The following is a 57,671-nucleotide window of genomic DNA, read 5'->3' on the forward strand; positions in this document are numbered from 1 at the left end:
AGAGGCGCTATCTTTAAAGTCTATAGAAATCTTGGCCCAGGCTTACTCGAGTCTGTTTACGAAGCAGTTCTTGCATATGAGTTAAAGCAACTTGGTTTACAGGTTAAAACCCAGGTGCCACTTCCCGTGCTATATGAAAATATTCACCTAGACATAGGCTTCCGCGTAGACATTCTCGTAAACGATAGCGTAATTATAGAGATAAAATCGATTGAAGCACTCCACGAAGTACACCATAAACAAGTCTTGACCTACCTCAGATTATCAGAGAGAAAATTAGGCTTGCTGGTAAATTTTAACACCGATAACATAAGCCGGTGTATAATTAGAAAGGTAAATGGCCTTTTATGATCTGATTATAACCATTCGCGAAATTATATATTGTCCCTATCTATAGGTTTTGTAGTTTAACCAGTAAACCTAAATCGCATGCGGAAAATATTTATACTTCTACTGCTTGCTTTGCCTATAATTGTTATAGGGCAAAGAAAAAAAGATAAAGATCAACCTGTTCCACCGTCAACCAACTCTTCAATTGAATCGAAAGTAAACGGCTTAAAAAAATATCCCGGCTATATTGAATTCTACTATGATGAAGGTGAGGACAAGATATGGCTGTTGATTGACAAGCTTAATAATGAATTCCTATATATAGAATCGCTGACAGCCGGTGTAGGCTCCAATGATATAGGGTTGGATCGAAATCAACTCGGACGTGAGCGGGTTGTACGGTTTGAGCGAAGAGGTTCAAAAGTGTTGATGATCGAACCGAACACTTTCTACAGAGCGATCAGTAATAACGCGTTGGAACGGAAAGCTGTGAGAGAATCTTTTGCTGAATCTGTTCTATGGGGATTTACAATAGCAGCCGAAGACAACGGAAAGGTATTGGTAGACGCAACTGATTTCTTTTTACAAGATGTTCATGATGTAATTGGAACACTGCGCTCGACACAACAAGGCAATTATAGTCTTGATAAATCCAGAAGCGCTTTCTATCCGGAGCGCATTCGTAACTTTCCTCTTAATGCTGAGTTTGAAGTAACACTTACCTTCACAGGACAACCTTCCGGAAGCTATATCCGCAGTGTAGCGCCAACACCGGGTAGTGTTACTATACGCGAACATTTTTCATTTGTTCAGTTACCGGATAACAACTACAAGCCTCGGAAGTTTGATCCACGTGCTGGCTATTTTACCACATCTTATTATGACTACGCTACACCGATCAGTGAGCCAATCGAAAAAAGATTTATAAACCGTCATCGTCTCGAAAAGAAGGATCCCTCAGCAACTCTGAGTGAAGCAGTGGAACCAATTATATACTATATGGATCCCGGTGCGCCTGAACCTATACGTTCAGCGTTGATAGACGGAGCGAAATGGTGGAACCAGGCATTTGAAGCAGCGGGGTATAAAGATGCATTTCGTGTAGAGCTACTGCCCGAGGATGCCGACCCGATGGACGTTCGGTATAACGTTATCAACTGGGTTCATCGATCAACACGTGGCTGGTCGTATGGTGCCTCCGTTACAGACCCACGTACCGGTGAGATTATTAAAGGACACGTTACACTTGGATCATTGCGTGTGCGTCAGGATTTTCTGATCGCGGAAGGATTGCTTGCACCGTATGAAGAAGGGAAGCCGGTAAATAAAGCTATGGAAGAAATGGCACTGGCGCGTTTACGACAGTTAGCGGCACATGAGATTGGACATACACTTGGACTTGCACATGCCTATACTTCCAGTACGGAGAATCTGGCTTCGGTAATGGACTATCCTCATCCGGCTACGAGTATAGTAAATGGAAAGATAGATTTGTCGAATGCGTATGATGCAAAAATCGGTGCGTTCGATAAAGTATCGATCACCTATGGCTACCAGGATTTTGCTGAGGGCATAGATGAAGATAAAGCGCTCGATGCTATCATTCAGAATTCTCTTAAAGCAGGCCTTACGTTTTTATCAGATCAGGATGCCCGTCCTTTGGGAGGCGCTCATCCCTATGCACACTTGTGGGACAACGGTGCTGATGCTACCGATGAATTGAACCACGTACTACAAGTTCGATCTATAGCCTTGAAGAATTTTGGCGAACGAAATATTAAGCCACAGACACCTATGGCTACGCTGGAGGAAGTATTGGTTCCTATATATTTCTTTCATCGCTACCAGGTTGAATCTGTAGTAAAAGTAATTGGTGGTATAAATTACCGTTATGCGCTTAGGGGTGATGGCCAACCGGTAGCAGATTTACTTCCGCCACTGCAACAGACAAAAGCGTTGGATGCATTATTAAAAACGGTTGAACCTATATCGCTGATGCTTCCTGAAAATTTACTCAAGAGTATACCTCCGCGCCCCATCGGTTATCAGCGACATCGTGAGTTGACAAATGGAAAGACCGGGTTGACGTTCGATCCGTTGGCATTGGCGGAGACCGCTGCTGATATGACCTATAGCTTAATGTTACACCCGGCACGTGCAAACAGGTTGGTGGAGCATCATGCACGTGATATAAATCAACCCAGTCTGGAAAGCGTTCTCGATAAAATGATAGCACGTTCATTTAAACTTACCCCGCAGCCAGGCTATGAAGGCGCTGTGCTGATGAGTATAGATGGGGCGCTATTCTCGAATTTGGCAAAGCTGGCATCTTCAAAAGATGCATCGTTGTCAACACGTGCTATAACTTCGTTGAAGCTTGATCAATTGAAAGCGTGGCTCAAACAAAAAGGTCCGCTAACGGCAAACGAAGAATGGAAAGCATTCTATAGCTATACCGCTTCGCTTATTGAAAAATTGCAAAGTAATCCCGAAGAGTTTAGAGCTGATTATCCTTTGGACGCGCCTCCCGGCATGCCCATCGGAACCCTTGATATGGACTTCTGCGGAAATTAACAGTCCAATATATTATTTGCGAAATCTGCATGTACCTGAAAGTATTTCCGGGGCATGCAGATTTTAATAAATAAATCCCTTCAAAAAATCCTCGGTATAGAGACGCTACCACCTGCTTTTTTAATTTTGTACCTGCATGTCGAGGAAGATAAAGATCAGGACAGGGTTGGCTTTGCTCGTTATCGGGTTAACAGTATATTATTTTTCATTACCCTCTCGTCTCTTTGCCGATCCATATTCTACTGTACTCGAAGCATCCAATGGTGAATTGCTCAGTGCGGCCATTGCCCGCGATGGACAATGGCGATTCCCGATCGTTGATTCTGTGCCTGATAAATTTGCAGAGGCAATCATCACGTATGAAGACAAGCGTTTTCGGGATCATCCCGGAGTCGATATACTTTCATTGGGGCGTGCATTCAGACAAAATATAGCAGCCAGAAGTATAGTGAGCGGGGGCAGTACACTCAGCATGCAGGTCATCCGTCTTTCCCGTAAGGGTGAATCAAGAACTGTCCTCGAGAAAATTATTGAAATTATACTCGCCACACGATTAGAACTGCGCTATAGCAAAGATGAAATTCTGGCCCTATACGCTTCGCATGCTCCGTTCGGAGGTAATGTAGTAGGCATTGAAGCCGCGTGCTGGCGATACTTTGGCCGGGATGCAAGAGAGCTATCCTGGGGAGAGGCAAGTTTGCTGGCTGTGTTACCTAACGCTCCGTCATTAATCCACCCTGGAAAAAACAGAAACCTGTTGAAGGCAAAGCGTGATAAGCTGTTGGATAAATTACAAGCTATAGGGAAGATCGATACGTTCACCTGCGCACTTTCGAAAGAAGAACCGATACCAGATGAACCTCAAACCTTACCACGTGCTGCAAAGCATTTGTTGGTTCGCATGCAAGCGGAAGGTCATGCTGAAAAGAAAATACAGTCAACGCTTAATTATAGTCTGCAACTACGTATTGAGCAAATTCTGAATGATCATCATCAACGTTTGACGGGAAATAAAATACATCATGCCGCTGCGATAGTGGCAGATGTTAAAACCGGAAATGTAGTCGCCTATATCGGTAACGTATCCAATGGTACAAATTATAGAGGCGATGATGTTGACGTAATCACAGCACCCAGAAGTACGGGAAGCATTCTAAAACCATTTCTATATGCGGCGATGCTGGAAGAAGGTAAGATGCTGCCCAAAACATTGCTGCCTGATGTCCCAATTTTTATCAACGGTTTCGCGCCAAAGAATTTCTCAAAAGATTACGATGGTGCCGTGCCTGCTGATAAAGCTTTGATTCGTTCGCTAAATATACCCGCGGTACATATGTTGCGGGAATATCGATATGAGAAATTTCATTCACTGCTGAAATCAGTAGGAATGACAACACTTCGTTATCCTCCGGATCATTATGGATTGTCGTTGATTCTGGGAGGAGGCGAAGGCACACTGTGGGATATAGCCGGTATGTATGCTTCCATGGCGCGCACATTGAATAATTACTTTGAACATCCCGGGAAGAATCGGTATAACCGATGTGATTTTCATCCACTACAGTATACAAGGGCTACAGCCGACTCTGCCCAAACTATAGCAAAAGGTATAGATCTCGAAACGTCATCCTATATGAGTGCTGCTTCGATCTATCAGACGTTTGATGCTTTGAAAGAATTATACCGGCCAGGTGAGGAATCAGGCTGGCGTTATTTCAACAGTGCAAAGAAAATAGCCTGGAAGACCGGGACAAGTTTTGGCTTTCGCGATGGATGGGCGGTAGGTGTTACTCCGGATTACGTGGTAGGTATATGGGTTGGCAATGCGGATGGAGAAGGTCGCCCGGGACTTACCGGCACCGATGCCGCTGCTCCTATACTGTTTGATATATTCTCGCAGCTACCCGGACAAAAGTGGTTTCAGTTGCCGAAAATGGAAATGGAGAAAATTACGGTGTGTGCCCGAAGCGGTTATCGCAACAGTGCGCTATGTGATGAAATCGATACGGTACTCGTTACAAAAAACGGACTGCAAAGCATAGCCTGCCCGTTGCACCGGAAAATCCATCTCTCTCCAGATAGGAAATATAGGGTGCATAGTGCCTGTAGCCCTATAGATCAAATGGCATCGGTCAACTGGTTCGTACTGCCACCGGTACAAGAGTATTACTACAAGCCAAAGAATATATCCTATCGCACATTGCCTCCGTTTCGAAAAGATTGCCAGTCGTCTTTTAATTTGGTTGCGATGGACTTAATATACCCTAAACCCAATGCCCGCATTTTTATACCACGCGATCTGGATGGTAAAATGGGGAATGCTGTTTTCGAACTTGCGCATCGCAATAGCAGCATAACGGTATATTGGCACCTTGACGGTATATATATAGGGACCACCAAAAAGAACCATCACCTCATTGTAAACCCTGAGCAAGGCACGCACACGCTTACCGTTATGGACGAAAACGGAGAAATTCTGGAACAGAATTTTGAAGTTTTATCAAAAATGTAAGGTCTTGATAAGTAGCGTCTTAATTGCTTTTTGTTAAATCTTTGCTAAATTCGTATCAAGAACCTAAAAAAACCAGTGTGTCATGAAGACCCTTAGATTTTTTGCACTGGTAGGCATTTTTTCTGTGTTATACACAATGCAGCCTACCGCAGCCTCACGCCCGGATCAAGTCGAACTGGACGAGTTTCAAAACTATGTCGTTATAGGAGCTTTCAAGTACTATAGAAATGCAGTACGTTTCAGCGATCATGCACATGCTTTGAGTCTCAACGCGAAATACGAGAAGAACTCTGTTCGTAATCTATACTATGTATATGTTTTAGGAACGAATGATCGGAACGTAGCCATAGAAGAAGCGAAAAGACTTCGGGCTGAATCTGAGTTTACCGACACCTGGGTATATAGTGGTTCTTTCAATAAAGAAAATAATGTATCAGGTACAACAGCGGTAGCATCTGCAGACATTAATCCGGTAACAGATCAAAAAATTGAAACGGTCTCAACGAAAGATCAACCTGCCGAAACAGCCCCGAGTGTAGAAACCACAACGCCACCCGCACAAGAAACTCCTGTTGAAACATCGACTGCTAAGTCGGCTGAACTCGATAATGGTGTTGCAGGGAAAAACTTTCTTTTCAAACTATATCGTGCTGTCGACAACAACGCCGTAGAGGGTGATGTTGATGCGATTGATGTTGACCGTACCCGGAAAATGGGAAGCTATAAAGGCAATGCACCGGTAAAGGTTGCCGATCCGCTGAGTAAAACCGATAGCGTTTTACTGGTATGCGAAGTTTTTGGGTATAGGAAAGTCCAGCGGCAAATTAATTACAACTCGCCACAGGGTGAAGGTATCGAAGTAAATGGTGAAGGTGAAGTAGTCGTGCCGTTTGAATTAATGCGACTCAAGAAAGGCGATATAGCCGTTATGTATAATGTATACTTCTATAAGGATGCTGCCATTATGCGCCCGGAATCCCGGTATGAAGTGACCAGTTTGCTGAACATGTTAAACGAAAACACCAAGTATAAAATTCGGATTCACGGCCATACCAACGGTGGGGCTAGTGGAAAAATTATTTCCAGACCGAAAGACAGTGAAGACTTCTTCTCGTTAACCGGTGCTCAGGAGGGAATTGGAACCGCTAAAAAGTTATCCGAAGAGCGTGGACAAATTATCTTCGATTACCTGGTGAAGAATGGTATAGATCCTTCACGGATGCAAATAAAAGCATGGGGAGGTAAACGTCCGATTCACGATAAAAACAGCAGTCGCGCGCAGGAAAACGTGCGGGTCGAAATTGAGATACTCGAAGAGTAGAACAATGGTTTATAGGTTATCCGTTATAACGTAGTTTTTCAATTGACGATTTACGGATAACCTATAGCAACAACTAACCATTTGTTATAGCCTGCAATACATCATGCTGCGTAATGATGTGTACTTTCTCATTATCATCTCTTACAAGAACAGCTTTATTATCTTTATTCAATAGCGATGATAGAACATCCAATGTACTATCTGGAGCAACGAAGAGCATTGGCTTGTCCATCACTTCGCCCACTTGCTTGGATTGTAGTTGTGGATCCTGAATGATTTTTTCCAGCAGGCTGGCTGCACTGACACTTCCTACAAACTGGTTATTTTCGGTTACCGGTATTTGATCTATACCTTGCTTATTCATCACCGTGATGGCTTCGCTTACGCGGGATGATTTACCAACAGTAATTAAATTCTCCTTCCCATTGCGTGCAACAATGATGTCACGCGCAGAACCAAAGGAACGTGCTTCGGTGAAACCATGATCTTTCATCCACTGGTCGTTATATACTTTGGCCAGGTAACGCGTGCCATGATCAGGTAGAAGAATTACCATGATGTCATCTTTTTTAAGATGCTCACGCGCATACTCCAGAGCGCCATGTAATGCTGAACCGCTGGACCATCCTACAAATAAACCTTCCTCGCGCGAAAGTCTGCGGGCGGCAACAGCACCATCTTTATCCGTTACCTTAATGAAAGTATCAATCACATCGAAGTTAACATTCTTTGGAAGTATATCTTCACCGAAACCTTCGGTGAGGTAAGGGTATATTTCGTTCTCATCAAATATACCAGTCTCTTTATACTTCTTGAAAACAGATCCGTATGTATCTATACCTACGGTAACCAGCGCAGGATTTTGTTCTTTCAAATACTTGGCCGTACCACACATCGAACCGCCTGTACCTACCGTTGCAACATAGTGCGTGATTTTGCCTTCTGTCTGTTTCCAGATTTCGGGGCCGGTCGTTTCATAATGCGCAGCCGCGTTGGAAGGGTTGTCGTATTGATTCGGATATATGGAATTCGGAATTTCTTTATTCAGCTTGCGCGCTACAGAATAATATGAACGTGGATCATCGGGTTCAACATTGGTAGGACATACAATAACTTCTGCACCCACTGCCCTTAGAATATTTATTTTTTCCTGCGACTGTTTATCAGCCATGGTAAAGATGCAACGATAGCCCTTCGCGATAGCAGCCAGAGCAAGTCCCATCCCGGTGTTACCGGAAGTTCCTTCAATGATAGTTCCCCCTGGTTTCAGAAGGCCAGCCTTCTCGGCATCCTCTACCATTTTAATGGCCATGCGGTCTTTGGTAGAGTTACCCGGATTGAAGTATTCCACCTTTGCCAGAACGGTTCCTTGTATACCTTTGGTAACTTTATTAAGTCTTATCATTGGTGTGTTACCAATGGTTTCTATAATTGAATTGTAGATCATTCGAGCGTATTTTAAAGTGATCAAAATTACAAAAAAAAGACTTGGGATAAGGCCTTAGACATGTAGATACTTGACACCGAAAGAGACCTGTGGATTGATTTACGCTATGCTGCTATAGCTTCATCGGAGTGTTGTTCATCCAAGATTTCCGCCAATCCTGCTATAGATTTTAGCAGGTTGCCACGTTAAAGGTTTGCCCAAATACATTCTGCTGCTTTTCATGTATTCTTTGAACCCGAGGTCTGTGAGCAATTGCGTTGCATGGATATTGATTTCAGGGAAAGCTGCTTTTGTTATTCCGGTCGCGTGCTTGAATTGTATCAGGCTGGCGGCAGCTTTTTCATTCCGCGCGATGATCGGGCCTTCCTGTAAAGTAGGTATATAATATCCTTGAATTGTATTTTGATCGACAACGATTCTGGTCTCATTCAGATGAGGAATAATAAGCTTCGAACGATCTTCTCCGGAAATTTCGTAATCAAATTTTAGTAACTCATTTTTAAAGTTGGCCTGATAGAGAAGTACAGCAGGAATGTCTTCAAGTATAATTTCTTCATCACGCTTGACGAATATATAACTCAACTCTTTTTTAAAACCATGCTTTTGATAAACCGGTTCGCCTAAAGCGGTTGCCAGTAATAGGATGGTCTGTACTCCAGGTTTGCCAGCTGCATGAATGAGTGCCTGCGTGATGATTGAGCCTATACCTTTATTTCTATACTCTTTGTGTACAATGATGTGTGCTAACCAGGCTGTATGCTGATGTATAATCGTTACGCCAACACCTGCTATAATACCGCGTTCACTATATTTTACAGGAAAGCAAAAATCCGAATGAAGGTAAAATTCAAATACAGGCGTTAGCGGATTCCATTCTTCCGGTTGGAGATCACGAAGCTGAGGAAGATCCTGTTCGATGAAAGCTTCAATCGGCATGAAGGTTATATTTATGATCTGGCGGCCAGTAAATATAGCACAGCCATACGCACGGCTACACCATTCTCAACCTGGTCGAGAATAATGGAATGCTGTGAGTCAGCGGCATCACTGCTTAATTCTACACCGCGGTTGATAGGGCCCGGGTGCATGATCACGATTTGTTTCTTTAAACTATCCAGCAATTTTTTAGTGATGCCGTAGTATAAAGAATACTCACGAAGCGAAGGAAAATATTTTATCTGCTGACGTTCAAGCTGAATGCGAAGTACATTGGCAACATCGCACCATTGGAGCGCTTTGCGCACATCAAACTCCACTTCAACACCGAGCTGTCCTATAAATTTTGGAAGTAGTGTTGGCGGTCCGCATACCATCACTTTTGCGCCTAACTTTTGCAGGGCGAAAATATTGGAGAGCGCAACGCGCGAATGAAGTATATCTCCAATGATGGCTATCTTTTTCCCGGCAACGGATCCTAGTTTTTCACGAATAGAGAATGCGTCCAGTAGGGCCTGCGTTGGATGCTCATGTGTACCGTCACCCGCATTTACAATGTTGGCTTTGATGTGCTTGGCAAGGTAGTGAGGAGCTCCCGGGCTTGCATGACGCATTACGATCATATCAACCTTCATGGCCAATATGTTATTCACAGTATCGAGTAGCGTTTCGCCTTTCTTTACCGAACTATTGGACGCAGAAAAATTAATCGTATCGGCAGAAAGTCTTTTCTGCGCAAGCTCAAAGGATAGTCTGGTACGGGTCGAGTTCTCAAAGAATACATTCGCAATGGTGACATCCCGTAAGGAGGGCACCTTTTTTACCGGCCGGTTGATAACTTCTTTAAAATTATCAGCGGTTTCAAAAATAAGTTCTATGTCTTCTGAAGTGAGGTCCTTAATACCGAGCAGGTGTTTTTGACTGAGTTTCGACATAGTCCTTAATCCTTATTGATCAACCAGATTTTATTTTGTTTATGACCTTGTGCTTCGAGCTCTACCAGTACGCGCTGGGAGGTTAATGTATTCACCGACTTGCCAACGTAATCTGCAGCAATGGGAAGTTCTCGGGTATATTTCCGATCGATAAGAACAAGTAATTCAACTTTTTTAGGACGGCCGAAAGTGATCATTGTATCCATCGCGGCACGAATGGTGCGTCCGGTGAAAAGAACATCGTCAACCAGCACAACACTTTTTCCTTCAATAGCGAATTCAATTTTTGTCTCGCTGGCCTTTGCAGGAATTTCCCGTCTGCGAAAATCATCGCGGTGAAAAGTAGCATCGAGATATCCGAAGGGGATATCTTTTTTGGTAAGCTTCTCAAGTTTTTTGTGGATGATCTCGGCAACGAAAATGCCGCGAGACTGCATGCCGATGATTACGGTTTCTGAAAAATCTCCGTGATTCTCAATTAATTCCTGGCAAAGACGACTAATCGTTATATCGAGGAGGTCCGTGTCAAGTATTAACTTCTTCTGCATAATGCTGGGCAAATATACAGCTTTAGCGTTTACGTGTTTATGAAGCTTCGTTGAAAAAATGTGAAGAATGAAAGTTTTTAAAAATGCCAGTTCAAAAACAGCGGGAGAGTTATTTATTCGTAACTCAATTTGTTGATAAAAAATACCCTGCGTTTACCCGCCACAGGATTCGTGACCTCCTGCACACCAAAAGCATAGAAATAATCTTTATACCAGTAATCGAGTTTGCTCACATCGGTATTTTCTTTTTTAATCACTTCATTTTCAAGGGTTGTCTTAATTGGCTCAGATGATTTGCCTTCCAGCACCTGGTCGCCTTTAATAATTTTGGTGCGCAGTTCATTATCAAAAAGATAGAGCAATGCAATCTTATCTTCATGCACCTCCAGTTTTACAAACTGTTCGAGCGTAAAAGTTTTTACATCGTTTATTTCAAAGCTGTTGTCCCACCGGATGTTGCCATCATTATCAAAGCCGATTACTACTGCATGGGTATAATAATAGCCATCGAAAATGCGCCCGTTACGGATATAGGCTCCCTGCGAAAATCCCGGACTAAAAAAACCATTGTAGCTCCGACTATCCACCGATGTATACTTCGGATAAAATGCTTCCCCCAGCAATACATATTGATTGTTATACGGTACCAACTCATGTACCATGAAACGGTAATTGAAGCGTGCTCTTTTACCTTTAATCCGCTTTCGTTCTATTCGTGCTTTGATCCGTTGCTCACGTTTGGCCTTCATATACTTGAAAAAATTCTGCAAGTCAGCAAAGTAGTAGTAGCGCATCCGTTGTAAGCCGGCAGGGTCGACAGTAGCGATAAAGAGGCCACGAGCATATTCTGAATTTCGCGTTCCGAAAACACCGGCAACCACCTGCATGTTCTCATGTGTTTTTAATGACCGCGCAAAAATCAGATGCTTGTTATCTTCAGACTCTAATGCATAGTTGGTGATGAGATCAGCATTCGCATCATAGTTTTTTATCCAGATAGTTTTTTGTCCTTTATACCCGCGGCCGCTGATGAGTACATCGAAGCTTCCATCCGGATATGTTTTTATTTGTGTAAGCTCTCCGGATTCATTTAGCAACCCGGGTAGTATGCGTGATTTTTGTGTGCCGAATGAAAAGAATATAACAACCGGCACGCGATTATAGTATCCACCGATCAACGCGCCATTTTGTGTGATCTGAAATTCTGAAGGAGAAAAAGGAATAAAGTTTTTAACCATGTGACGCACAAAGTTTCCCGACTCCTGGTCGATCGAAATAAGCTCCAGATCATTTTTGGAGAAATCCATATAGCGGAGCAACAGGTATAGCTTTTGTTTTTCCGTCCGCTTGCCTACAAGTATAAATTTCTTGTTGATGGCTAGGTAGCCGTGCCATGATTCATGAAAGGAAGTATCGAGTTTAGCAATCTCGAGTTGGTCATCCGGAAAACCACCCAGACGTCTTAATAAGAAAAGACCATACTGATCTGCAGGAATAATTTCAAACTTGGTGTCGTTCCTCGAGAATGGAATTTCAAATCGGGCTGATTGTACAACCTGGCCGCTACTGGCCAGGCTCGTAAGAAGAAGGAGATGACTAATGAACCACCACTTTGTTAATATAGAAGACATCGCGCACGCGATCTTCTTTTGTAACATTGCGAATGGTTTGATAGCCCCACACATAGAACGTGTTATTATACCATTGTTTTACACCACCTTCATAATCCTTCTCTGATCGGATATCATCAACAGGATCATTCGTTTTTATTTTCTCCGTTGCTTCGACAACGGAATCTTCTGGCAGAACAACAGACTTGATTTTTAGTTCGGATTCTTTTTTATACAACATCGTAAGTTTCGATCCGCTAATACAGAAGTCGGACGCTTGCTCAACCGATGCCATTTTTACCTCATCTAATTTAATACTTTGATCCCATATTACTTTGCCTTTCGCATCAAAGGCTACAATAACAGTTTCATTGGTTTTTATTTCATCTGCGCTTTTTGAGTTGTTGCCATACGGCTGATAAGGCCGGTACATCCTGCTCATGCCCGGATAATAATAGCCAGGGTAGTATGGATTGAATCCATAGCCGCCATAGGAATATGGATTGTAATAATATGGACTGCTATAGTATGGATTGAGATTACTGGATGGTGAGTAAACTTCTGCCAGCAGCAAGTATCCTTCTTTATACTCTGTTACTTTAAATGGCATAACATAGTTTATGAAGTTGGGGATCTCTCCTCTTTCGGAAGCGAGTCGCGATTGCTCTTTGATTTTTTCTGCACGCTTCGGATTCAGGTAATCAACGTAATGCCGGAGCTTGCCGAAATCAACGCGAAGTATTTTCTGATCACCAAACGGATCAACAGGCAAAGCAAAAAAACCAGTGGACTGCTTGGAATTCTTTTCGCCCCACGTGCCGAGTACCATAAGTTCTTCGCGTTCCAGCGTGCTGGTAATACCGGCTTGCAGTGTAATGTTTTCTTCGATCGGAACTTTGTCTTCCAGCAGAAGCTCACCACCTGTTGTATAGGTTCGGAAGATTACATCGCGTTCACCTTTCGAACCGCGATCCACCAATACTATATTAAACGTTTGGTTCTGATTGGTACGCAAGTCTACCAACTCAGTGTCTTTTTGAAACAAGCCCGATACAACTTTGATCAGCCCGCTGGAAAGTTCATACAGGAATACAGCGGGTTCATTATTTACATATCCACCGAATACAAAACTATCACCGGCTTTGCTGAAATGTGTAAGCTTGAAATCGAGATCAGGTTTTATTGAATAACGATTCGTTTCTTCGCCAGGAAGTTTTATACGTATAAGTTCGAAATCATTTTTATTTGTCTCGCCCGTACGGTATAAAAGGAAAAGCGCTCCCGGTGCTACTTCGTAGCCAATCATTTTATAGCGCTCTTTAATTTCAAGCTCAACTACTTTTTTTTCCTGGAGTGTAGTGTCCAGTAAAAGTAATTCCCATATCCGGTTGTTGCCTTTATACTTGTCGCGTTCGCGGAACAATGCCAGCCCTTCTTCTTTGAGAGAGATGACATGATAGTAATCGTCAGAATTTTTTTGCTCTCGCTCGAATCGATGTGGCTGAAGGGTTTGGCCACACAGATCATTCACAACAAGTAGCATTATACTTATCACGAAACATACCGGAATGATGCCGGAGATGCTATACTTTGAATCTGAAACCTTGCCCTTTGTCATCATCATTTTCCCTCGCTTAAGGCTATCACCATATCAAACTCTTCTTTCTTTACAGGCTGCACGGAAAGTCTTGATACTCTTACCAGCGCCATATCGGTTAAACGCTTATCGGACTTTATTTGTGCGAGGGTAATAGGAGTTTTTAATTTTTTGTCAGGTGAAATATCCACCACAGACCACTCGTTGTCGGTAGGATCCGGATAATGTTCTTTTACGATTTTTGCTATACCAACGATCGCCTTGCCTTCATTACTGTGATAAAAAAAAGCAAGGTCGCCTTTCTTCATCGCCTTCAAATTGTTACGTGCCTGGTAATTTCGTACACCTTCCCAAACCGTTTTTTTGTCACGCACCAGATCATCCCATGAGTAGACATCCGGTTCAGATTTCATAAGCCAATAATTCATATCAGTCGTCAAGTTGATTTCTAAATTTACAAGAAACACGTTAACAACAATTCATAAGCGTTTAATTTTTCTTTCCCCTCCAACCTTTGCCCTATACAACGGTGTCAATGATGATGTAAAAGATTAAGATCATTCAATGGCGTTGACTGATCTTATACACTATAACCCCCTCTCTGCTATGAAAAGATTTTTTCTGTTGTGGTATGGTATTGCCTTGTTTTGTCCGGTATATGCACAATGGCAGGCAGTACATCCTAAAACACCTTTCCATCAGCTTTTTACAAAAGCGTTCGTATCAGCCGATCATTCGGAATTTTATGCAATAGGCAACAGTGTCGGTATTTCAAAAGATCAGGGCGCTACATGGCAACGCGAAGTGCAGAATAGCTTACCGGTACATATCACTACCGACATGCGTTTCCTCGATATCTTTTTCTCAAGCGATAATGTGGGTTACTTCCTATATCAGAATCGTGTATACAAAACGGTTGACCGCGGCAAAAGCTGGACGAAGGTGCTGGAGGTAGAACAGTCTCACCCACACTATATGGCGAGTGCTTTTTTCGATGCACTATATTTCACCGATGATGATCACGGATATGTTGTAGGCGAATTCGAGAAAATATTCAAAACAAATGATGGCGGTGCCACCTGGCAGACTATACGCAGAACAAACACAACGGCTCCCTATACCAGTTATACAGATGTACAGTTCCTGGATGAGAATATAGGTTTCATTTCAGGGTATACTGTGGATAATATCACCATGAATTTTGGGTTTACGGAATTTGTGATGAAGACTACAGATGGTGGTGTACATTGGCAGGAGGCGGAGGTTCCTACAGACCTTGAAAATCGTGAGGTAAAAATCCAGTTCATCAACAGCGATATCGGGTTTGCGCATGTTACACGATCTCAATATGGCGATGATCTTTTTATGACAACCAATGGAGGTAAGTCATGGAATAAAAATTCGTTGGACAGTTTACGAGACATCCATGCAGTATATTTTGTGGACGAGCGAACAGGTTTTATGTATGGCAAAGATTTCAACTATACCATGAAATTATTCCGTACGGAAGATGGGGGAGAGCATTGGCAACGCATTGCCTTACCAGTCTTTAGCGGACAGGATGAAAAAGTAATTATGGATATTAAGTTTTCAGATGCTGATCATGGTATAGCAGTAGGCTCCGGTGGAAATATAGTGAAGACACATGATGGGGGAAGAACATGGCAGGTGAGTAATCAAGGATATCCTTTCTTCTATGCTTTTGATTTTGTCGATGATAAAAAAGGGTATGCTACATCCGGTAGAGGATTTTTCAAAACGAATGATGGTGGTAATACTTGGGTATATGCAGATCGTTCGGATTCACTGGTGATTCTGGATATGGATTTTAAAAATGAGAACGATGGTATTTTTTATGGATTCAAGAATAACTATTTCCACGTAAGTGACGGTGGACAAAAAATTGATTCGATAAAATTGCCAGTGTTCTTTATGTCATTGTCGGAAGCGATTGTTGAAGGTGATTCATTGTTTATCAGTGGAGCAACGATCGTTCCGGGAGGAAATATACTCTTAAAGTCGGGAGATCGCGGAAAACATTGGCAAGTATTGCCGCTGCAGGAGAGTGATGAATTTATAGTAGACATGAGTCGCGTGAATAGTACTTTTTATGTAGGCACAACGCAATCCATTCTTCACTCTACCAATGGTAAAGCATGGGAGCATGTAAATACTTTTTCATTTGGATACCTGGAATGCATGACGTTTGCAAATGCAGAGGTTGGTTTCGCCAGTGTCAATTCAGAGGTGATGCGTACACATGATGGTGGGAAGACGTGGTACGAGGTGGGTATATTTCCCGCGAATGCAATAATTCAAAAGTTCCTGGTAGTGAATACCAAGGTTGTATTTGCGTATGGTGCGAAACTGATACAAGGTGCGTACTACGGCGCCATCTGGAAGTCGGTAGACTTCGGGTTGAATTGGACAGAAGAAACATTACCTGTAGTAGTAGATGAAGCTATAAGTGATATGAGTATAGTAGATAATATAGTGTTTGCTATAGGTGGATATGGGCGAGTATTGCGAACAGAACTTACAGAAGTAATCACAGGTTTTGAGGAGACTGATAAAGCAGTATTAAAAGTTTTCCCCGTGCCTTCATCAGGCCAGGTGAGTTTTGAACTTCAGAAGGATGAAGTAGTGGAGCACGTACAAGCATTCGATCTGCAAGGCAATGAATTGCAGATATTCATACAACGGGATGAATCGCTGTATCACGTTGATCTGGCAGCGTATATACCAGGACTCTATATTCTTCGCGTAACAACAAACAAAGAATGTTACCGACAAAAGATCATGAAAGTGGAGTGAGGAGGTATGTTATGGAAGCAAGCCCGACCATGAAGTATATTCTGAAGGTATATTCAGCGTTATCTCTTTCTCGAAGATGCCAAATACGGAAGCTCCGGAACCACTCATGCTGGCATATATAGCTCCGTGGTTGTATAGGTATTCTTTTACGGAAGCTATAACTGGGTATTTATGAAAAACGGATTCTTCAAAATTATTCTTTAAAGAATTCTTCCATCCGGAAAGCTCTTGTCTTTCCAGTATATGTTGAAGTTCTGTTTCAGGCTGACGTGGTGATATACCAGCATACGCTTCCGCAGTGGATACATGCACGTTCGGTTTTATCAGTACCATGAACTTCCCTCTGAGGGATAGCGGGAACTCTTTCAAAATCTCTCCACGGCCGGTTCCCATCATAGGTTTATCCTGAATGAAAAAAGCGCAGTCGCTTCCAAGCTTCGCAGCATAGTTCATCATCGTATCAACCGTAAGGTTTAGCTTGAAGACTATATTCAGTAATCGAATGGTATGTGCAGCATCGGAAGAGCCTCCACCTAAACCTGCACCGGTCGGTATAATTTTATGCAGGTGTATATTTACCGGGGCAAGATCAAAATCGCTCTTTAAAAGTTTATAGGCTTTGAGACAAAGATTATCTTCTGCATTGCCTGGGATGGCGATGCCACTGCTGGTAAATGAAAGTGAATCGGAAGGTATAACTTCAAGTATGTCGGTCCAGGGAACAGGGTAGAAGCACGTCTCAAGATCATGAAAACCATCGGCTCGTTTTCGGATGATATGAAGGCCGAGGTTTATTTTACAAGGAGGGAAAGATACCATGAAGCTGCGTGTTACGAGTTATACGCTGCAGACTATATATAGTCTGCAGCACAAACCCGGAGCTTATTATTTTGTAAGACGTTGAATCAGATCTTCAGTGATACCCGTAGAGGAGAACCCGCCATCGTGCATCAAGTTTTGCATGGTTACCATGCGTGTGAAATCAGAGAACATGGATACGATATAGCTTGCACAATCTTCTGAAGATGCATTGCCAAGAGGCGACATCATCTGTGCATAGTCAAAAAACACATCGAAGCCAGATATACCAGCGCCAGCTGTAGTTTTGGTAGGCGATTGTGAAATCGTGTTGACACGAACCTTCTTCAGTTTACCAAAGCGGTAGCCATAGCTGCGCGCGATTGATTCGAGAACCGCCTTAGCCTGCGCCATATCAGAGTAATCCGGATACGTGCGTTGTGCCGCGATATAGGTAAGTGCAAGGATAGAGCCCCACTCGTTCATGGAGTCAAGTTTCTCTGCAGTCTGCAATACTTTGTGAAAAGAAACACCCGAGATATCCAAAGTCTTCAGGAACCATTCATAGTTCATGTCACCATAAGGTCTGCCTTTCCGCACGTTCGGGCTCATACCAATGGAGTGCAAAACGAAGTCAAGTTTTCCTCCCAAAATTTCTACAGACTTGCTGAAAAGGTTTGTTAAATCTTGTTCGGAAGTGGCATCAGCAGGGATTACTTCAGCGTTGCAAGCTGCTGCCAGCTCGTTAATTTTACCCATTCGCATAGCAATAGGTGCATTGGTCAAGGTAAATGATCCTCCCTCTTCCTTTACTTTCAATGCTGTTTTCCAGGCGATGGAGTTCTCGTCTAATGCTCCAAAGATGATACCGCGTTTTCCTTTCAATAAGTTGTTAGCCATAGCAGTTTTATAGTTCTAAAATGGTTTGTTAAAACACAATATTACAAAATTCTGGTTGTTGCCCGGAAGATCCTTTTTAACCCGTACGTTGTAACGATTATTTTATCTCGTAAACTCCTCGCGATGAAGGCAAAAGGCCTGCATTATTACTGGACAATTGGCTTAAAAAAGCATAACTTTAGTTACACCAAAATATATAAGTCTATGGAAACTAGATCTACTTTTTTCAGTACATGGGATCAGTATATGTATGCGGGCGCTGGGGTTTGTGTGACCCTGGCAGTATTGATTCTGCTCTATCACGAGCTAAGGGTTTTTATGGTGAAAGATTATAAAGACAGATACGATTATGTGAATCTGAATGAGATCAGGTACTTCTGGTATTCAGTTATGGCCTTTATTCTTGCCGGAACATTTTTCGCCAATACCATTGCCAGCAGAGCTATAGAAGCGAATAGCATGCGTTGGTTTTATGTTAGAACATTTATAGTGCTGGGTTTAACAGTCATTGCCTATTTTGTATTCTTCAGCCTTGTAAAAATTTATTATCCGAGGTATGTGGAGCGGAGACTTACCAAGCTTCGCGATACGCCCCGAGTATCGCCCTCCGGTAATGTTATGCGGAAGCTTACTCAATCGGAAGTACAGGAACATCATCTTGAGGTTACCACGAAAATCAATGACGTGCATTCTATTGATTATGATGTTTGGATCGATGATAAAACAGGGTTTAAGAAAATAGAAAAATACAACGCGTATCAACATGCGGAAGAGTGCTCGGAATGTGGATACTATACTATGAAAATTGATCAAGAGGAAGTAGAGCAACAGCCCACATTGTCAAACAACGGATTGTTGCTTAAACACTATAAATGTTCGTATTGCGGCCATCGCGAGCAACATGAAGTAGTGATTGCAAGACTTTCGGAAAATGTAGCGTGATCGTATATAGTAAAGAGGTGAGCGTTGTCTTTATTGAACGATGCGGAGCTTTATGGTAATGGTTGTGCCGATGCCATAATCACTGATCAGTTCAATCTCCCCCTTCAATTTTGTTACTGCCTTTTTCACAAGGTATAGGCCGAGCCCATTACCTTTTGATGCCTGTGATGCACGAAAGTATAGATCAAAAAGTTGCGACTGGTATTTTTCTTCCACCCCTATACCATTATCAGCAATGGAGATCTGGATAGAGTCGTTTGTTTTTGCAACGTTCACGTCTACAAAAGGTGTGGCTCCGGCTTGCGTTTTGCGAAAGAGGACAGAATTTTCAATCAGGTTACGGAATATAATCTGAAGCAGGGCCGCATTTGAAAGTATAACTATATCCTGCGAAGGACTGAAGTGACATACAATATTATACTTGGTGAAATCCGCTTTAAAGTACTTCAGGCTTTCCTCAATAACACGATGGAGATTCACCGGGCTGATCGGTAAATTAGCCTTGTTCAATTCGTACATCATCTGCATCTTGAACAACATACTGTCCATGCTACGCGCTGTATCTACAACCTTGTCAAACAATACTATAGATTGAGGATCATTGATCGCATAGCGCGCTACCTGGTCCAAGCCCAACAATGTTGTGATGGGCCTGCGCATGTCGTGTGATGAACGATATAGAAATGTGTCGAGTTCGTTATTGGTTACTTCGAGTTCATGCGTGCGCTCTTCTACCTTTTGTTCGAGTTGAGCATTGAGTAGCTGGATGTACTGATTGTTCTCCTGCAATTGCGTACTCTGCGTTTCGAGTTCTACATTTTTTGCTTCAATTTCATTGTGTTGAAGTTGTATGAGTTGCGCAATATTTTTTTGTCGCCTGTAATTATAGATCAGGTTTATCACCAGAATCACTAATAAGATCAATCCTACAAGCGTAGCGATAAATATAGTACGCTGGCTGCGGATGCGTTCCTGCTGTATCTCGTTGTTCTTGGTTAACAACTCGATCTCAGTTTGTTTCTGATCAAGATCATAACTCGCTTTTACCTTCGCAAGATTTAATGACTCCTGCTCCTGGTATAGCGAATCGCGAAGTTGAACATGATGCGCCAGCGCTTTATAGGCAGCAGGAAAATGGCCGGTAGCAGATTTTAGTTTAGAGTATGTATAGTAATAATTTGCCATCGCCTTGCGCCTGTTTACTTTATCGGCCTCCTGGGCAAATACAGCTTTTGCAGAATCAAGATATCGTGTAGCCATTTCGATATCATTTATAGAGAGATAAATCTGACACAACTCAGTAGCAGCCACACCTGCACTACCCCATACTTTAAATTTTTTACTCGTTCTGTAATCCGCTACTATACTCTTGATGGCCTCTTGTGTTTGTCCAAGATTTTTTAATACAACCGCTTTGTTTCCATTGATTAACCCGATCCAGAATTCATCGTTAATTTCTTTCGCCAGCGCTTCAGCTTTTTCATAATTGATAATGGCGATATCATATTGCTTTAGCTTATAGTTGGCCAGGGCAATCGTATTGTATATACTCATCTTCTGAAACTTGGTTTGATCAGTGATCTCACCCAGCATCATCTTGTCGTGATAACTCAATACACGATATCCTTCTTCTATACATTGTCTGTAATTGTGTGCGTCATAATTGATCATACAGCCCTGGTAGTGGCAGAGCACCACATAGTTGAACATGTTCAGATTCTCAAATAATTTTGCTGCGTCTAATATATGCTGAAGTCCTCCGGCACGTAGTTCTTGTTCGCTGAGGAATTGCCCCATGTTTAAATGAGCCAAAGCAGAAGCAAATGCATTGTCGGAATTGTCCTTTGCTACATTCAACGCTTCGCCATAATATCGCAGGGCCTCCTCTCTGTTACCAATGCGATCATAAATCTGCGCTATATTTCGGTAGGCGAGCACTTCCCCGACAGGCATCTTGTTATTCTTGACGGTTGACAAAGCCTGGAAAGCTAGATTCAACGCCCGACCTGTTGGTTCGTTGGCAAGTATTTTTTCCATCTTGTCAAAAATACCATCGAGTCTTTCCTGGGGAGTAGTGGGAATTACTTTCAACATGCTATCCACTTGCAAGGTGTCTTGCGCTATGGAGATGTTCATCACTAACGTTACGAACAAGAATAGAGCAATAAAGCCCAGATTTTTATGCATGGCTCGGATACAGGTGACGTTAAATTTAATAAAATTCGCATCGATTTACAGATAATGAAACTAGACAAACAGCAACCTATCGGAGTATTTGACAGCGGAATCGGTGGACTTACCGTGGCGCATGCCATAAAGAAACTATTGCCACAGGAAAGTATGATTTATTTTGGCGATACGGTGCACTTGCCGTATGGCGATAAATCGGAGGCCGCTATACAGGCTTATTCGGTAAAAATTGCAGATATACTTGTGAAAAAAGGATGCAAGGTGATCGTGATCGCTTGTAACTCAGCATCATCCGCTGCTTATGAGTTGCTGAAGGAATATGTACGTAAAGACATCCGGATTATAAATGTCATCGATCCGATGGTTGATCTGGTGCAGAAACAATTTCCTGCGCGGCAAGTAGGTCTCATCGGAACAAAGCGAACTGTGCAATCAGGTGTTTATACCCGTAAGCTAGCAGAAGGGAAAACCGATATTACAGTGCATTCCTTGGCGACACCCTTGCTTGCTCCCATGATTGAAGAAGGATTTTTTAATAACCAGATCAGTCATGAAATAATTAATACCTATTTATCGGACCCTGTTCTTCAGAACATTGAAGCGTTGATCCTGGCATGTACTCACTATCCGTTAATTAAAAAAGAGATCAGTAATTTTTTTGAGGATAAGCTCGCTATACTTGATTCTTCAGAAGTTGTAGCCCTCGCATTGAAAGATCATCTTGAAAAAGAAAATCTTCTCAACGACCAGTCTACTCCTTATTATCATTTCCTCGTGTCAGATTATACCGAGTCGTTTGAAGCATCCGCAAGTTTGTTCTTTCATGAAACGGTACAGCTGGATAAACATCCGATGTTATGACTTGTCCATTCGTTTTTCATCTTGAAATAGATGAACCGTAATAATTTCGCATCTTAGCGGCTTGTTCATGCTATGGCCCTGACAACGTTGATTTTTATGCTCCCCTTTCTGCTGGTGTATACCATTTTCGCCATCTATGCAGAGCGTAAAATTTCGGCATTCATTCAAGACCGACTCGGTCCGATGGAGACCGGGCCATACGGTATTATTCAAAGTGTGGCAGACCTGCTCAAGCTTATTCAAAAAGAAGACATCGTTCCTGCGGAAGCCGATCGCTGGCTTTTCAAAGCCGCACCCGTTATAATTTTTGTATCGGTATTCACCGGATTTTGTGTTATACCGCTGGCGCCATCATGGACAGGCGCAGGAATTTCTTCCTCCGTATTCTTTTTGCTAGCCATCGTATCGCTTGATGTTGTCGGGATCATTATAGCCGGATGGAGTTCGAATAATAAATATAGTGTGTTGGGCACCATGCGCTCAGCAGCACAGATCATCTCCTATGAAGTGCCCTTGGGTTTATCCATTCTTTGTGTTTGTATGATTTGTCAAACCCTTGATCTCCAGGAGATGTCGTATCAGCAAGGGATTTATAGTGAGCAGCCACAGTATTTGTTCGGTATCAGATCATGGGGTATAGAGACAACTTCTATAGGGGGTTTTCTGGCTTGGAATATTTTCAGGATGCCTTTACTTTTTATTGTATGGATAATCTTTTTTATTGCATCATTGGCTGAAAGCAACCGTGCTCCTTTTGATTTGCCGGAAGCAGAATCAGAGCTAGTAGCAGGTTTTCAAACTGAATACTCCGGTTTTCGGTGGGCAGTTATCATGCTGGCGGAATATGGAATGATGCTTTTAGTCAGTATATTAGGGGCGGTGTTATTTTTTGGAAGCTGGAACACGCCACTGCCAAACATCGCTGCCCTTCGGTTAGCAGAATGGACAAGCGGAACACCGAATACGCTAACGTCAACTCTCTGGGGTATTTTTTGGCTTATAAGCAAAGCATTGCTTTTTGTCGCAATACAAATATGGGTGCGATGGACGTATCCTCGCCTCAGGGTTGATCAACTAATGAATTTGTCGTGGAAATATTTAACACCTATAGCATTAGTCCTGGTAATACTATGTGGACTTTGGAAAGTAATTTTTATCTGAAAAGCGTGAAAATAGTTTTTTCAACACTTCTGTTTTTGTTTGTTTTTGGTCATTCAACTTTATATGCACAAAGTGAAGTAGACAGTCTTGAGGCCTCTTTAAAAGAAGACCTTCCTGATACAACACGTATCCGTGTGCTGACGCGCCTTGTGGAGGAATATCAATTTTTGGATTTTGTTAAAAGCCAGAAGTATAGCGTTGAGGCATTGGAGCTTGCCGAAAAGACGGATGCCCCCGAGTATAAAGCAAAGGCCTATCTGGCGGCTTCCATTTTATATACCAGCACAGGTGATTTCAGTTCAGCACTGCAGTATGACAATCGTGCGCTCGAGTTGGATATAGCTACAAAGGACAGTACCAGCATTTCGCGTGATTACAATAATATAGGGCACGACTACTTCGACCTGGGCGAATATGACGATGCCTATTTTTATTTCACACAATCCTATCGCGTTGCAAGCATAATAAAAAATAAGTTACGAATGCTCATCTCGCTGCACAATGTAGGCCGCGTGTTTAAGGAGCTTGGACAATACGATCAGGCGCTCGATCATTTATACCTGTCGAAGAAAATGAGCGAAGAGACTCAGGATGTTGAAGGCATTGCCTACGCTCTTCATGAGATCGGTGATGTGATGCTTCGTAAAAATCAATACGATTCTGCTCTTACTTTTTTAATGGATGCCCTGTCCCGTGTGCGCACAATGGATATAGATGAGATTCATCCACAGGTATTGTCAAATATAGCATCGGTATATCTGAGCAAAGGCGATTATGCTAAAACACTCACGTATTATGATTCGGCCTATACACTCCATGTAAAGAATAATAATCGCTATGGAATGGCGGAAGTGGAATTAGGACGTGGTATCGTTTTTACAAAACAGAGAAAATATGACGAGGCGCTTAATAAAATAGAACAGTCGTTGTCTATAGCCCGCGAACTAAATGCACGTGTACTGGAGATCAGAAGTTTTTATCAACTCTCTGCACTTTGGGAAACCAAAGGAGACTATAAGAAATCACTGGAGTACTTCAAACAATATAAACTACTTGAAGACACACTGTTCAGTCAGGAGGTACAAGGAAAATTACTTCGCGATCAGATTCGCTTCGAGACAGAATCACGCGATACACAAATTGCGGCCCTCAGCAAGCTGCAGACTTCTCAACGAAGTGAATTAAGAAAACAGGAGTTTGTTCGAAATATACTCGTTGTGGTAATGGCACTGAGTGCTATTCTGTTGGTTACAGTGTATCGCAGTGGCCAGCGCAGACGCAAGATTAACACCTTGTTACTACAACATCAGGATGATATGGAGAAGCGGAGTGAAGAACTTGAGCGCCTCAACCAGGTAAAAGATAAATTCTTCTCTATAATTTCTCACGACTTACGCTCACCAATCAATGCGTTGGCCGGATTGCTTGACATCATTGATAAAGGTGCTCTTAAGCCCGAGGAGATGCACAAGCATACCAAGGAACTGAAAGTAAGATTTAACCATACGCGCACACTCCTCAACAACCTTCTTGATTGGACACTGCTTCAAATGGATAAATTAAATCTGCAGGCTGCGAAGATCAACCTCTTCAGGCTTGTAGAAGAAAATATACAGTTGCTTGGCTCTGTACAGGAAAAGAAAATAGAAATGATCAATGAGGTTCCTCCCAACGCCATTGGTTTTGCTGATTCAAACACGATCAACCTGGTGATCCGTAACCTGATGACCAACGCTATAAAATTCACGAATGATGGCGGACGCGTATTGATCGCTGCAAAGGAACAGGGTCGCGAATGGGTTGTATCCGTAAGCGACAACGGAGTGGGTATCAAGCCCGAAGTACTCAATATACTCTTCGATAAAACAGCGCCCTATACTACACGCGGTACTGCCAACGAGAAGGGTACTGGCCTGGGACTTATTCTTTGTAAAGAATTCGTTGAAAAGAATGGCGGCCGTATCTGGGTTGAAAGCGAGGAAGACAAAGGAAGTACCTTCCATTTCACACTGCCTAAGGCATAGTGGTTATTAGTATAGGTTAGGTTATCCGTTAATTGTTATCCGTACAGGCTAACGAATAACGGTTAACTGAAAACACGCATCGAACTTTAATCACATTATTACTTTTTAACATCTTTTTCCCTTCTATTTTTGTTACCTGAATAATGGAAGGAATCAGTACTACATATTTGGGTAAAATTGGAAATACAATCCAATCGCTGGCAGCAGGGCTGAAGATTACGTTCAGGCATGTGCTCAAAGCACGTAAAACCCGAAAGCCATTAATCGTTACTGACGCACAGTATTTTCAGTCGACAGAAGGAATCAACACCATTCAATATCCATACGAGATGCAGCCTGTGCCAGATACTGGCCGCTATCGTCTTCACAATGAAATTGATGATTGCATTGTATGTGATAAGTGCGCGAAGATATGCCCGGTGAATTGTATCACCATTGAGCCGATCAAGGCAGTGGAGGAGATTGGTAAAACATCCGATGGTACTTCGAAGCGTATCTATGCCGCGAAGTTTGATATCGACATGGGGAAGTGCTGCTTCTGCGGTTTGTGTACAACGGTATGCCCAACAGAATGTCTGACAATGACCAAGGTATATGACTTCAGTGTGTTCGACATGCGTGAACATAATTATGTATTCGCGGAAATGACCGAAGCTGAGATCGCTGAAAAGAAAAAAGTATACGAGGAGAATCAAAAGAATAAAGCAGCGGCGAAGTCAGTAACAGAACCTGTGGCTGCGGCAGAAGAGAAAAAGGATATAGACGAAGCGCCAAAAGCAGCGAAGCCAGTATTCAAACCGAAAATTAAACCTGCGGTGCCTCCGCCCTCCAGCGAATGAGCTTTGTAACCGTCATGTTTTATTTCTTCGAAGCGGTTGCTGCGCTGGCAGGCTTGAGTCTTGTTTTTGTACGCAATGTTTTTTACGGAGCATTGTTGTTAATCGTTTGCCTGTTATCAATTGCAGCTATATATATACTTGCCTTTGCTGAGTTTGTAGCCGTTACCCAAATACTGATTTATGCTGGCGGTGTGCTCGTAGTAATAATCTTCGGAGTTATGTTAACGGCAAAAATTTCGGGTAGACCACTCGTTGTAAAGCATTCAAACCTGTTTGGCGGTATACTCGCCTCAGGATCGTTACTGCTTCTGCTAAGTTATTTTATACTCGAACAGAATTTCCAGGCGCAGCAAAATGATATTGTTCCCAACAACCCTGCTATAAATTCCATTGGCTTCGGGTTGATGACAGACTTTGTTTTACCTTTTGAAGTAGCCGGTATTTTGTTACTCATAGCATTGATAGGCGCAGCAGTTATAGCTTCCACCATTAAATCCCAAAAGATATAATGTTTCCCATTCACCACTTTTTGTTGCTGGCAGCGTTCCTGTTTTGTGCCGGATTGTTGGTTATAATCGTGAAACGCAATGCTATCATGGTGTTGTTGGGTATAGAATTGATGTTGAATGCTTCCAATATAAACCTGGTAGCATTTAATCAACTTCACCCGATTCAACTCGGTGGACAAATGTTTGCACTCTTTGTCATCATTGTTGCTGTATGTGAAGCAGCTGTAGGGTTAGCCATTGTACTTCGCATATACCAATACTATCAAACTTCGGTTCCGGACGAAATATCAGAATTGAAAGATTCGTAAATGCCAGATCTGCCACCATACCATTCTTCTTTTTTTGAAACATGTCTGTTATTAACAGTACTGTTGCCTTTGGTATCGTTCATTGTATCTGGTCGTATTTCAGAAAAATATTCGTGGGCAGTAACGTTTATCGCGCCACTATTTCTGCTGGTGAGCGCATTGAGTGCCGGATATGTCTTTTATACTATATGGGGTGATCAACCCTATGCCGTTCAATGGAGCTGGTTTACAATCGGAGACACAACCCTTTCAGCAGGTATATATCTGAATAATATTTCCGCGTTGATGGTGCTGATCGTAACGCTCATCTCTTTCCTGGTGCATGTTTACTCCACCGGCTATATGGCAGGTGATGAAGGTATAATACGTTACTTCAGCATGCTGGGCTTTTTTACTTTCGCGATGCTGGGTATAGTTTTAGCAGATAGCTTGTTGCTGGTGTTTGTATTCTGGGAGATGGTGGGTTTTGCATCCTATATGCTCATCGGCCACTGGAAAGATAAACCCGAAGCAGCGGCAGCGGCAAGCAAAGCATTTCTCTTTAATCGAATTGGTGATGCGGGCTTCCTGATTGGCCTTATGTTGATCTGGACGAACACCGGCAAATTTGATCTCGCAGAGCTCGCTCAGGTACAAGGTATATATTCATGGCAGACAACGGCATCCCTATGCCTATTTTGTGGTGTGATGGGTAAGTCGGCACAATTCCCATTGCTTACATGGTTACCCGATGCTATGGAAGGACCAACGCCAGTATCAGCGTTGATCCATGCAGCAACCATGGTAGCAGCAGGTGTATTCTTGCTGGCTCGTGTTGATTTTCTTTTTACACCCATAGCGTTGGATGTGATAGCGATCGTAGGAATTATCACGGCATGCATGGCCGCACTATCAGCGTTGGTTCAATCGGATATTAAAAAAATACTTGCATACTCTACTATATCTCAATTGGGACTAATGATAACCGCTATTGGCGCGGGTTCATCATCAGCAGCGATGCTACATCTATTCACACACGCATTCTTCAAGGCATGTTTATTTCTGTGTGCCGGTATTGTTATACATGTTCTTCATCAGGCACAACAACAGGCGCATACACATTTCAATGTTCAGGACATTCGTAATCTTGGCGGACTGCGAAAAAAACTTCCGTTTACATTTATTGCATTTATACTGAGTGGCAGTGCCTTGGCAGGATTACCATTTTTTTCGGGCTTCCTCTCGAAGGATGCTATACTTACTGCCATCGCGGGCTGGAAGGGAAATGACTTTTCGTGGCGATGGATTGTATTTATAGCTGCATTTATAGTTTCATTCATTACTGTGATCTATACCTTTAGAATGATCTGGACCGTTTTTATGGGGGAAGAGAAGTCAACGGCATCATTACCGGTAGTGGAACCTCCGCTTGTTATGCGCGGGCCGGTAGCGCTGCTCGCTATAGCTTCCGTTTGGCTGATCGTTTCTGTAAACCCTTTTCATTATCACGGGTGGATCTTCAATGTCTTACATTCCGGTAAACACTTCGATCTCGGAATAATTTCATTTATATCTGCTCTATGGATTACACTTGCAGTAGCGACATCGTATTTCGTCTTTAGAAAGAAAACAATTTCCTCAGAATTGCTGCTCAATAATTTTTACCTGGATAAGTTGTATACATCCGCCATTGGTAAACCATCCCTTAGACTTGCATCGATGGCATCATTTGTAGATAAGAAATGTATCGATGGATTTATACATGTAGCCGCCTATGCACAGGTAACAACAGCACATTTTATTGGATGGTTCGATCGTGCTATTGTGGATGGCACTGTAAATGGAATCGCCAGTTTATCGAGAGTGGCTGGCAATATGACGCGCTCCTTCCAGGGAGGGAAAATCCAGCTTTATATATTGTGGGCAATTCTGGCAATTATAATTTTTCTAATTTGGACACTATTTTAGGAAGCTGAAAAGCCCGAACCGAAAAGCAGAAAGAGAAAATAATGCATCACTACCTGATATCACTTTTAATTTTTACGCCTCTTCTTGTAGCCGTTGTCGGGTTGTTCATTCCGGCCAAAGCAGAAAAGTATTTTCGATTGAGTACACTCGGTGTGAATTTGTTTCAGCTTGCTGTATTAGTAATGATGTTGATGCGCTATGCAACGGAAGCAGGCGTTCAATTCGTAGAGAAGAAAAGCTGGATCACGTTAAGCCTGGGTTCATGGGGAATGCTGAAAGCTGAATACTTTGTCGGTATTGATGGCCTGGGCATGCCTATGGTGGCGCTCTCTGTTTTTGTGTTGTTGATAGCGACTATATCATCCTGGACGATCGATAAAAATGTAAAGGGATATTTTATATTATTACTGATCCTGAATGCTGCGATCATTGGAAGCTTTACCGCGCTTGATTTTTTGTTGTTCTATCTCTTCTTCGAGTTTATGCTGTTGCCAATGTTCTTCCTCATCGCTATATGGGGTGGTGCGCGAAGAGAGTATGCCTCAATCAAATTCTTTCTATATACATTACTCGGTTCAATTTTTATTTTGATCGTCATGATTGCGCTATATATCAGCGTTCATGATTCTTCATCCTCGGGACAACTGGTGCATAGTTTCAATCTGTTGAACATGACCGACCCTACAAACTTTATTTCAAATTCAGTTCTGGATCCTAACAATCCTTGGAAGATAGGTCCACTCGATGCACGCCTATGGGCATTTCTGCTTTTGTTTTTTGGCTTTGCGATCAAGTTGCCAATGGTACCTCTACACACCTGGTTGCCCGATGCTCACGTGGAGGCGCCTACACCAGTGTCTGTAATCCTCGCAGCGTTGTTGTTGAAGATTGGTGGATATGGCCTTGTGCGTATAGCCTTCCCGATATTTCCGGAAGCTGCCATGCACTTTAGTATGTTCATCGGAGTAATGGGCGTGATCTCCATTATATATGGAGGACTGAACGCCATGGCAAGCAAGGATCTGAAACGTCTCATTGCGTATTCATCCGTTTCGCATATGGGTTTTGTTTTATTAGGACTTGCATCAATCACTCCTGAAGGTGTAGCAGGTTCTATATACCAGATGTTTAGTCATGGATTAGTTTCCGCCTTACTGTTCCTGATAGCAGGAGTATTATATGACCGCACGCACGATCGCACAATCGGAAATTATTCGGGGCTATCCATCAAAATGAAATCGTATACAGCCATTGTGTTGGTTGGTTTTTTTGCTTCCATGGGTTTACCCGGATTTTCAGGATTCATTGCCGAGATCATGGTTTTTCTAGGTGCTTTCAAATCCAATAGCGTAAATGGTTTGTTGCATGAAAGCCTCGCCATCATCGCTACTCTCGGATTGATTTTAGGTGCAGCCTATTATTTGTGGACTTTGCAGCGAATGTTCTTTGGTCCATACGATCTGAAGGGAAATATCGCTCACAGTTCGATCTACGATTTGAACAAGCGCGAATACCTCATGTTGATACCACTGGCTATAGCAGCATTGTTCTTCGGTATATTTCCCCAACCACTGATTAACTTCATCGATCCGTTTGCGCGGAATTTTTCAGAGTTCGTATTGAGCACAGGGAAGAGTTTAACATTAAATCCATAGTTGCGTGGGGAACGATTTACGATCGACACTGGATCACATTTTCGAAAGCCTTTTGGTGCTGGGCCCCGAAGTAATTCTCTCTATAGGTATATTACTGGTTATTATTGTTGGTCTTGTAAAGAAGGAGCATGCTATACCAACGTTGCTCTCGCTTCTTATTTTCTCCTTCTCTTTTCTTTTTATTATAGCCGATTGGAAAGCGCTCACAGAACCTATATCTCTTTTTCAGGGGATGCTTCGCCAGGATACTTTCTCCCTCTACCTGAGAGGTCTCACAGATATAGCGGGTATACTTACTGTATTGATGAGCTGGCGCAATCAAGGGGCGCAACGAAATTTATCAGAATACTATGCGTTAATTATAGCGGCTGTACTTGGTACACATTTACTGGTGATGAGTACAAATCTGCTAATGGTATTTTTATCACTTGAACTGATCTCCATAAGTTCATATGTGCTCACTGGTTTTCTGTTTGATAAAAAAGGCGCTGAAGGGAGTTTAAAATATTTTTTATTCGGTTCTGTTGCTTCCGCGGTGATGCTATATGGTTTATCTATGTTCTACGGCTTTACCGGAACACTTGATTTTACATCGGAAGTTTTTTTTACAAAACTATATCCCAACCAAACACCATTGTTTTTCATAGCCGGTCTGATGACCGTCAGTGGATTTTTATACAAGATCGCAGCAGCACCACTTCATCCCTGGGCACCCGATGTATATGAGGCAGCTCCCATGCCAATCATTGCATTTTTTTCAGTCGTACCCAAACTTGCAGGCATTGGTGTGCTCACCAGATTTATTATGGCGATAAATTTGGGAGGGTCTGCTTCTTACGATTGGCAATTTGTTTTAGGCATCGTTGCTATCCTTTCGCTTACCGTTGGAAATTTTTCTGCCTTGATGCAAAAAAATCCAAAGCGACTGATGGCGTATTCGTCTATCGCGCAAGCGGGATTTCTATTAATAGGCGTCATTGCATTTTTACCACAGGGTATACAATTCATGCTTTTTTATGCAACGGTTTATGTAGTGATGAATTTTCTTGTTTTCATTTATCTGCAATACTTTGAAAAAAATGGATTTGTATCGATTGCAGAATATAGTGGTATAGGAAAAACATTTTTGTGGCCGTCAATTTTTTTATTGATAGCGCTCATTTCCCTTACAGGACTTCCTCCTACGGCAGGATTCACAGCTAAATTATTTATATTCTCTTCGTTATGGGAAGCATATCAGCTAACCGGAAAAAATATTTTAGTGTGGTTATTAATATTTGGATTGCTAAATACAGTGGTTTCGCTGTTTTATTATTTGCGCATCCCATACTATGCATTTATAAAAAATCGCGAATCGGAATTAAAAACAAATATTCTTGCATTCGAAAATCTTTTTGGTTTCGTATTGGTTTTACTCATACTTCTGTTCTTCTTCAGCCCCGGGCTGTTGATGGGATGGATTAATAAAATTACCTTTGTATTTGTTATCCGTTATCCGTTATCCGTTATCGGTTAAACGTAATCCACTGAAGCTTTTTCTGCGGATAACGATTAACGATATCAGGTGATGATTTTGGCGGGTAGCTCCTAACGACTAACGGTACACCATGAGCGACCAAATCCTTCACGAGTGCGGAATTGCAATGATCCGCTTGCGTAAGCCTCTTTCGTACTATCTTGAAAAGTACGGACCGACCTACGCGATGAACAAGATGTATATTCTGATGGAGAAGCAGCACAATCGCGGTCAGGATGGCGCAGGGATTGCAAACATCAAACTAGACGTAGAATCAGGACACCGTTACATTAGCCGTTATCGTTCCATCAAGCAACAACCTGTTGCAGATCTCTTCCGGAAAATCAGCAAAAAATTTAAGAAAGCGCAGAAGCAAGGCAAAGACAGATTCCGCGATGAGCAATGGCTCAAGGAAAATGTAGCCTTCAGTGGTGAGATATGGTTAGGACATTTGCGCTATGGAACACATGGCGTTAACAACATTGAAAACGTTCACCCTTTTCTTCGTCAAAATAATTGGAGAAGTCGTAACCTCGTAATGGCTGGTAACTTCAACATGACGAACGTTGAAGAACTATTTGATATACTGGTTAACCTCGGCCAGCACCCGAAAGAAAAAGTAGATACCGTTACGGTAATGGAAAAGATCGGCCACTTCCTCGATGAGGAAGTACAAGGCATCTTCGAAAAGTATAAAGACAAATTTTCAAATCGCGAAGTATCAGAGATCATTGAGAATGAAATCGATCTGCAACGTGTATTGAAAAGAGCTTGCAAAGATTTTGATGGCGGATATACCATGGCGGGCATGACAGGATCTGGTTCTGCTTTCGTAACGCGCGATCCGAATGGTATTCGTCCTGCATATTTTTATGCCGATGATGAAGTCGTGGTAGTAGCATCAGAAAAACCTGCTATCAAAGCGGCCTTTAATGTAGAGTATAATCAGATTGAAGAAGTAAAGCCGGGCCACGCACTCATTATAAGCAAGAGTGGAGATTTCTCACAATACCAGATTATAAAAGCCGGTGAGAAAAAATCCTGTAGCTTTGAACGTATATACTTCTCCAGAGGTAACGACCCCGATATATATAAAGAACGTAAACAACTGGGACGTCTCCTGGTGCCTCAGGTGCTTCGGTCTATCAACTTCGATATCAGGAACACTGTATTCTCCTATATACCGAATACTGCTGAAACAGCATTTTATGGTTTGATGGCGGGTATAGAAGATTACCTGATCAACAAACAAAAAGATATAATCATAGATGGTAAGCCGTCTGTAGATTCTTTGGAAGATATACTTTCATTCCGACCACGTATTGAAAAACTGGTATTGAAAGATGTAAAACTTCGTACGTTCATTACCGATGATGAACATCGTGATGAAATGGTATCGCATGTATATGATACTACCTACGAAGTAATCCGTAAAGGTATAGATACACTCGTTGTTATAGATGACTCTATTGTAAGAGGAACTACACTCGAGAAAAGTATATTGAAAATGCTGGACCGTATTGGTCCGAAGAAGATAGTGGTGGTTTCATCGGCACCACAAATCCGTTATCCCGATTGCTATGGTATAGATATGAGCAAGATGGGTGAGTTCGTTGCCTTCCGCGCGATGATCGCTTTGCTGAAAGACCAGGGCAAGGATTATCTATTGGGAGAGGTGTACGAAAAAGCAACCCGTGCACGTGGCCATCAGAGTCAGATAAATTATGTGCAACATTTATACGAACAGTTTACAGACGATCAGATCTCGAACAAGATCTCTGAAATCTGCCGCCCGGCTGATATGAAAGCAGATCTGGAGGTTGTTTTTCAGACTGTAGAGAATTTGCATAAAGCTATTCCGTATCATTCCGGTGACTGGTACTTTACCGGTAACTATCCAACACCAGGCGGGATGAAAGTCGTGAATCGTTCGTATGTAAATTATATGGATGGGAAATTGGTAAGAGCTTATTAACCTCTTAAACCTTTCGTAAACGTTTTAAAATATTTTCTTTATCACCTCTCTTTCGGTATTTTATTCGGTTAAATATCCTCATAACAAGTTTTTAGTAACTTAGTGCAGGAATTAATTAATAACCTAAACCAAGTCTATGAAGAGAGGTCTACTATTATTAGTAGCAGGGATGCTGTTTTTTACATCCTATGCTCAGGAAAGAGTCATCTCTGGTAAAATCACATCGTCCGAAGATGGTAGTGCTTTGCCAGGAGTAAACATCTTAGTTAAAGGTACCACTACAGGTACAGTCACCGATGTGAATGGTAATTACACCATCAATGCCGGTCCCAATGCAACACTCGTATTTACATTTATTGGATTTACGTCTATCGAGGTAGAAACCGGTTCAAGATCTACCGTAGACGTGCAATTGGAATCTGACGTCAAGCAGCTATCAGAAGTTGTCGTGGTTGGTTATGGAACACAGGTTAAACAAGATCTTACAGGAAACATCGCTTCAGTATCCGGTAAGGAAATTCAAAATCAACCGGTGCCCAGTTTTGATCAAGCTATGCAGGGAAGAGCTGCAGGGGTATTTGTAGAATCTGGCAATGGTAAATTAGGACAAGGCATTAAAGTCCGCGTAAGAGGTGCTGCTTCAGTATCAGCTTCAAATGAACCGCTTTATGTTGTGGATGGAATTATCGTAACAACAGATAACCTTTCCTCTACAGATGCTCCAACAAATCCGCTGGCGAACATTAACTCCAACGACATCGAATCTATCCAGATTCTGAAAGACGCATCAGCAGCAGCTATATATGGATCGCGTGCCGCCAACGGTGTTGTAATCATTACAACCAAGCGTGGTAAGGCTGGTAAAACTGCTTTCAATCTTAACTATATGAAAGGCTTTAGCAGCCCGACAAGAAAAGCTAAATGGTTGGACGGACCTCAGTACTACGAAGCATTCAAAGAAGCTTTCGATAATACAGATGCTATTTTACAACGTGACGAAGGAGAAGATTTTGGATCCTATATGTATGGTGAGCCAGGATTTACTTTCGATCAGGTTTTAAGCTCTGAATTGGGAGAGTGGAATAAAAATGCTAATGAAAACTGGGCCGATAATGCTTACCAGGATGATGCCGGTATTGACCAGATGGATCTTTCTGCAAGTGGTGGAAATGATAAAACTCAATTTTATACCAGCCTTCAGTTCTCGGATCAAAAAGGTATTTTGATAAATGACCGCTTTAAGAAATTAAGCGCTCGTGCTAACATTGATCATAAAGCTTCCGATAAAATCAGCTTCGGATTGAACTTCAGTTTGTCAAGATCTGTCAATAATCGTTTGAGTGACGATAACGAATTTACTACGCCTATGCAGTTGCTGGCGTTGCCTCCTGTACAACCGGCTCGTTTGGAAGACGGAACACTCAATCAGAATACAGTATATTTTAATGGATTGTTGAAAGCAGAGAATTCAACTTTTGAAACGACTGTACTTCGTAACGTTTCAAATATATATGCAGCATGGCAGATCACACCCGATCTTTCCTTCAGAAGTGAAGCCGGTGTTGACCTTCTTACACAAAATGAAGACATGTGGAACGGAAGTGAAGTAGATTCACAAACCGGTAATGTTAAGGGTGGAGGATTCTCAGCGTATGCTAACATTGTTAACTACTCTACCAATAATTATTTATCCTATAACAAAGTATTTGGAAAGCATAATCTGGATTTAACTGCTGGTATGAGCTTCCAGAAATATGAACTTGATGCAACGGATATAACTGCTCAGACTCTTCCAAGCAGTGCGTTCAGAACACTTACCAGTGCCTCTGTAATTACAGATGGAAAGAGTAGTGCTACCGACTATGCATTCTTATCCTACTTCGGACGTGCCAATTATAAGTTCAATGATAAATACCTGGTATCCTTAAGCGGTCGACTTGATGGATCATCGAAGTTTGGAAAGAATGAACGTTATGGTTTTTTCCCTGCAGCTTCCGCTGGTTGGATAATTTCTCAAGAGTCGTTCATGGAGAACATAAAGAACACATTGAGCTTCCTGAAATTAAGAGGAAGTATAGGGGTAACAGGTAATGCTCCAACTCAAAACTTCGCAGCGTTAGGTTTATATGCTGCGAACACGTATGATATAGATCCAGGAATTGCACCATCGCAATTATCAAACAGCAATTTGAAATGGGAAACAACCGTACAAACTGATTTTGGAATTGACTTCGGATTGTTCAACGATCGCATTACCGGTGAGATAGATTATTATGTTAAGAACACAACGGATGTGTTGCTCAACTCTAATGTTTCAGGTATATCAGGATTTTTAACACGCTTTATCAACATCGGAGAGATTGAAAATAAAGGGTTCGAATTTGTATTGAACAGTCAGAATATAGTAGGTGAATTCTCCTGGAGCTCATCTTTCAATTTTGCCCGTAACCGAAATAAGATCGTTGATCTGAATGGGAATGTTATTGAAGGCGGTTATTTGAACAGAGCTGTAGAAGGACAACCGATTGGAGTTTTTTATGGTATTGAATATGCTGGTGTTGATCCACAGAATGGTGATGCATTATACTATATCAATGATCCGGAGAACCCGAGCAGAGAAACCACGAATGATTATAATGCGGCATCCCGTACTATTATCGGAAATCCCAATCCTGATTTTATAGGAGGTTTAAGCAATACACTTTCCTACAAAGGATTTGAGCTTAATTTTCTGTTTCAGTTTGTATACGGTAATGATGTCTTTAATGGTGCTGGAAGATTCCAGCGTGCGAATTTTACATACTTCGATAACCAGCTTGTAGAAGACTGGGAAAATTCATGGAGAGAGCCTGGTGACCAGACTGATGTACCAGAAGCCAGATTGTTTTTATCGAATGGGGATAAAGAATCATCTCGTTTTCTTCAGGACGCATCCTATATCCGTTTGAAGACACTTAGTTTCGGATATAACTTCCCTTCAACAATCACGAATCGTTTATCAATGCAAAGTTTGCGTTTGTATGTGGCGGCTCAAAATCTGTTGACCATAACAGGTTATGATCTGAACGATCCAGAAGTTAATACCGATTACCTCGCAGGTAACATCGGTCAGGGTAATGATTTTTACGCTGCACCTCAAATCAAGACAATCTCTTTCGGTGTTAACATTGGCTTTTAAACTTTGAAACTAAGTATGAAAAAATATAATTATTTAATAGCAGTAGCCTACCTGGTGTTTTTCCTTGTAGGATGCTCCAGTGAACTGGATATTGATCCGCAAGATTCTGTTACGGAAGAAGTGGCGCTTGACTCAGAAGAATCAATTCAATCACTACTGGTAGGTGCTTATGATCGCATGGCAGATGGTGATGTATACGGGGGATGGTTTCAGATGACAAGTGATCTTCTCGGTACTAACGGTGACATAACGTGGAGTGGTACATTTTCAGATCCTCGTGATATATGGAATAAAACCATTACCGTTAACAATGCGCAGACAGAGAGTACATGGACTGAAGCGTATGAAGCGATTAATATTACCAATATTATTCTCGCCAACCTTGATGTTGTGACCGATGAAGATTCAAGGGCAAGGATAGAAGGCGAAGCTAAATTTATTCGCGGTACTATATATTTCAACCTGGTTCGCCTATACGCAAAAGATTGGGCAGATGGTGATCCGACTGCGAATCTAGGCGTGCCGTTAAAGCTTCAACCAACAGCACTCGAGTATAACCCTGCTGAGAATGCTATATCAAGAAGTACTGTAGCGGACGTATATACTCAGGTTATATCTGATCTTACTTCTGCTGAAACATTACTTGGTGAAGAGAACGGTTTTTATGCAACCACTTGGTCTGCTAAAGCTATATTGGCAAGAGTATATCAGCAACAGCGTAACTATGCAGAAGCAGTGGTGAAAGCAAATGATATTATTGAAAGTGGACAATTTGCATTGGTAGATCGCGTTAGCCAGGCTTTTAACCAGGCGAACAATACTTCAGAAGATGTATTCGCTATACAAGTCACAAATCAGGATGGAGAAAATGCATTGCAGACTTTCTATGCAGCAACGAGTTTCAACGGAAGAAGAGATATTCGTATCCGCGCAGAATATAACGCCTTGTTTGACGAAACAGATGAACGCAAGAGCGCATTGATTTACTACGATGCTTCTGAAAGACGCCTGAGTGGAAAGTATAAAGATCAATTTGCGAACATTAGCATCGTTCGCTTGGCCGAACTTTACCTTATTCGTGCGGAAGCTAACTTAATAACTAATGAGCAGGTGGGGCCTAATACCCCTGGACAAGACTTGCAAGTACTCCGCTCACGTGCGAGAGCAAGTGATGCACCCGCAGAACCTACAATTGATGATATACTCCTGGAAAGAAAGCTTGAGCTTGGTTTTGAAGGCCATTTTATCCATGACATCAAAAGGCATGAAATCAGCATTAGCCAGCAAGGTGACTATGAATGGAATGACAATTTGTTGGTGCTTCCGATTCCTCAGCGTGAAATGGATGCCAATCCAGCACTTCAGGGACAACAAAATCCTGGTTACGTTAATTGATATAGTATAAATACTATATATAGCTTAAAAGCGCCTTCTTAATGGGGGCGCTTTTTTATACGAACATTCAACAAAAAAGCTCCGGGAACCACCCCGGAGCTTAAAACCAAACCCCTCATACCAACTTCGTCCCGACTGAGAAATCGGGTACCAATCCTTAAACCTGATTGTATAACAGTAGACGTATACACTTGGTTCATATTGTATAGTATACTATTTATAAAAAAAGAAAGCCGCTATAAGCGGCTTTCTTCGTATTACTTAGTTTACCAATTCGGTACTTTCTATATTCTCGAATGTAAATTCGGTATCATTTCGCAAGTCAACCAGAATCACAGAGTCTTTGTGCACTTTGCCGGAGAGGATCTGCTTCGATAATTCATTTAGAATTTCACGTTGCATCACGCGCTTCAGCGGACGTGCTCCATATTGAGGATCGAATCCAAGTTTAGCAATACGTTCGCGAGCCGCATCGGTTATTTCCAGTTTGATACCAGACTCATCCAGACGTTTGCATACAAGGTCTACCTGAATATCAACAATCTTGCGGATGTCTTTTCTGCTCAGCGGACGGAACATAATGATCTCATCGATTCTGTTTACAAATTCCGGACGAACCGATTTTTTTAACAGTGCGAAAACTCCTTCTTTGGTGTCTTCTAAAACATCAAAGTAATTTTCGTCGGTAATCTTTTCGAAGTTCTCTTGAATAATGTGAGAACCAATGTTGGTTGTCATGATAATGATCGTGTTCTTAAAGTTTGCAACACGTCCTTTATTATCCGTTAACCTTCCATCGTCCAGCACTTGTAACAAAATGTTGAATACATCCGGGTGAGCTTTTTCAATTTCATCCAGGAGTATAACTGAATATGGTTTCCTTCTTACCGCTTCTGTCAATTGTCCACCTTCATCGTATCCTACATATCCTGGAGGTGCACCGATCAAACGGCTTACGCTATGTCGTTCTTGGTACTCGCTCATGTCAATGCGTACCATGGCATTATCATCATTGAAGAGATAGTCTGCAAGCGCTTTGGACAGCTCTGTTTTCCCGACTCCTGTAGTACCCATAAAGATGAACGAACCGATCGGGCGCTTTGGATCTTGCAACCCCGCACGACTTCTCCTTACAGCATCACTCAACGCTTCTATAGCTTCTTCCTGTCCTGCAACCCGTTTGCTTAATTCTTCTTCAAGGTGCAGCAGTTTCTCACGTTCACTTTGAAGCATTTTAGAAACCGGTATACCAGTCCACTTGGCTACAACCTCCGCTATATCTTCACTATCAACTTCTTCTTTCAGCAAAGTTTTTTCGCCTTGCATTTCCTTCATCTTCTGCTGAACTTCATTGAGACGTTTTTCCGCTTCAGTAATTTTACCGTAACGGATTTCAGCAACCTTTCCATAGTCGCCAGCCTTCTCTGCTTGCTCGGCTTCGAATTTCAGCTTATCTATATTCTCTTTTTCTTTCTGAATGCCGTGAACAACTTCTTTCTCACTCTCCCATTTAGCTTTCAGTGAATTACGCTGTTCAGAAAGCTCAGCGATTTCTTTACTCAGTATAGCTTCCTTCTCTCTGTCTTTTTCTCTGCGTATAGCTTCACGTTCAATCTCGAGTTGCATGATCTTACGATTCAGCTCGTCAAGTTCTTCCGGAAGCGAATCCATTTCAAGACGAAGTTTTGAAGCAGCTTCATCCATTAAGTCAATCGCCTTATCAGGAAGAAAACGATCTGAAATATACCGGCTCGATAATTCAACCGATGCGATAACAGCATCATCCTTAATTCTCACACCGTGGTGAAGCTCATATTTATCTTTTATACCACGGAGTATAGATATAGAATCCTCAACGGATGGTTCATTTACAAGCACAGATTGAAATCTGCGTTCAAGTGCTTTATCTTTTTCTATATACTTCTGGTATTCTTTTAATGTTGTAGCACCTATAGCATGGAGTTCTCCACGGGCGAGTGCTGGCTTTAATAAGTTCGCTGCATCCATAGCACCTTCACCACCACCACCGGCACCGATCAGCGTATGAATCTCATCAATGAAGAGTATAATTTGTCCGTTCGAATCTGTTACTTCTTTGATAACAGCTTTCAAACGTTCTTCAAACTCTCCTTTATACTTGGCACCCGCTACAAGCAAGCCCATGTCCAGGGAGACAAGGATCTTTTCTTTTAGATTTTCAGGCACATCGCCATTAACAATGCGTTGAGCCATCCCTTCAACGATGGCAGTTTTACCAACACCTGGTTCACCGAGAAGTATAGGATTGTTTTTAGTTCGGCGAGAAAGAATCTGAAGTACACGTCTGATCTCTTCATCGCGTCCGATTACCGGATCAATCTTTCCATCTTTGGCAAGCTCATTCAGGTTCTTTGAATAACGCTCCAGTGATTTATACTTTGCTTCAGCATTCGGGTCGGTAACTTTGGAGCCACCACGAAGCTCTTTTATAGCTTTGATCAATGCTGCTTTTTCAAAGCCAGCATCTTTCATAATAGAAGATACTTTGTCTTTGGAAGCGAGCAACGCCAGCAACAAATGTTCTATCGCTACATATTCGTCCTTTAATTCGCGTAGCTCTTTATCTGCATTTTGCAATACAGTATTCGTTGCAGAAGATAAATATGGTTGTTGACCGGAAACACGTGGATAGCCCGCTAGGATCTCCTCGAGTTTCGTATGAAGTATAGTCTCATTTATATTTAGCTTCTTGAACAAATAACCGGATACATTCTCGTCTGTTTCGAGAATCGCTTTGAGCACATGCCCAGGCTCAATGGCTTGCTGCTGATTGCCCGTAGCAATCTCCGCAGACTTCTGTAAAGCCTCTTGAGATTTTATAGTAAATTTTTCGAAGTTCATAATTGTAATCCCTCGTAGTCGGAGTTATCAAATAGCAATCCATCAAGCTCTTTCCTGAAAATTTGGCAAGAAAAGAGAACGCATGCAAGAGGAATGCAGCCGTTTTGACTTGAAAGCCGACAATATGAGAGAGAAAATGACGTAAGCGCAGGCGCTATTCACATATGGAGAGCGTAGCGTTGTCTTCAACTTCTCCAAACCAGACTAATCCATATTCCTTATACAGTGCAACACCTATAGCTTTCCATTTTACTTTACTCCATATACCACTGTTAACAATTAATGGATTGTGCCCAGGACTAACCTTCCATCCATCAAGTCCTTCTTTTGCAGTAGCCCCATTGGAACTATAGTATGCTATTTCATATCCAAAGCCCGTATAGCCTGCAATTTCTTTTGGCTTGTCCCACATGCATTGAGCCTTCTTATGGTCGCTGGTATAGCAGCAAGCAGTCCACGTGCCCTTCTTTGACCAGCTATGCGGATTACATTTATTATCCGGATCAAAGTCATAGTTGTCGGCAAGATCATGTGCGTGCACCATGGCTACCTGCGATAGTTTTGCAGAGAGCGGAATAGAAGGCAGTCCTTTGCTTTTTCTATACTCCATAATCAGTTCATACAGTTTCATCTCCTCAGAAGACAAGCATGCATCTTTTACAATATGGGAGCGATTATCGAAAGCCGACATCGAAACGAGGAAGAACGCAGCTAAAACAAACGATTTCATAAGTTATTTTCCAGATTAAACGATTGAAACACAAAATATCTTCATTTCTGACCTTTATTTTTTAATTTTCCGCGCCCAAATCAGGGCGGTGTTCTACAAAACACCTAAAACGCAAAAACATTTAAAACATTTTAGTAAAATGAGCGATCAGAAAATCAGCATCAGCAACGGTAAACTCACTGTGCCTGATAGTCCTACCATCCCGTTTATCGAGGGTGACGGAACGGGTGTAGACATTTGGCCTGCATCTAAACTTGTATTCGATAAAGCAGTTGAGAAAGCATACGGTGGAAAAAAGAAAATCATCTGGAAAGAAGTTTTAGCGGGGGAGAAAGCTTTCAACAAAACCGGTAACTGGTTGCCCGATGAAACGCTCACCGTTTTCAAAGAATACCTGGTGGGTATTAAAGGACCTTTAACAACTCCGGTAGGAGGTGGTATCCGTTCATTGAACGTAGCTCTTCGCCAGGAGCTTGATCTGTATGCTTGCGTACGGCCAGTACGTTGGTTCAAAGGAGTTCCTTCTCCGGTGAAAGAACCACACAAAACCGATACCATTATTTTCCGTGAGAACACAGAAGATATATATGCTGGTATCGAGTTCCAGGAAGGTTCTGAAGACAATAAAAAATTCTTGAAATTGTTTGAGGAGAACTTCGCGAAGTTATTCAAGAAGATCCGTTTCCCGCAGACAACGGCAATTGGTATCAAGCCAGTTTCAAAAGAAGGTTCTGAGCGTTTGATCCGTGCTGCATTCGAGTATGCTATTCAACATAAGAAACCTAGTGTTACACTGGTACACAAAGGTAACATCATGAAATTTACAGAAGGTGGTTTCCGTGATTGGGGATATGCTTTGGCGAAAAGCGAATTCGGTGCTAAAGATCTGGATGGCGGACCTTGGCAGATCATCGAAAAGGATGGTCACAAGATCATTGTGAAAGATGCTATCGCAGATGCATTCCTGCAACAAATTCTGTTGAGACCAGATGAATATTCAGTTGCCGCTACATTGAACCTGAACGGTGACTATATATCTGATGCACTTGCTGCCATAGTAGGTGGTATAGGTATCGCTCCAGGTGGTAACGTAAACTATAAAACAGGTCACGCTATATTTGAAGCTACACACGGTACTGCACCGAAGTATGCAGGACAGGATAAAGTAAATCCGGGTTCTGTAATTCTTTCAGGTGTTATGATGCTTGAGTATATGGGCTGGCAGGAAGCTGCTGATCTGATCGTAAAAGGTCTGGAAGGCGCTATAGCTTCTAAGAAAGTAACATACGATTTCCATCGCCAGATGGAAGGCGCTACACTTTTGAAATGCTCAGAGTTTGCACAAGAGATTGTGAAGAATTTCTAAACGTAACGTTTAGAATATATATACTGAAAAGCCGCCTCACATTTGAGGCGGCTTTTGTTTTTAGCCGTATATTATGCTTTAGCATCTATCACGGAGTAAATGACCGCCTATGCTCTGTTAATGATGGATTGCGTTTTTTCTAATTACTATATTGTACATTGAGCTGCTAAGATTCTCCTAAAATATAAAGTGATCGTTCGGAAAGCCTTACCGGTCGTTGGGAAAGTAGTTAACGCTGTTGGGATAACGCATTTTATAAAATAGCAACCAAATTAGATATTATTAATCGGAATTGGAATATCGTCTTAGGATTTAATACCGTAAAGAAACTACAGTTTGGAATTAGGATTTGGATATAGACTTTATAAAATAAAAGAAGCCGAAAAAATAGCGGCTTCTTTTATAATTTTTATAGTTAAAAACTCAACATCGATATAGCAGTCAAAGCAGCTTCTTCACCTTTATTGCCATATTTACCACCCGCGCGATCTATAGCTTGTTGTTTGTTTAGTGTTGTGAGTACACCGAAGATCACAGGCTTCTTTGTTTTAATATTGACTTCTGTTATACCATAGGCAACAGCCTGACATATATAGTCGAAATGAGGAGTATCTCCTTGAATAACGCAACCTAAGCTAATTACTGCGCTGATCGATTTATCTTCAGCAGCCCAGAGCGAACCAAGCGTAAGTTCAAAAGTACCCGGAACAGTTTTGCGAATGATGTTTTGCTTCTTGACTCCGTTTTTAATAAGTGACTCAACGGCTCCGGAGTATAGCGCTTCCGTTATTTCAGCATTCCATTCAGCAACAACTATTGCAAATTTCTTTCTGGAAAGATTAATGTTGGTTTTTACTTTTCCTGATTTAAGTGGTCCGGCCATGCATTTAAAAATTAAATGATATTAACTATATAGATGACGTTGAATACTTCCTATAGGTTGAAAAATTTATCTCTTTATTTGATCACATTAGAGATATATCGTTCAGAATAGAAAATAAAAAAGGGATAGATTTTTGTCTATCCCTGTAAAGTTAAAATAAAATCTTCTATGAATTCGTTTCCAGCTTCGCCTTGAACTTGCGTGCGTTCTGATATTCAGCTGACTCCCAGAAGTCAGTAATGATCTTGTCATATACTTCTTTAGCCTTATCATTTTGATTCAGCTTTTCGTATGCCAATGCTTCTTTCATCAGGTAAGCAGGCGAGAAGTACTTATTAGGCTTATAGTTAGCAGCCTTGTTGTAATACTTGGCAGCCTCTTCAAAATTATTCTCTTCCATATATGTATCACCGATAAGGCTATACGCACGAGCTTGAACCAGCAAATCGTTAGAGCTAAAGTCTTCCAAGTATAAGCGGGCAACATTAAACTTACCTTGCTTCAAATAAGCAACACCAGCATAATAGTTGGCGAGGTTCGCAGCATCTGATACGCCGTAATCTTCAATGATAGCCAGGAAGCCGAGGTTATTACCATCACCATTCAATGCGAGGTTAAGACTATCCTGTTCGAAATAATAAACAGCCTGGAACATTTCCTTTTGTGCGGCCTCATCTTGAGTTCCTTTATAATACTGGAAGCCAAAATATCCTCCAACAATCAGGAGAATCACTACTGCAATTCCGATAATGGTCTTGGGGTTACTCTCTACCCAATTCTCGGCATCTTCGAGTTTGTGTTTTATAGCTTCTGGATTCTCCAGTAATTCGTGCTTGTGTTCTTCTTTTTTAGCCATTGTATTTAAAATAAAAGCCCTCCCGATTTCTGTCGGGAGGGCGCAAAACTACAAATTAGATCATACTAAACAAACAGCTCTGGCTGAGGTGAATTAGTCCATGATAAATGGATAATCCGTCTGCACGTAAACCTCGGTAAACGCTTCAGAAGGATCAGGGAAATTTGATTCCTCTGCAAACTTCACGCTCTCTTCAACTTGTTGAACTATTTTATTATCAATTGCTTCCAAATCTGCCTCAGTAGCAAATTTTTTATCAAGAATTATCTGACGGGTTACTTCGATCGGATCGCGTTGTTTGTATTGCTCCACCTCATCTTTGGATCTGTATTTCTGAGGATCAGACATTGAGTGACCTTTGTAACGGTAGGTTCTGAACTCCAACAAAGTTGGTCCTTCACCAGCGCGAGCCCGCTCAGCAGCACGTGCTACAGCGCGGTGTACATCTTCACACTTCATAGCATCTACCGGCTCAGAAGGCATATCGTATGCTTCACCTAAAGTATAAAGCTCATGAACGTTAGAAGTACGCTGAACGGAAGTTCCCATGGCGTATCCGTTATTTTCAATTACAAAAATTACAGGAAGCTTCCAAAGCATGGCCAGGTTCAGCGCTTCGTGAAAAGCACCTTGACGAACGGCCCCGTCTCCCATATAGCAGATACAAAGATTGCCAGTCTTATTATATTTTTCAGCAAAGGCTATACCCGCACCGAGTGGAACTTGCGCTCCTACAATGCCGTGGCCGCCAATGAAACCATGCTCTTTATCAAAAATGTGCATGGACCCCCCTTTACCTTTTGTGGTTCCTGTTTCTTTGCCATACAACTCGGCCATGATAGCTTTCGGATCGGTTCCCAGTGCAAGCGGATGTCCGTGGTCACGGTAAGCCGTTATATACTTGTCACCTTTTTTAAGAGCGCTAACAGATCCTGAAGCGCAGGCTTCCTGCCCTATATATAAGTGACAGAATCCTTTGATTTTTTGCATACCATAAAGCTGACCGGCTTTCTCTTCGAATTTCCGCATCAGTTGCATGCTCTCATACCAATACAGGTAAGTCTCTTTTGAGAATTCAGTTGAATCGCTCTTCTTCGCCACCGCGGGCTCATTCTTAGCTTTTGTTGTAGCAGCCATATCCCTATTTTTGATCCGAGTTGCGAAAATAACCCCCCAACGAACATTCGCCAAACTTTCAACGCAATTCCTCATGTACCTGCACGACTTACATTTGCTGAATTTTAAGAACTATCCGGAAGCAAACCTTCGATTTTCGCCTGCAGTTAACGTTTTGGTAGGTAAAAATGGTAGCGGGAAGACCAATCTGCTCGATGCAATTTATTCTTTGTCTTTTACAAAAAGTGCCTTCGCTTCTTCCGACACGCAATGTATTTTATCGGGTCAGAGTTTTTTTATGGTGAAAGGAAAGTTCTACAAAGAGAATAAACCTTATGAACTGGTGAGTTCCGTGCAGACGGGGTCAAAAAAAGTTTTTAGGGAAGAAGGATCCGATTATCAGAAACTCAGTGATCACATTGGAAAATATCCGGTTATACTGATTGCTCCTGATGATGTCGACCTGGTTCGTGAAAGCAGTGAGTCAAGAAGAAAATTCTTTGATAGTATAATCTCTCAGCTGGATAAAAAATATTTAGAGGCACTTATGCAGTACAATCAGGCTTTGAAACAAAGGAACAGCCTACTCAGAATGTTCCAGGAACGAGGAACTCCAGATTGGCTTGCATTAGAATCATACGATCAGGTGCTTGTCAGGTTAGGAGAGGAGATTTTTAAGAAACGTGTCGCTTTCGCGGAAGAGTTTTTACCCGTGTTCCGTAAGTATTATCAATATATAGTAGACGAGGTTGAGGTAACAAATCTCGACTATGCTTCAGAGCTGAAAGAAAAAAGTTTTGTCGAAGGATTATTAAAGACAAGACAAAAAGATCTGGCATTACAACGGACCTCCTTTGGAATCCATCGCGATGATTATGTTTTTACGTTGGGTAATGGAGATTTAAAAAGACTAGGATCTCAAGGGCAACAGAAATCTTTCGTGATAGCCTTGAAACTTGCTCAGTTCGAAATCATTGAAAGAATAAAAGGGTTTAAACCTATTCTGCTACTGGATGATATTTTTGACAAACTGGATGACTTTAGAATTTCCAAGCTCTTAAAATTAATGAAAGCTGATCTGGGGCAACTTTTTATTACTGATGCCCGCCCCGATCGCACAGGCGAATTGCTTAAATCCATCGAAGTCTCAGCGACTTTGTTTTTTGTGGAGTCAGGAAATATTATTCAGAAGCAGTGATAATATCCTAACGTTCTCTTAACGAAATACACAAAAACGCGCGCGTCATTTATCTATATTTGCACCATGTCAAAGAAATATAGAGGAGGCGATGTACAATCTGTTGGGGAGGCTATTCGAAGTCTGCTCAACTCATATCAGCTTACCTCCAGGTTTGACGAAGCTAATCTCATCGATTCATGGGAGAGAATTGTTGGCAAGCCAATTTCGAAGCGAACAAAGAAGCTCTTTATAAAAAATAAAGTCTTGTTTGTTGAATTTGACTCTCCAACCATGCGCAAAGATTTTTCTTTATACAAAGCTCAAGTCCTTGAAATGTTCAAAAAAGAATTCGGAGCAGGCGTAATAACAGAGATTGTTCCCATGTAAAGAGAATAATTGAATCTTTTCTGAGAAGAATTTTCGAAATTCTCGACATAAGTTTTGAAAAAGTGGAAAAGCGTATAATTTTGCACTCCTGTTTTTTGAAGGGCTGATCAAACAGCATAGAAAATAGGTTTTGTTCTAAGAAATATTGATTGACCATTTTCAAATCACATCTCTTCGGAGATTTGGTAAAAAGAATGGAAAAATAATTTAAGGGGGAATACCAAAGCGGCCAACTGGGACAGACTGTAAATCTGTTGTCTTATGACTTCATAGGTTCGAATCCTATTTCCCCCACACAATTGCAAATAGATGTTGCCATTCAGGTAGCATCAATACAATTGAATTAAATGCGGGAGTAGCTCAGTTGGTAGAGCGATAGCCTTCCAAGCTATAGGTCGCGGGTTCGAGCCTCGTCTCCCGCTCTTGTTGAGCCGTTATCCGTTAACCGTTGGTCGTAAAAAGGAAATACGGTTGACAGATAACGTATAACGGCTACTAAGCTGTTGTAGCTCAGTGGTAGAGCACTTCCTTGGTAAGGAAGAGGTCGTGAGTTCAATCCTCATCAACAGCTCTCCTTTGGTTTAGGATTCTCAATAACAAGAAACATAAGAAGTAGCGACTCTTATTTGTTCCGGGATCCATGAAAAGTATAAGCAGACCCTTTTCAAAGGCTTAAAATGTTCAGGGTGTTAGTTCAATAGGAGATTGGACTTAAGAAATAATTTAAAAACAATTTCAAAACACTTAATAATTTAAACTTTAACTGGGATTTTCAAATATGGCTAAAGAAACATTCGACCGTTCGAAACCACACGTAAACATAGGTACTATCGGTCACGTTGACCACGGTAAGACTACGCTTACTGCAGCGATTACTAAAGTTCTCGCATCTAAAGGACTCGCTTCTATGCGTGACTTCTCTTCAATTGATAACGCTCCTGAAGAAAAAGAAAGAGGTATTACAATCAATACTTCTCACGTAGAATATGCTACCGAGAAAAGACATTACGCTCACGTAGACTGTCCAGGTCACGCTGACTATGTGAAGAACATGGTTACGGGTGCTGCCCAAATGGACGGAGCTATCCTCGTGGTAGCTGCTACTGACGGACCTATGCCACAAACTCGCGAACACATCCTTCTTGCTCGTCAGGTAGGTGTACCTGCTCTTGTTGTATTCATGAACAAAGTTGACTTGGTTGATGACGCTGAATTGTTAGATCTCGTTGAGATGGAAGTTCGCGAACTTATGTCAGCATATAGCTTCCCTGGCGATACAATGCCAGTAATCAGAGGATCTGCTCTTGGTGCACTGAACGGTGAACCGAAGTGGGTTGAGAAAGTTGAAGAACTGATGAAGGCTGTAGATGAATACATTCCGATTCCAGTTCGTTTGATTGACAAAGATTTCTTGATGCCTGTTGAAGACGTATTCTCGATCACTGGTCGTGGTACTGTTGCTACAGGTCGTATAGAAAGAGGTGTTGTAAACACAGGTGATGCAGTTGAAATCCTTGGTATGGGTGCTGAAAACCTGAAGTCTACAATTACTGGTGTGGAAATGTTTCGTAAAATTCTTGACAGAGGTGAAGCTGGTGATAACGTTGGTCTTCTGCTCCGTGGTATTGAAAAAGAACAGATCCGCAGAGGTATGGTTATCTGCAAGCCTGGTTCAGTAAAACCACACGCTAAATTCAAAGCTGAAGTTTACGTGTTGTCTAAAGAAGAAGGTGGTCGTCACACTCCTTTCTTTAACAAATACCGCCCTCAGTTCTACTTCCGTACTACGGATGTAACTGGAGAAGTAAAACTTCCTGCAGGTGTTGAAATGATTATGCCTGGTGATAACATCTCTATCGAAGTTGAGTTGATCAACAAAATCGCTATGGAGAAAGGTCTTCGTTTCGCTATCCGTGAAGGTGGCCGTACCGTTGGATCTGGTCAGGTAACTGAAATTTTGGATTAATCATCTGATTTACAAATAGAAAGCGTTCTTGGATTATTTTTCAAGAACGCTTTTATTTTCTATACTAATCTTCTATTTTTGCAGTCCCTTTTTGGGCTGAGTGTATTTAAATACATCTCAGGGGATTGGACGGTTCCCGCTAAGCAGAAAGGGAAAGAGGGAACAGTTCATTTTGGAAAGAATTTCCAGTCAGGGCTGATTAATAGTAAACGGGTGTAGCTCAATTGGTAGAGTAGCGGTCTCCAAAACCGTTGGCTGGGAGTTCGAGTCTCTCCACCCGTGCTTAATAATAGAAGCGTAAGCTTCGACAAAAAACTGAATCAATGGAGAAGGTAAAAACCTATTTGGCAGAATCCTGGGATGAGATCAAGAACAAGGTGACTTGGTCTAAATACAGTGAATTGCAGGGTAGTGCAATCTTGGTGTTGGTGGCTTCAACCATCTTCGCTTTAGTGATTGGCGCAATCGACTGGGTTTTCAAAACCGGTCTTCAATGGTTTTATAGAGAATTTTAATTTAGAAGGTGATGCCCGAGCTGAAATGGTATGTACTCAGGGTCGTCAGTGGCCAGGAAAAGAAAGTAAAGTCTTACTTGGAAACTGAGATCGAGCGCTCTAAACTGGCGGATTTCATCCCTCAGGTGTTAATTCCTTCAGAAAAAGTATACGAAATGAGAGGCGGTAAGAAGCGTGTTCGTGAGCGCAACTTCTTTCCGGGTTACATTCTCCTTTCTGCAGATCTCTCGAACGGAGAAGCTTATCATGCCGTGAATAGTATTCCAGGTGTGATCGGTTTTCTCGGAAACAACGGAACCGGGGCTTCCAAGGATCCAGTACCTCTTCGTCAATCAGAGGTTAACAGGATTCTCGGTAAAGTTGATGAGATTGACGAACTAGAAGAAAAACTAGAAACACCATTCATTAAAGGTGAATCAGTGAAAGTAATGGATGGTCCATTCAGCGGATTTACCGGAAGTGTTGAGGAAATTTTTGAAGACAAAAAGAAACTCAATGTAATGGTGAAAATTTTCGGCCGGAATACTCCGGTTGAATTAAGTTATATGCAGGTAGAAAAGCTAGAATAAAGATAACATGGCAAAAGAAATAATTGGTTATCTGAAATTACAGGTAAAAGGTGGGGCAGCAAACCCAGCACCTCCGATCGGTCCTGCATTGGGTTCAAAAGGTCTAAACATCATGGACTTTTGTAAGCAATTCAATGCACGTACGCAAGACAAGCCCGGTCAGGTGTTGCCCGTTTTGATCAGCATTTACAACGACAAGTCGTTTGATTTTGTAATCAAAACTCCTCCCGCTGCAATCCTGATTTTGGATGCCGCTAAGAAACAGAAAGGCTCAGCAGAACCGAATCGTACAAAGGTAGGTTCTATCACTTGGGATCAAGTGAAAACTATCGCAGAAACCAAAATGCCAGACCTCAATGCATTCAAAGTTGAATCAGCAATGAAAATGGTGGCAGGTACTGCAAGAAGCTTAGGTATTACTATATCAGGAACCCCTCCTTGGGATAAATAATTAAAGCGATGGCGAAAATTTCTAAAAACAGAAAAGCAGTCCTTGCGAAATACAACCCTGAGAAGGAGTATTCACTGGAAGATGCTGCAAAAGTTTTAAAGGATATCACCTTTACAAAATTTGATTCATCTGTTGATCTTGATATCCGCTTAGGAGTTGATCCTAAGAAATCAGATCAAATGGTGCGTGGTGTAGTAGCACTCCCACACGGTATTGGTAAAATGGTTCGCGTGCTTGTTCTTTGTACACCTGATAAAGTTCAGGATGCAAAAGACTCAGGTGCTGACCACGTAGGTCTGGATGATTATATCCAGAAAATTGAAGGTGGATGGACAGACATCGATGTTATCATCTGTACACCTACTGTAATGGCAAAGGTTGGTAAACTTGGTAAAGTACTTGGTCCAAGAGGCCTTATGCCAAATCCTAAATCAGGAACTGTTACGCTTGAAGTTGGTAAAGCCGTGAAAGAAGTAAAAGCCGGTAAAATCGACTTCAAAATTGATAAACAAGGTATCATTCACGTTGGCATTGGAAGAGCTTCCTTCTCGGCTGAAAAGATCCGGGACAATGCTATCGAAATGATAAATGTTGTTGCTAAGCTGAAACCGGCATCTGCGAAAGGTGATTATTTCAAAAGCATCACTATTTCAACAACCATGAGTCCGGGGATAGCAGTTGACAAAAACTCGATTGCTGGCATTTAAGAATTAAAGACATGACCAGAGAAGAAAAAGCACAAATTATTGAAGAGCTTTCAGAGAAGTTTGCCAACAACGCCCACTTCTATATTACTGATGCAGGTGGTTTTACCGTAGCTCAGATTAATAGTTTCAGAAGAATGTGTTTCAAAAGCGGTATCGAGTATAAGGTATATAAAAATACATTGATTCGTAAAGCACTTGAAAGACAAGAGGGTAATGACTACTCTCCTTTGTTTACAGCATTAGAAGGTTTCTCAGGAGTATTATTCTCCAAAGAAGCTGGTAATCTTCCCGCAAAGGTGATTAGAGAGTTTCGTACGAAACTGGATGGCAAACCTGTATTGAAAGCAGCTTCCATCAACTCAGATCTGTTTATCGGAGATGAGAATCTTATTATGCTGAGCGAGCTTAAATCTAAGAACGAGCTCATCGGCGATGTTATTGCAATGCTTCAGGCTCCTGCCCAGAATCTTATCTCAGCTCTTCAGAGCGGAAAGAATACAGTGGCTGGCTTGGTAAAAGCACTGGAAGAACGTGGATCAAAATAAATTACTAACAAGACTTAATTAAATTTTACGAAAATGGCTGATATTAAAGCACTCGGAGATCAACTTGTTGAACTCACTGTTAAAGAAGTTACTGAATTGGCTTCTTACTTGAAAGAAACTTATGGCATTGAGCCTGCTGCTGCTGCTGTAGTAGCTGGTCCTGCTGCTGGCGCTGGCGCTGGTGCTGCTGCCGCTGAAAAAACTAACTTCGATGTAGTGTTGAAAGCTCCTGGAGCAAACAAGCTTCAGATCGTGAAACTGGTGAAAGATCTTACTGGCCTTGGCTTGAAAGAAGCTAAAGACGTAGTAGACGGTGCACCTAAAACTATCAAAGAAGGTTTACCTAAAGACGAAGCAGAAAGCCTGAAGAAGCAACTTGTTGAGGCTGGTGCCGAAGTTGAATTGAAGTAATCTTCATCCAGACGAAGAGTACCGTCTGAAAGCTTCGGTTAGACCCTGTGTCTATTCTGTTCTGAAAAGAATGGGAGAGACAGGGTCTATTCCCATTTGTACTCAAACTTGTATTTCCTATTGTTCTCCCGTCCAGGACAAAGAACTTAAACGTTAAACACCTTGGCAAAGAAGACTATTAACGGTAGAATCGACTTCTCAGGAATTGAGAAGATCCTCGAATACCCTGATTTTCTGGACCTTCAACTCCAGTCTTTCAAAGATTTCTTACAGATTGAAACTCCGGCCGAAAAAAGACAAAATGAAGGCTTGTATAAGGTTTTTGCAGAGAACTTCCCGATTAGTGATTCCCGCGAAAACTTTGTTTTAGAGTTTGTAGATTATACAATCGATCCTCCGAAGTACTCAGTAGATGAGTGCATCGACCGTGGATTGACTTTCTCCGTGCCATTGAAGGCGAAGCTTCGCCTTACGTGCAACGATGAGGATAACGAAGATTTTGAAACTATTGAACAAGAAGTATTCCTCGGTAATATTCCTTATATGACCGAAAAGGGATCTTTCGTAATCAATGGTGCCGAGCGTGTTATCGTATCTCAGTTACACCGCTCTCCTGGTGTATTCTTTGCGATGAGCAAACACACGAATGGCACAAAACTTTATTCAGCGCGGATCATTCCCTTCAAAGGATCCTGGATTGAATTCGCGACCGATGTAAACGCTGTGATGTATGCATACATCGACCGTAAAAAGAAATTCCCTGTAACCACCTTGTTGCGTGCAATTGGGTACGGTTCAGATAAAGATATACTTGACCTGTTCGGCTTATCAGAAGAGGTTGAAGCAAACAAAAATACGCTTAAGAAAACAGTAGGTCGCAAACTCGCAGCACGGGTGCTGAAGACATGGACTGAAGACTTCGTGGACGAAGATACTGGTGAAGTGGTGTCCATCGATCGTAACGAAGTGTTATTGGAGCGTGATCACACGATCGCAGCAGAAGACGTTGATGTTATCGTAGAATCTGGTGTGAAGTCAATTATACTTCATAGAGATGATATTAACATCGCTGATTACAATATTATATTCAATACACTGGCGAAAGATACTTCCAACTCTGAAAAAGAGGCGGTTGAGTACATATATCGTCAGTTGAGAAACACTGAAGCTCCGGATGAACAAACAGCTCGCGATATAATCAACAGCTTGTTCTTCTCTGAGAAGCGCTATGATCTTGGTGAAGTAGGCCGTTATAGAATCAATAAGAAATTAGGTCTTGATATCAGTTCAGATCAACGTGTATTGACGAAAGAAGATATTATTCTGATCGTGAAGTACCTTATCGGTCTGATCAACTCTAAAGCAGTTGTCGATGATATAGATCACTTGAGTAACAGACGTGTAAGAACAGTAGGCGAGCAGTTATATTCTCAATTTGGTGTAGGTCTTGCCCGTATGGCGAGAACCATCAAGGAAAGAATGAACGTTCGCGATAATGAAGATTTCAAACCGGTTGATCTGATCAATGCGCGTACGTTGTCTTCTGTTATCAACTCTTTCTTTGGTACGAACCAGCTGTCTCAATTCATGGATCAAACCAATCCGCTTGCAGAGATTACGCACAAACGCAGAATGTCGGCACTCGGTCCTGGTGGTCTTTCCCGTGAACGTGCAGGTTTCGAGGTTCGTGACGTACACTATACGCACTACGGACGTCTCTGTACAATTGAAACTCCGGAAGGTCCAAACATTGGTTTGATTTCGTCTCTCTGTGTTCACGCTAAAGTGAACAAGATGGGCTTCATTGAAACACCATATCGTAAAGTTGAAAACGGTAAGGTAAAAGTAAAAGAGCCTGTGATCTTCCTGACCGCTGAAGAAGAAGATACAAATTACATTGCACAAGCTAAGGTTCCGATCAAACCGACCGGAGAGTTCGTGGATGAAAAAATAAAGGCGCGTTTCGAAGGTGACTTCCCGGTAATCGAGCCGAAGGATCTTAAGTATATGGATATTGCTCCGAATCAAATTGTTTCGGTAGCAGCTTCTATGATTCCTTTCCTTGAGCACGATGATGCGAACCGTGCATTGATGGGATCGAACATGCAACGTCAGGCTGTGCCTCTTTTAAGACCAGAAGCTCCTATTGTTGGAACAGGTCTTGAAGGTCGTGTAGCATTAGACTCACGTGCACTTATCCTTGCAGAAGGAAATGGTGTTGTGGATTTTGTTGACGCCAAGAAAATTATTATCAAGTACGAAGTTTCTGAAGAACAGCAGTTGGTAAGTTTTGATGATGAATTCAGAACTTATAACCTGATCAAGTTCAGAAGAACTAACCAGGATACTTGTATCAACCTGACACCTCTTGTTCGCAAAGGTGAAAAGGTAGTTAAGGGACAACCACTTTGTCAGGGATATGCTACTCAAAATGGAGAGCTCGCTCTGGGACGTAACTTACTCGTGGCTTACATGCCATGGCAAGGTTATAACTTCGAGGATGCGATTGTAATCTCTGAGAGAGTTGTTCAGAACGATGTATATACATCGATTCACATTGAAGAATTTGAGCTTGAAGTTCGTGATACAAAACGTGGTGAAGAAGAACTTACTTCTGAGATACCGAACGTTAGCGAAGAAGCGGTAAAACATCTCGATGAAAATGGTATCATCCGTGTTGGTGCTGAGGTTCGTGAAGGTGATATTCTGATTGGTAAGATCACTCCGAAAGGAGAAACAGATCCTACTCCTGAAGAAAAACTTCTCCGCGCAATCTTCGGTGATAAAGCTGGTGATGTGAAGGATGCTTCTATGAAGGCACCTCCATCATTGAAAGGTGTTGTGATTGACACGAAGCTTTTCTCAAGACCGAAACGCGACAAAGATGTTCGTTCAAAATCTAAGAAGGAGCTCGATGCACTGAAGAGCAAGTATAGCAAGCAACTAAGTGATCTTCGTGAAGAGATGATCAAGAAGTTGACACAATTACTGAATGGAAAAACCAGCAATGGTGTGAAGCATAAATTCGGTGATGAATTAGTGAGCAAAGGTGTTAAGTTCTCAGCAAAGGTGATTGAGAATAACCTGTTCCCTGATAAAAACATTTACCGCGATGAAAGCAATTACAACGTTCCTGAAGAAGTCAACTTGATTTCTGATGTAAGTCTTGAAAACTGGACGCCTGAAGAGCATACGAATGAGCTCATCGGTCAGATGGTGAAGAATTACATTGTGAAACGTAACACTTACGCAGGTGAATTCAAGCGTGAACGGTTTACATTGGAAGTTGGAGATGAATTGCCAACCGGTATAGTACAGCTTGCTAAAGTTTACATTGCGAAAAAACGTAAATTGAAAGTAGGAGATAAAATGGCAGGTCGTCACGGAAATAAGGGTGTCGTAGCCCGTATTGTTCGTGAAGAGGATATGCCATTCCTGGAAGATGGAACACCAGTAGACATTTGTTTGAATCCGCTTGGTGTACCGTCACGTATGAACCTTGGACAGATCTATGAAACCGTGTTGGCTTGGGCTGGATTGAAACTCGGCCGTAAGTACGCTACTCCAATTTTCGATGGAGCATCATTAGATGAAGTGCAAGCAGAGCTGGACGAAGCGGGTCTTCCTCTTTTCGGAAGAACGTACCTGTACGATGGTTTGACCGGAGACAAATTCGATCAGCCAGTAACGGTAGGTGTCGCGTATATGCTGAAACTTGGTCACTTGGTTGATGATAAGATGCACGCACGTTCTATCGGGCCATACTCTCTTATCACACAACAACCGCTGGGTGGTAAAGCACAGTTCGGTGGTCAGCGTTTTGGGGAGATGGAGGTATGGGCGATCGAGGCATTCGGTGCTTCGAACATCCTGCAAGAAATTCTTACCATCAAGTCTGACGATGTGATCGGTCGTGCGAAAGCCTACGAAGCGATTGTTAAGGGTGAAAACATGCGCAAGCCCAATATTCCTGAATCATTCAATGTACTTGTACATGAACTCAGAGGCTTGGCTCTTGAAATCACCATGGATTAATAAAGTCGGGTCCTGAAGTTTTAAGCAAAATGCTTCAAAACTTCAGGATACCGGACTTGTACACTTTATAAGTACTTAACTGAAAACTTACACTATGTCTTTCAGAAAAAATAAAAAGATCAACAACGACTTCTCCAAGATCACCATTAGCTTGGCTTCTCCTGAATCAATTCTGGAAAGCTCACATGGTGAAGTAACGCAACCAGAAACCATTAACTACAGAACTTACAAACCAGAAATGGGAGGATTGTT

At 42.0% G+C, this 57,671-nt stretch carries 45 protein-coding genes and 4 tRNA genes (2 of these 49 running past the window's edge); 34 read left to right on the plus strand and 15 right to left on the minus strand.

From position 1 onward, the window contains the following. The 4 genes from B5Y40_RS18325 to B5Y40_RS18340 all read left to right on the plus strand — a co-directional run. Positions 1-351 carry the 3' portion of a GxxExxY protein gene (locus tag B5Y40_RS18325; RefSeq protein ID WP_079688240.1) on the plus strand. Its footprint begins 30 nt before the window's first position, so only the last 351 of its 381 coding nucleotides appear in the window; its start codon lies beyond the left edge, outside the window; the stop codon is at positions 349-351. A gap of 78 nt (positions 352-429) precedes the next feature. Further along, complete coding sequence (locus B5Y40_RS18330) at positions 430-2,904, plus strand: zinc-dependent metalloprotease (protein WP_079688241.1); 2,475 nt, start codon at positions 430-432, stop codon at positions 2,902-2,904. A 136-nt stretch (positions 2,905-3,040) separates the two neighbouring features. Beyond that, positions 3,041-5,416 carry a penicillin-binding protein 1C gene (gene pbpC, locus B5Y40_RS18335; protein ID WP_079688242.1) on the plus strand — a complete coding sequence of 792 codons (2,376 nt, stop codon included), beginning with the start codon at positions 3,041-3,043 and terminating at the stop codon, positions 5,414-5,416. A gap of 82 nt (positions 5,417-5,498) precedes the next feature. After that, the gene (locus B5Y40_RS18340) at positions 5,499-6,737 is read left to right on the plus strand and encodes an OmpA family protein (protein ID WP_079688243.1); all 1,239 of its coding nucleotides are present in this window, start codon (positions 5,499-5,501) and stop codon (positions 6,735-6,737) included. Between the two features lie 73 nt (positions 6,738-6,810). Here B5Y40_RS18340 and B5Y40_RS18345 read toward each other — a convergent pair whose 3' ends face one another. From B5Y40_RS18345 to B5Y40_RS18375, 7 genes are all read right to left on the minus strand, one after another. Further along, a complete protein-coding gene (locus B5Y40_RS18345) occupies positions 6,811-8,184 on the minus strand; it encodes a pyridoxal-phosphate dependent enzyme (RefSeq protein ID WP_079688244.1) in 1,374 nt (457 codons plus the stop codon). Positions 8,185-8,319: 135 nt separating this feature from the next. Then, positions 8,320-9,120 carry a GNAT family N-acetyltransferase gene (locus B5Y40_RS18350; RefSeq protein ID WP_079688245.1) on the minus strand — a complete coding sequence of 267 codons (801 nt, stop codon included), beginning with the start codon at positions 9,118-9,120 and terminating at the stop codon, positions 8,320-8,322. An 11-nt stretch (positions 9,121-9,131) separates the two neighbouring features. Then, on the minus strand, positions 9,132-10,055 hold the full coding sequence (locus B5Y40_RS18355; protein ID WP_079688246.1) for an aspartate carbamoyltransferase catalytic subunit: 924 nt from the start codon (positions 10,053-10,055) through the stop codon (positions 9,132-9,134). A 5-nt stretch (positions 10,056-10,060) separates the two neighbouring features. Then, positions 10,061-10,603, minus strand: a complete 543-nt coding sequence (pyrR, locus tag B5Y40_RS18360) for a bifunctional pyr operon transcriptional regulator/uracil phosphoribosyltransferase PyrR (RefSeq protein ID WP_079688247.1) — start codon at positions 10,601-10,603, stop codon at positions 10,061-10,063. 113 nt (positions 10,604-10,716) lie between these two features. Beyond that, positions 10,717-12,261 (minus strand): hypothetical protein, encoded by a 1,545-nt coding sequence (locus B5Y40_RS18365; protein WP_143785808.1) that lies wholly within the window; start codon positions 12,259-12,261, stop codon positions 10,717-10,719. Continuing rightward, on the minus strand, positions 12,200-13,837 hold the full coding sequence (locus B5Y40_RS18370; RefSeq protein ID WP_143785809.1) for a hypothetical protein: 1,638 nt from the start codon (positions 13,835-13,837) through the stop codon (positions 12,200-12,202). Before B5Y40_RS18370 ends, B5Y40_RS18365 begins: the two co-directional genes overlap by 62 nt. Next, on the minus strand, positions 13,834-14,238 hold the full coding sequence (locus tag B5Y40_RS18375) for an EVE domain-containing protein (protein WP_079688250.1): 405 nt from the start codon (positions 14,236-14,238) through the stop codon (positions 13,834-13,836). Before B5Y40_RS18375 ends, B5Y40_RS18370 begins: the two co-directional genes overlap by 4 nt. 178 nt (positions 14,239-14,416) lie before the next feature. Here B5Y40_RS18375 and B5Y40_RS18380 point away from each other — a divergent pair, with 178 nt between their 5' ends. Next, on the plus strand, positions 14,417-16,624 hold the full coding sequence (locus B5Y40_RS18380) for a YCF48-related protein (protein ID WP_159453733.1): 2,208 nt from the start codon (positions 14,417-14,419) through the stop codon (positions 16,622-16,624). 9 nt (positions 16,625-16,633) lie between these two features. Here the strand turns inward: B5Y40_RS18380 and ispE are convergent, their stop codons facing one another. Both ispE and B5Y40_RS18390 read right to left on the minus strand, forming a co-directional pair. Next, positions 16,634-17,443, minus strand: a complete 810-nt coding sequence (gene ispE / locus B5Y40_RS18385) for a 4-(cytidine 5'-diphospho)-2-C-methyl-D-erythritol kinase (protein ID WP_079688252.1) — start codon at positions 17,441-17,443, stop codon at positions 16,634-16,636. A 66-nt stretch (positions 17,444-17,509) separates the two neighbouring features. After that, entirely contained in the window at positions 17,510-18,322 is an 813-nt protein-coding gene (locus B5Y40_RS18390; RefSeq protein WP_079688253.1) for an enoyl-ACP reductase FabI, read from the minus strand. Positions 18,323-18,526: 204 nt separating this feature from the next. Here B5Y40_RS18390 and B5Y40_RS18395 point away from each other — a divergent pair, with 204 nt between their 5' ends. Next, positions 18,527-19,264, plus strand: coding sequence for a hypothetical protein (locus B5Y40_RS18395; RefSeq protein ID WP_143785810.1), 738 nt, complete (start codon positions 18,527-18,529; stop codon positions 19,262-19,264). Between the two features lie 30 nt (positions 19,265-19,294). Here the strand turns inward: B5Y40_RS18395 and B5Y40_RS18400 are convergent, their stop codons facing one another. Next, a complete protein-coding gene (locus tag B5Y40_RS18400) occupies positions 19,295-21,451 on the minus strand; it encodes an ATP-binding protein (RefSeq protein WP_079688255.1) in 2,157 nt (718 codons plus the stop codon). Positions 21,452-21,505: 54 nt separating this feature from the next. On the opposite strand from B5Y40_RS18400, the gene murI reads away from it, so the two are divergent. From murI to B5Y40_RS18460, 12 genes are all read left to right on the plus strand, one after another. Beyond that, positions 21,506-22,315 (plus strand): glutamate racemase, encoded by an 810-nt coding sequence (murI, locus tag B5Y40_RS18405; RefSeq protein ID WP_079688488.1) that lies wholly within the window; start codon positions 21,506-21,508, stop codon positions 22,313-22,315. A gap of 96 nt (positions 22,316-22,411) precedes the next feature. After that, positions 22,412-23,476, plus strand: a complete 1,065-nt coding sequence (locus tag B5Y40_RS18410) for a complex I subunit 1/NuoH family protein (protein WP_245840622.1) — start codon at positions 22,412-22,414, stop codon at positions 23,474-23,476. A 5-nt stretch (positions 23,477-23,481) separates the two neighbouring features. Further along, positions 23,482-25,500 carry an ATP-binding protein gene (locus B5Y40_RS18415; protein WP_159453734.1) on the plus strand — a complete coding sequence of 673 codons (2,019 nt, stop codon included), beginning with the start codon at positions 23,482-23,484 and terminating at the stop codon, positions 25,498-25,500. 143 nt (positions 25,501-25,643) lie between these two features. Next, positions 25,644-26,339: a 4Fe-4S binding protein gene (locus tag B5Y40_RS18420; protein WP_079688258.1), complete on the plus strand. Its 696-nt coding sequence runs from the start codon at positions 25,644-25,646 to the stop codon at positions 26,337-26,339. Continuing rightward, a complete protein-coding gene (locus B5Y40_RS18425; protein WP_079688259.1) occupies positions 26,336-26,848 on the plus strand; it encodes an NADH-quinone oxidoreductase subunit J family protein in 513 nt (170 codons plus the stop codon). The genes B5Y40_RS18420 and B5Y40_RS18425 overlap by 4 nt, the downstream gene beginning before the upstream one ends. Next, positions 26,848-27,156 carry an NADH-quinone oxidoreductase subunit NuoK gene (gene nuoK / locus B5Y40_RS18430; protein ID WP_079688260.1) on the plus strand — a complete coding sequence of 103 codons (309 nt, stop codon included), beginning with the start codon at positions 26,848-26,850 and terminating at the stop codon, positions 27,154-27,156. The genes B5Y40_RS18425 and nuoK overlap by 1 nt, the downstream gene beginning before the upstream one ends. Beyond that, positions 27,157-29,103, plus strand: coding sequence for an NADH-quinone oxidoreductase subunit 5 family protein (locus B5Y40_RS18435; protein ID WP_079688261.1), 1,947 nt, complete (start codon positions 27,157-27,159; stop codon positions 29,101-29,103). Between the two features lie 41 nt (positions 29,104-29,144). Then, positions 29,145-30,758, plus strand: coding sequence for a complex I subunit 4 family protein (locus B5Y40_RS18440; protein ID WP_079688262.1), 1,614 nt, complete (start codon positions 29,145-29,147; stop codon positions 30,756-30,758). A gap of 4 nt (positions 30,759-30,762) precedes the next feature. Then, complete coding sequence (locus B5Y40_RS18445) at positions 30,763-32,274, plus strand: NADH-quinone oxidoreductase subunit N (protein WP_079688263.1); 1,512 nt, start codon at positions 30,763-30,765, stop codon at positions 32,272-32,274. 91 nt (positions 32,275-32,365) lie between these two features. Further along, entirely contained in the window at positions 32,366-34,249 is a 1,884-nt protein-coding gene (locus B5Y40_RS18450) for an amidophosphoribosyltransferase (RefSeq protein WP_079688264.1), read from the plus strand. 136 nt (positions 34,250-34,385) lie between these two features. Beyond that, positions 34,386-37,427: a SusC/RagA family TonB-linked outer membrane protein gene (locus B5Y40_RS18455; RefSeq protein WP_079688265.1), complete on the plus strand. Its 3,042-nt coding sequence runs from the start codon at positions 34,386-34,388 to the stop codon at positions 37,425-37,427. A gap of 15 nt (positions 37,428-37,442) precedes the next feature. Beyond that, positions 37,443-38,822: a RagB/SusD family nutrient uptake outer membrane protein gene (locus B5Y40_RS18460; RefSeq protein ID WP_079688266.1), complete on the plus strand. Its 1,380-nt coding sequence runs from the start codon at positions 37,443-37,445 to the stop codon at positions 38,820-38,822. A gap of 261 nt (positions 38,823-39,083) precedes the next feature. Here the strand turns inward: B5Y40_RS18460 and clpB are convergent, their stop codons facing one another. Both clpB and B5Y40_RS18470 read right to left on the minus strand, forming a co-directional pair. Continuing rightward, positions 39,084-41,702: an ATP-dependent chaperone ClpB gene (clpB, locus tag B5Y40_RS18465; protein WP_079688267.1), complete on the minus strand. Its 2,619-nt coding sequence runs from the start codon at positions 41,700-41,702 to the stop codon at positions 39,084-39,086. Between the two features lie 154 nt (positions 41,703-41,856). Further along, positions 41,857-42,432, minus strand: a complete 576-nt coding sequence (locus B5Y40_RS18470; RefSeq protein ID WP_079688268.1) for a CAP domain-containing protein — start codon at positions 42,430-42,432, stop codon at positions 41,857-41,859. A gap of 139 nt (positions 42,433-42,571) precedes the next feature. Between B5Y40_RS18470 and icd the strand changes: the two genes are divergently transcribed. Beyond that, complete coding sequence (icd, locus tag B5Y40_RS18475) at positions 42,572-43,798, plus strand: NADP-dependent isocitrate dehydrogenase (protein WP_079688269.1); 1,227 nt, start codon at positions 42,572-42,574, stop codon at positions 43,796-43,798. Positions 43,799-44,213: 415 nt separating this feature from the next. Here the strand turns inward: icd and ribH are convergent, their stop codons facing one another. From ribH to pdhA, 3 genes are all read right to left on the minus strand, one after another. Continuing rightward, complete coding sequence (gene ribH, locus B5Y40_RS18480; protein ID WP_079688270.1) at positions 44,214-44,681, minus strand: 6,7-dimethyl-8-ribityllumazine synthase; 468 nt, start codon at positions 44,679-44,681, stop codon at positions 44,214-44,216. Positions 44,682-44,847: 166 nt separating this feature from the next. After that, complete coding sequence (locus tag B5Y40_RS18485; RefSeq protein WP_079688271.1) at positions 44,848-45,537, minus strand: tetratricopeptide repeat protein; 690 nt, start codon at positions 45,535-45,537, stop codon at positions 44,848-44,850. A gap of 93 nt (positions 45,538-45,630) precedes the next feature. Continuing rightward, positions 45,631-46,674 (minus strand): pyruvate dehydrogenase (acetyl-transferring) E1 component subunit alpha, encoded by a 1,044-nt coding sequence (pdhA, locus tag B5Y40_RS18490; protein WP_079688272.1) that lies wholly within the window; start codon positions 46,672-46,674, stop codon positions 45,631-45,633. A gap of 73 nt (positions 46,675-46,747) precedes the next feature. Here pdhA and recF point away from each other — a divergent pair, with 73 nt between their 5' ends. From recF to rpoC, 15 genes are all read left to right on the plus strand, one after another. Beyond that, positions 46,748-47,851, plus strand: coding sequence for a DNA replication/repair protein RecF (gene recF / locus B5Y40_RS18495; protein WP_079688273.1), 1,104 nt, complete (start codon positions 46,748-46,750; stop codon positions 47,849-47,851). Between the two features lie 66 nt (positions 47,852-47,917). Next, a complete protein-coding gene (locus B5Y40_RS18500) occupies positions 47,918-48,220 on the plus strand; it encodes a DciA family protein (protein ID WP_079688274.1) in 303 nt (100 codons plus the stop codon). Positions 48,221-48,431: 211 nt separating this feature from the next. Then, positions 48,432-48,514, plus strand: a tRNA-Tyr gene (locus B5Y40_RS18505). A gap of 55 nt (positions 48,515-48,569) precedes the next feature. Further along, a tRNA-Gly gene (locus tag B5Y40_RS18510) sits at positions 48,570-48,642 on the plus strand. Between the two features lie 77 nt (positions 48,643-48,719). After that, positions 48,720-48,791 (plus strand) — tRNA-Thr (locus tag B5Y40_RS18515). Between the two features lie 207 nt (positions 48,792-48,998). Beyond that, complete coding sequence (gene tuf / locus B5Y40_RS18520; RefSeq protein WP_079688275.1) at positions 48,999-50,186, plus strand: elongation factor Tu; 1,188 nt, start codon at positions 48,999-49,001, stop codon at positions 50,184-50,186. 209 nt (positions 50,187-50,395) lie between these two features. Next, positions 50,396-50,468, plus strand: a tRNA-Trp gene (locus B5Y40_RS18525). Positions 50,469-50,509: 41 nt separating this feature from the next. After that, positions 50,510-50,701 (plus strand): preprotein translocase subunit SecE, encoded by a 192-nt coding sequence (gene secE / locus B5Y40_RS18530; RefSeq protein WP_079688276.1) that lies wholly within the window; start codon positions 50,510-50,512, stop codon positions 50,699-50,701. 11 nt (positions 50,702-50,712) lie between these two features. After that, on the plus strand, positions 50,713-51,270 hold the full coding sequence (gene nusG / locus B5Y40_RS18535; protein WP_079688277.1) for a transcription termination/antitermination protein NusG: 558 nt from the start codon (positions 50,713-50,715) through the stop codon (positions 51,268-51,270). 7 nt (positions 51,271-51,277) lie between these two features. Further along, on the plus strand, positions 51,278-51,721 hold the full coding sequence (rplK, locus tag B5Y40_RS18540; RefSeq protein ID WP_079688278.1) for a 50S ribosomal protein L11: 444 nt from the start codon (positions 51,278-51,280) through the stop codon (positions 51,719-51,721). A gap of 8 nt (positions 51,722-51,729) precedes the next feature. Further along, entirely contained in the window at positions 51,730-52,428 is a 699-nt protein-coding gene (gene rplA / locus B5Y40_RS18545) for a 50S ribosomal protein L1 (RefSeq protein WP_079688279.1), read from the plus strand. Between the two features lie 11 nt (positions 52,429-52,439). Then, the gene (gene rplJ, locus B5Y40_RS18550) at positions 52,440-52,973 is read left to right on the plus strand and encodes a 50S ribosomal protein L10 (RefSeq protein ID WP_079688280.1); all 534 of its coding nucleotides are present in this window, start codon (positions 52,440-52,442) and stop codon (positions 52,971-52,973) included. Positions 52,974-53,006: 33 nt separating this feature from the next. Further along, complete coding sequence (gene rplL / locus B5Y40_RS18555) at positions 53,007-53,384, plus strand: 50S ribosomal protein L7/L12 (RefSeq protein WP_079688281.1); 378 nt, start codon at positions 53,007-53,009, stop codon at positions 53,382-53,384. 162 nt (positions 53,385-53,546) lie between these two features. Next, positions 53,547-57,419, plus strand: a complete 3,873-nt coding sequence (gene rpoB / locus B5Y40_RS18560; protein ID WP_079688282.1) for a DNA-directed RNA polymerase subunit beta — start codon at positions 53,547-53,549, stop codon at positions 57,417-57,419. 94 nt (positions 57,420-57,513) lie between these two features. Further along, positions 57,514-57,671: the 5' end (the start) of a DNA-directed RNA polymerase subunit beta' gene (gene rpoC / locus B5Y40_RS18565; protein WP_079688283.1), read on the plus strand. 4,153 nt of this gene lie beyond the right edge of the window; 158 of the gene's 4,311 nt are visible here — the first part of the coding sequence; its start codon is at positions 57,514-57,516; its stop codon lies off the right edge, out of view.

The sequence above is a fragment of the Ohtaekwangia koreensis genome (assembly GCF_900167975.1).
GTDB classification, from domain to species: Bacteria; Bacteroidota; Bacteroidia; order Cytophagales; family Cyclobacteriaceae; genus Ohtaekwangia; species Ohtaekwangia koreensis.

What these genes read in the sequence shown, in the direction of transcription:
- recF (WP_079688273.1), top strand. Translation starts at nt 46,748, where the DNA reads ATGTACCTGCACGACTTACATTTGCTGAATTTTAAGAACTATCCGGAA.
- rplL (WP_079688281.1), top strand. Translation starts at nt 53,007, where the DNA reads ATGGCTGATATTAAAGCACTCGGAGATCAACTTGTTGAACTCACTGTT.
- pdhA (WP_079688272.1), bottom strand. Translation starts at nt 46,674, where the DNA reads ATGGCTGCTACAACAAAAGCTAAGAATGAGCCCGCGGTGGCGAAGAAG.
- B5Y40_RS18425 (WP_079688259.1), top strand. Translation starts at nt 26,336, where the DNA reads ATGAGCTTTGTAACCGTCATGTTTTATTTCTTCGAAGCGGTTGCTGCG.
- ribH (WP_079688270.1), bottom strand. Translation starts at nt 44,681, where the DNA reads ATGGCCGGACCACTTAAATCAGGAAAAGTAAAAACCAACATTAATCTT.
- B5Y40_RS18390 (WP_079688253.1), bottom strand. Translation starts at nt 18,322, where the DNA reads ATGGCTAACAACTTATTGAAAGGAAAACGCGGTATCATCTTTGGAGCA.
- B5Y40_RS18450 (WP_079688264.1), top strand. Translation starts at nt 32,366, where the DNA reads ATGAGCGACCAAATCCTTCACGAGTGCGGAATTGCAATGATCCGCTTG.
- B5Y40_RS18380 (WP_159453733.1), top strand. Translation starts at nt 14,417, where the DNA reads ATGAAAAGATTTTTTCTGTTGTGGTATGGTATTGCCTTGTTTTGTCCG.
- nuoK (WP_079688260.1), top strand. Translation starts at nt 26,848, where the DNA reads ATGTTTCCCATTCACCACTTTTTGTTGCTGGCAGCGTTCCTGTTTTGT.
- rplK (WP_079688278.1), top strand. Translation starts at nt 51,278, where the DNA reads ATGGCAAAAGAAATAATTGGTTATCTGAAATTACAGGTAAAAGGTGGG.
- murI (WP_079688488.1), top strand. Translation starts at nt 21,506, where the DNA reads ATGAAACTAGACAAACAGCAACCTATCGGAGTATTTGACAGCGGAATC.
- B5Y40_RS18420 (WP_079688258.1), top strand. Translation starts at nt 25,644, where the DNA reads ATGGAAGGAATCAGTACTACATATTTGGGTAAAATTGGAAATACAATC.
- B5Y40_RS18350 (WP_079688245.1), bottom strand. Translation starts at nt 9,120, where the DNA reads ATGCCGATTGAAGCTTTCATCGAACAGGATCTTCCTCAGCTTCGTGAT.
- pyrR (WP_079688247.1), bottom strand. Translation starts at nt 10,603, where the DNA reads ATGCAGAAGAAGTTAATACTTGACACGGACCTCCTCGATATAACGATT.
- B5Y40_RS18355 (WP_079688246.1), bottom strand. Translation starts at nt 10,055, where the DNA reads ATGTCGAAACTCAGTCAAAAACACCTGCTCGGTATTAAGGACCTCACT.
- secE (WP_079688276.1), top strand. Translation starts at nt 50,510, where the DNA reads ATGGAGAAGGTAAAAACCTATTTGGCAGAATCCTGGGATGAGATCAAG.
- B5Y40_RS18370 (WP_143785809.1), bottom strand. Translation starts at nt 13,837, where the DNA reads ATGATGATGACAAAGGGCAAGGTTTCAGATTCAAAGTATAGCATCTCC.
- B5Y40_RS18400 (WP_079688255.1), bottom strand. Translation starts at nt 21,451, where the DNA reads ATGCATAAAAATCTGGGCTTTATTGCTCTATTCTTGTTCGTAACGTTA.
- B5Y40_RS18455 (WP_079688265.1), top strand. Translation starts at nt 34,386, where the DNA reads ATGAAGAGAGGTCTACTATTATTAGTAGCAGGGATGCTGTTTTTTACA.
- B5Y40_RS18365 (WP_143785808.1), bottom strand. Translation starts at nt 12,261, where the DNA reads ATGTTACAAAAGAAGATCGCGTGCGCGATGTCTTCTATATTAACAAAG.
- rplA (WP_079688279.1), top strand. Translation starts at nt 51,730, where the DNA reads ATGGCGAAAATTTCTAAAAACAGAAAAGCAGTCCTTGCGAAATACAAC.
- B5Y40_RS18440 (WP_079688262.1), top strand. Translation starts at nt 29,145, where the DNA reads ATGCATCACTACCTGATATCACTTTTAATTTTTACGCCTCTTCTTGTA.
- B5Y40_RS18345 (WP_079688244.1), bottom strand. Translation starts at nt 8,184, where the DNA reads ATGATCTACAATTCAATTATAGAAACCATTGGTAACACACCAATGATA.
- B5Y40_RS18340 (WP_079688243.1), top strand. Translation starts at nt 5,499, where the DNA reads ATGAAGACCCTTAGATTTTTTGCACTGGTAGGCATTTTTTCTGTGTTA.
- B5Y40_RS18410 (WP_245840622.1), top strand. Translation starts at nt 22,412, where the DNA reads ATGCTCCCCTTTCTGCTGGTGTATACCATTTTCGCCATCTATGCAGAG.
- B5Y40_RS18395 (WP_143785810.1), top strand. Translation starts at nt 18,527, where the DNA reads ATGGAAACTAGATCTACTTTTTTCAGTACATGGGATCAGTATATGTAT.
- pbpC (WP_079688242.1), top strand. Translation starts at nt 3,041, where the DNA reads ATGTCGAGGAAGATAAAGATCAGGACAGGGTTGGCTTTGCTCGTTATC.
- B5Y40_RS18375 (WP_079688250.1), bottom strand. Translation starts at nt 14,238, where the DNA reads ATGAATTATTGGCTTATGAAATCTGAACCGGATGTCTACTCATGGGAT.
- B5Y40_RS18485 (WP_079688271.1), bottom strand. Translation starts at nt 45,537, where the DNA reads ATGGCTAAAAAAGAAGAACACAAGCACGAATTACTGGAGAATCCAGAA.
- nusG (WP_079688277.1), top strand. Translation starts at nt 50,713, where the DNA reads ATGCCCGAGCTGAAATGGTATGTACTCAGGGTCGTCAGTGGCCAGGAA.
- clpB (WP_079688267.1), bottom strand. Translation starts at nt 41,702, where the DNA reads ATGAACTTCGAAAAATTTACTATAAAATCTCAAGAGGCTTTACAGAAG.
- B5Y40_RS18330 (WP_079688241.1), top strand. Translation starts at nt 430, where the DNA reads ATGCGGAAAATATTTATACTTCTACTGCTTGCTTTGCCTATAATTGTT.
- B5Y40_RS18460 (WP_079688266.1), top strand. Translation starts at nt 37,443, where the DNA reads ATGAAAAAATATAATTATTTAATAGCAGTAGCCTACCTGGTGTTTTTC.
- icd (WP_079688269.1), top strand. Translation starts at nt 42,572, where the DNA reads ATGAGCGATCAGAAAATCAGCATCAGCAACGGTAAACTCACTGTGCCT.
- B5Y40_RS18435 (WP_079688261.1), top strand. Translation starts at nt 27,157, where the DNA reads ATGCCAGATCTGCCACCATACCATTCTTCTTTTTTTGAAACATGTCTG.
- tuf (WP_079688275.1), top strand. Translation starts at nt 48,999, where the DNA reads ATGGCTAAAGAAACATTCGACCGTTCGAAACCACACGTAAACATAGGT.
- rplJ (WP_079688280.1), top strand. Translation starts at nt 52,440, where the DNA reads ATGACCAGAGAAGAAAAAGCACAAATTATTGAAGAGCTTTCAGAGAAG.
- B5Y40_RS18500 (WP_079688274.1), top strand. Translation starts at nt 47,918, where the DNA reads ATGTCAAAGAAATATAGAGGAGGCGATGTACAATCTGTTGGGGAGGCT.
- ispE (WP_079688252.1), bottom strand. Translation starts at nt 17,443, where the DNA reads ATGGTATCTTTCCCTCCTTGTAAAATAAACCTCGGCCTTCATATCATC.
- B5Y40_RS18470 (WP_079688268.1), bottom strand. Translation starts at nt 42,432, where the DNA reads ATGAAATCGTTTGTTTTAGCTGCGTTCTTCCTCGTTTCGATGTCGGCT.